Here is a 57671-nt window from a genome sequence, read left to right as displayed (position 1 = left end):
TTGCGGTCGTGCGATCGAGCTGTGATTGTTGGTTGAGCGCGCCGGTGCGTTATCTGCCATATAAGGACGCGCGCACAAGTGCAAAACCTTCACGCTTGATTCGGCGATACGGGCCTCACTTGAGCAAGATACGACAGTTTCGGGGCCGCCGGATGCGACCTAGCCTAGCGTTGCGACCACCGAAATTCTCGAGGCGTGGTGCCGACCATGTAACGAAAATGACGCGCCAAATGGCTTTGGTCAGAAAAGCCGGCCTCATACGCAATTTCCGATAACGACAGATCCGTCTGAGCCAACATCTCCTGGGCTCGTTCGACCCGCTTTTTCGTGAGGTAGTGATGCGGGGTGACGCCGGCAGATTGCTTGAATTGCCGCGCAAAATGGTGCATCGATAATCCGGCCACTGCAGCCAGCATCGCCAGATCTATATTTTCGCTCAGATGCATTTCCACGTATTCCCGCACCCGACGCATCGCGCTCGCCGACAGTCCGCCGTGTGCTTGCGGCGCTGCTGGCGGCGGCAACTTCAGAAGGGTGTCAATCGAGTCCAGGCGCGGGCGTGTATGCAGAGTGGCGTGCGTCGGATCACTCGAGGCGCTCGCGCTGTGATCGGGTGGAGTTACAAGCGCGGGGCGGCTCTCGTTGCTCGCGGCGAGCACCAATCGCGTAAAGATATCAGTTTGGTCTTTGCGCCGAAAGAGAGCGAGGTCTCGTTCGAAGATCGTCCACAAGCTGACTCCGGCTCGCAGCCCGCGGTCATCGAGCAGAAGGGACCTGCGCGCGACCCGGTTTGCGCCAACGATGCGTTGGTCGCAGTCAGCCGCCAGCAGCATGCCTGGAACGCAGCCCTCGGGCGGCGCTACCGCGATGATCCACTCTCGGCGGAACTGCTCTCGAAAAAATCGTTCTTCTATGGAGCGCGCGGATCTCACTGTAAGGGCGCCGGTTAGCGCGTGCGCCCGTTCTGAGAGCTCGGGATCGATCGCAGATACGTCCAAGACCGCTATCAGCCTTCCGTCGACGCCGAACACTGGCGCGCCGGAGCAGCTCAAGTTTATGTGCCGCGATCTGAAATGCTGACCTCTGTGGACCGTAACAGGCCGCTCTTCGACAATACAGGTGCCAATGCCGTTTGTTCCCTCCACCTCCTCGGACCAGACGCCGCCGAGCCAAGTTCCCCAATATTCGAAACGGCTCGCGTGCGCCTCATCACCGCGATGTTCGACCGCCACGCCCGAGCTATTGCAGAATAGGACGGTATACCCGGCGTCCCGAACCACTTTGTATAATTGATCGATTTCCTCCTGAGCGCCGGAAATGAGTTTATCCAGCGGTTCGCGAAAGGCTTTCAGCTCGCCAGGCGTGAGGATGCGTGGTGCCTTGCTATCAATTGGATCGACGCCGTATTTGTTCGCTGATCTTTGCCAGGAGCGTGATACCCCCTCGATCCCCAGTGGTGGCGGCGCGCCCTCGGCAACAGAATAAACGTGTTCCACGTGCCCCGCGATGGTGCCGAGGGAGCTTGCGGATCGGTCCAAGAGTGCCAAGACGCTTTGGTTCATGATGGAACCGCTTCTGGTGATCGCGCGGTGACGACGCGACCGGCGCCACCTTGGTCTCGAGCCAACGCGGTACGCCCTATGAAGCTTTTGTCGCAGCCGCCGAAAGGTATCCCTCGCGAGTATACCTCGCAATCCCCTGCGTCAGTACAAGCCAAAGCCTAAAATCGCTCTCAAAAAAGCAAAAGGCTCCTCGCGGGATCAAATCCCTCCCAGAGAGGCTCGAGCATTCGTGGGATGCTAGCGCCATAAGACAGGCTTTGTGCCTGCGTGCTCCACTCCGCATAGACAAAAGAGGGACCGTACGATGGCCAACCGCCCGCAGCCGGGCACTACGCCCCACGATACCGAAAAAGTGCCAGATTTTGATTTCGCGTCCGGCCGCGTTGGTAGCGTCGGCGACTGGACAGCCAGTATCACGAAACTACCGGAGGCCCCTTTTCGGGAAATTCACACGGTTCGTGACCGTGCGAAAGCCGCGAAGGTATCGTCGGTTCTTCGCATTCAAATTCGGGGTTTGGTCGGCGCGAACATCATCGGGATCTTTATCTGGAAGTTGGAACGCCACGTCCCTTAACGCCAATAAGATCAGACCGTCACGGTTGTATCCCTCGAGACGGAGGAACGCGTCATGGCAATAAAAGAGAGGACGGAAAGCCAAATGGTGCTCGTGGTTGATGACGACCCGTCCGTGCGAAAGGCATTGACCTATTTGTTTGAATCCATGGAGCTACCGGTGAAAGCGTTCACCATGGCTTCAGAATTGCTGGATGGCAAACTCCCGGACGTGCCAAGGTGTCTGGTCCTCGACATCAGATTGCCGGGGGGCAGTGGCCTCGATTGTCAGGAAGCATTGGCTAAAACTGGTATTCAGATTCCAATCGTTTTTCTGACGGCGTACGGCGACATTCCCATGTCTGTGAAAGCGATGAAAGCCGGAGCGGTCGATTTTTTGACGAAGCCATTCCGCGATCAAGACATGTTGGATGCTGTGACAAGGGCGCTCAATCAGGACCGCAAGAGACGGGCAGGTGAAAAAAAGCGATGCGATTTACGGCAGCGGTTTGAGACGTTAACCCCACGCGAGCGGGAGGTGATGGCACTGGTTGCTTCTGGTCTGCGCAACAAGCAAATCGCCTATCAGCTCCAGGTCGAAGAGATTACTGTGAAAATTCATCGGGGAAGAGCAATGAAAAGGATGGAGGCGCGATCTCTCGCTGATTTAGTGTGTATGGCAGAGATGCTGGGAATCAGGCGAACCGCCTAGCAAAAAGCAAACCTAAGTATGATATTCAGCCCTATCGCGCCAGATAGACTGACCTAAGGGGACGGTTCGAGTTTTCCTGCGGAGGGCGAATGTTTGACGAGAGCTCCAACGATCGCGATCATCGATGACGATGAAGATATTCGCACCGGCTTGCACTTTTTGGTCGCCTCGCTCGGGTACAATTCATACACGTTTGGCTCGGCCGCAGACTTCCTTCAATCCGAGCACCTGCACAATGCTTCTTGTGTAATTTCGGACGTTCGTATGCCATTCATGAGTGGGGTTCAGCTCCAAACTCATCTGCGCAGCAGGGGCTACAAAGTACCCTTCATATTCATTACGGCTGTCCCGGAGGAAAGTATTCGACGTCAAGCACTCAGCGAGGGCGCCGTCGGCTTTTTGAGTAAACCCTTAGACGACCAAGCCTTGATCGCCTGCCTAGACAAGGCTTTACAGTCCTAGGCATCGCGTCGCCCGGCTAAGAGAATGCCGGCAACGTGAAATGAAAAGCGGCCCCATGAGGCGCGATGTTGGTTGCCCACAATCGTCCGTGATGCGCTTCGATGATGGAACGACAGATCGACAGCCCCATCCCTAGACCGCCCGCCTTTGTGGTGTAAAAGGCGTTGAAAAGGTGCTCAAGTGTTCCCGGCGTTAGCCCGGGACCCGAATCGCGCACTTCGACGAGCAGGCTGAAAGGCTCCGCCGTCCTTGTGCTGATGAGCAACACTCGCTCTCTGTCACTCGTGACGCTCATAGCTTCCACCGCATTGATAGCAAGATTGAGGATTACCTGTTGTAGTTGGACCCGATCACCTTCAACAAGCGGCAGGTTCTCTGCGAGATCTAACTGCACGGAAGTGCCATTCCTCATCGCTTCGCCACGGATGAGCTCAATGACCTCGAGAATCGTCTTATTGATCTCCAGGCGCTCGTTCCGGTCAGGTGCCTTCTTGATGAGAGCGCGGATCCGGTCAACGACATCGCCCGTTCGGTGGCCCGTCTCTACAATGGTCTCAAGCGTCTCGCGTACCTTGCCCAACTTGGGTGGTCGACGAGCTAGGAAGCGGAGAGCAGCTTGGGCGCTGGCGACGGCGGCGCTGATTGGCTGCTTTACTTCATGCGCAATGGAGGCGGTGAGCTGACCCATGGTGGCAACGCGGTTGGCATGCGCCAGCTCCATTTGCACTTCGCGGAATCGCTGCTCGTTCGCACGTGCTTCTACCTCGGCGAGCTTGCGCTCAGTGAGATCGAGTACAAAGGTCACCCCCTCGTCTCGCGTTTCGTCAAATGCCGCAGCACCGATCAAGACGGGTAGGCGGCCGCCGTCCTTGCGTAAATACTCCATTTCAAAAGCCTGAGCTGCCCCCGTTGCATCTATCTCCTCTAGCGCGCGGGCGGTAGTGTCGAGCCATTGGGGCGGCGTAAGGTCGGTCCAGTGCAAACGCCCGGCGGCGAGATCCTCGCGGTCATAGCCCACCATCTTGAGAAACGCGTCATTGGCTTCCACGATGCGCCCGTCCCGCCTTGAGATGAAGATCCCAATGATGTTGGCGTCGACAAGGCGCCGGATCTTGGCTTCGCGTTGGGCGAGGTCGCGGTACAGGCTGGTGTTCTCAAGCGAGATTGCGGCCTGCGACGCGAGTAGTTTCAGAACCGCAATCCGGGCTGGCACAAAGACATGCGAGCTCAAGCTGTTCTCGAGGTAAAGCACTCCGATGAGTTTGGCCTGGTTCAACAACGGCAGGCAGAGGATCGAACGCGCCCGGTTCTGCCTGACGTAGAGATCCGCCGAAAACGAGTCCTCCGCCAAGGCATCGTCGAGAATAACGCTCTCCTGTGTGCGCAGGACGAATCGCAAAACCGATTCCGGCATCACGGCCGCGGTCACCGGCTGATCGCACAGCTGCACAACGATCGCGCTGCCATCGGTCGTGGCTTCGGCCGCGATATGCTGGTCAGCCGCGCGCGAAAGAATCAAGAGGCCACGCTCCGCGCCGGCATGCTGGATCGCGGTACGCATGACGGTGTCGAGCAGTTTTTCCAAGATGATCTCGCTGGTCACTACTTGCGACACATTGATGACCGTTGTGAGATCCAGATGCTCGACGGGCGCCCCTATGGTCCTCGTCGGACCGGAGGCTAGCTCTGAGTGCCTGAGCTGTGGATGCAGCTGATCGAGCTGTCGCACTTTCCCGTCGGCGCCCCAGAACAGATAGCAGGAACGGGCGTCCCGCAAATAGGTGTGTGCGATCTTGTCGAAACCACGTGCGATGTAGAAGCGCCCAGCGAGCTCGTTGGCAAGCGCCTCATTGTGAATAAAACCGTTTAGGTGGGCCGAGTGGATGGCCTTTTCATAAAGGCGCATCGCATCAAGATCGCGGCCCTCGATGCGCGCGATCTCTGCTCCGACCAGCACGGCGCGGTTTTCGAAATTCTCCGGGCAATTCTCCGCCCATACTTCGAGTTGGCGGTGATGAGCGCTCAGAGCGTCAAAATGGTCTCGTTGGTCGTCGGGTAATGCCGAATTCCATGACGCTGCGTGGGAGAGAGCGCCATAGAAGCATAACTCTGCCGTTTCGAATTGTGACGGTGATGTCCAGAGCTGCCGTTGCGCACGCAACGCGGCATCGACGGCGGAAGCATAGTCTCCAGCAAAAAAGCGGGCCTGTAACTTTCGGACCCAATACCAACACTCAAGTTCCGCCAAAGCCGGTTTACTTTCCAGATAGCGCTCGAACCAAAGCTCATCGAACTGATCATCGTTGAACGATCCAAATGCAAAAGTGAGGCCGCGAAGGCTCCGGATAAGACCGAGCTGCGCTTTGATGTGGTCAACGACGAGGCCAAACCGAATTTTCTGTGCGAACTCTAGGCTATCCTCAGCCTCCCGCTGCGCCTCCACCAGCGGATCTCCTGCGGCCAATAGATTCTTGATCAGGTGGTCACAGCAAAAACCCGCGTAGGTAACGTCACCGATTTCGCTTGCGGCATCGAAGGCACGGCGCACCAGATCGCGGCCCGCTCGGACATGTCTTGTCCATGGCAAGACGATATCTCCGAAAGACATGTAGGTTCGTGCCTGAAAGCGCTTCAGTCCGCGCTTTTCGACTAGGTCATAGCCGAGTTGGCCGAAGCGAAACCCGTCTTTGTAGTTGCCGAAGCGGGGCCCAGCAATGATCGCAAGCCATACATAGGCGTAGCACGAACCGTCACTGTTGCCATGCTCGAGGCTAAGGTTGACCATGCGACAGATGACAAGTGAACACAAGTTCTCGTCACAGAACAATGCCGGCGTCAGGACCTCGGCTAGAACATCGAGGACGTCGAGGACGCCCGGATCGGTCATCAAGGGTAAGTCAAAGAGGTCCTCGATCTGCTGGCTTTCAATGTGGGACCAGATGCGATCGTATTCGTCCTGTACTTCGTTGACGGTAGGGTGCGGCGACCAATTCGTGCCGCGGCTTTGCAGGAATTCAAGGCATATCTCCACCCCGCGATCGCTCCGATCCAAAGCGGTGTAAACCCTGAGCCGTAAGCGTGCAACGATCGCAATGTGGTGCTGGTTCCTTGCTCGTTGCGCCAACATAGAAAGTCGATCTTCGGCTGCCACCGTTTGGGCCGTCAGTAGTTCGCACTCGGCCATAAGATATTCGATAGCGAAGATGAGTTCGTAGTTGTGATCCCAGCTCTCCTCGGTCAGCAATGCCCGGCCGGCTGCGAGGTACGAAAGTGCCGAGGCGTATGCGGTAGACAGCTTCGCGCGCCTGCCCGCAATGAGGTTCAATTCTGCGACCCGGGCACACTCCCTCACTGATTCTATGAGACAAGAGCCACGGTTGAGCTGGTTTACGATCTCGAAGATCTTCTCTTCGATCTCTGCTGGTGCAACCCGTGATGCGAGGATGCGGCCGATTCGAAGGTGAGCAGCGGCACGCCCGCCTTCTGGTATCAGTGAATAGGCGCCTTCCTGAACGCGGTCATGCAGGAATCGATACGCATTGTCCAAGTGGACGACGAGCCCGGTTCGGATCGCCTCCCGCAGGGCGCCGTGGATGTCCTGCTGCGAATCCTGATAAACTGTCGCCAGCAGGTCGAAATCCGCGCTATTGCCCATACAGGCCAGCTGTTGCAGTGCTTTCTGAGTTCTGATGGGCAGGCGGTTCAACTTCGCCACCATGAGATCCACCACATTATCGGTGTAGCCCTTGGCGCGAATGCGATTGACGTCCCACGACCACCGTTCACTTGCACGATCGAAGGTGAGCAGTCCCTCTTCGTTGAGCGACAAAATGAACTGAATTGCGAAAAATGGATTGCCACCGGTTCTCTCATGGATCAATTCGGCCAGCGGTTTGACACGCCCCGGTTCGCATTGAAGCGTATCATCGATCAGCCGTTCCAAGTCGTCACGGGTGAGGGATGCAAGGACGATCTCCTGCACGGTTGCTCCAGCCTGACGGATCGCTTCCAGCTTGCGCGTCAGGGGATGCGTAGAATCAACTTCATTGTCCCGGTACGCCCCAATCAGCAGCAGGTGCCGCACATCCGGCTGGGTCAGGATATCATCAAGCAAGTCAAGGGTTGCCGGGTCCAGCCACTGCAGATCGTCGAGGAACAAGGCGAGCGGATGTTCCGGTCGTGCGAACACGCCGATGAATCGCCGGAACACCAGCTGGAAGCGGCGTTGCGCATCCTGGGATGGAAGATCAGGAACCGGCGGCTGTTCTCCGATGATGAGCGTTAATTCAGGGACGAGGTCGACAATGAGCAGTGCATTTGGACCAAGTGCCTCTTGAATGGCATCGCGCCAGACGCGCAGCTCTTGTTCCCTCTTGCTCAGAAGCGGACGAACAAGGCTCCGAAACGCTTGCGCCAAAGTGGCATAAGGAATGTCGCGCTTGTATTGGTCGAACTTGCCGGAGGCAAAAAGGCCGCTCGCCGGCACCAGCGCTTTGTGCAGCTCATTGACGACGGAGGACTTGCCGCTACCGGAATATCCCGAAACAAGCACTAACTCTGTCCTGCCGCCAGCCACAACGCGGTCGAAGGAGGCGAGCAAGGTCTCGATTTCGGATGCTCGACCGTAAAGTTTCTCGGGAATCAGTAGTCGGTCCGACGCGTCGTGCTCGCCAAGCGGAAACTCGTCGATGTGGCACCGACTTTCCCATTCTGAAAGACAGCGCCGCAGATCACTCTCAACGCCAGCTGCCGTCTGGTAGCGCTCCTCGGCAGTCTTGGCGAGCAGCTTCATGATGATTGCGGAGACGGCAGGCGAGACATTCTTCACCCGATCGCTTGGCGGTACCGGCTTTCTGGCAACATGGGAATGAACCCACTCCATAGGATCGGAAGCTGTGAACGGAAGATTGCCGGTCAGCATTTGGTAGAGCGTGACTCCGAATGAGTAGAGGTCACTCCTGGAGTCGATCGAGTGGTTCATCCGCCCCGTCTGTTCTGGAGCCATGTAGGGAAGGGTCCCGGCGATGAACTCGGGCGGATCAGGTGATTGGCGCTCACGCGGTAGGCGCGCGGCGATGCCAAAGCCTGTCAGCCAGGCTTGCCCAGTCGTGGAGTTTACAAGGACATTGGTCGGCTTGATGTCCTTGTGAACGAGACCCCGCTCGTGTAACCGGCCGAGCGCAGCCGATAAGCCGACCGCGAAGCGGAGGAATGGTCCGATCTCCATGGGCGAGCCGATAAAGTGGTCAAGTGGCTCGCCCCCTGGGTCCTTGAGCAGGAGTATGGTCTGCCCGCGCTCGCGGACGAGCTCCAACGGTCGGGCCGCCCATGCATCATCCAAGTCGTCCTTAACTTCATATTCATGTAGGAGACGATTGAGGCTTCCAGACGTCGGGGGCTCCGCGACCGGAAGCACCATCAGAACAGATGGCTTATCGCCATTGGCAGAGAGGCGCCATCTTCTGCGGACGAGGCGTTCGGCGTCCTCCCACAACACCTCAGAACCAATATCGTCATCACCGCTGAACCAGGAAAATCGGTTCATCTGCCGACTCCGCCGTGAGGCCAGGTCAGCATCGGCCGGGTGTGATATCCGGCATGGCTCGTGTCACTGCGAGGATAATACCAGAGCACGCCCAAAGTTTGCGGATCAATCAACTTCGCTGTTCGATATATTGTCTGGGTGCACGCGCAATGTGAATTGAAAGGTCGCGCCAGTAATATGATCGCGGTGGTATTAGTGTCGACCAAGCGCCGGATCTTCGCTTCTAGACTGTTCGAGTTCGTGAATTGTAACTAACGATCTCAAGTCAGCTTGCGACACATCGCGGCAATGTAGCAAAAGTCTGCTGTGAACCTCGCTATGTTCATTCCTTTTGCTATCGAGGACGCAAACTGTCCCAAATATTTCGCCGTCCGGCCAAGTGATCGGCAGGCCCAGGTAGGAGATCATCCCCAGTTCAATATCAGGATTCGATTTCCATTCGTCATCTTGGAGAGCGTCAGGGACAAGCAGCATTTGGCGAGTCGCCATCACAGCCTCGCAATAGGTACCGCCACTAAGAGGCGCGACCTCATCTCGTTTCCACGGGTTCTTCTCGGACTCGCTGGCGACGAAAACTCTGATGTTTGGGGACTCTACTTTCATTATGAGGGCGGACGGAACGTGCATGATTTCGCCAACCAGGTCCATCATCTCCTGCCACTTCTGCACGATATGATAGGGTATCTCGATAGGATGTACCATGGCCGATCCTACTGGCCAAGAACATTGGATCATGTTCTTGCCGTAGCTGGGGACGCGTTTGTGCTGTCCTGTGGCGATATCACGGCTCTCGCGCTTGCCTAGAAGCACCAAGAAGGCAGTTTAGCATCCCCTCCATCGGTGAGCAAATCTGTATGATTGGCATTATGGAACCGACCCGCGAATTCTTGCCCATTCAGCTCTTTGATTTCGCTCGGCTAAAATCCATCGCGATGAAGTCGGACTTTTGTTAGGAACTCTGGTTGATCGCCGTGATTGAGCAGGAACAACTGCCGAGGATCGCTGCGGCACGATCCCAGGCAGCTCTCCGTTTTCCAGTAGGCGAGGATGGCATGGAAAGCGCGCTGAGCGCCACCTTCGACATTCTGAGTTTCGGGGCCGTCATTGTCCTTGTGGTACTAGGACTCGGGATCATTGCCGGCATGATGGGCATCTTCAACTTTGCGCATGGCGAGTTTGTCCTCCTCGGCGCCTACGCCACCTATCTCGCTTACAGCTTCGGGCTGCCGGTTTGGCTCGGCATGCTTGGAGCGCCACTCGTTGTAGCGGCGATCGGCTTCGTTCTCGAGCGTCTTTTTATCCGACACTTCTATGCCGCCCCGATCGTCGCCATGCTCGGAACCTATGCGCTCGGCCTTATCATTCGGGAGGGTGTGCGCGGCCTGATTGGCGGGCTCTATATCACGGTGCCGGAGCCGATCGTCGGCTCGTTCACCGTCGGGGGTGTCCAACTTTCGCGTTGGCGGTTCGCCATTGTCGTCATCACCACAGCGGTGGTGCTAGCCAGCTATCTGTTGCTAACCAGAACTTCCTTTGGGCTGCGCGGCCGCGCGGCACTCGAGAACCCGTCTCTCGCGCGCGCGTCCGGCATCTCGACGAGCGCCCTCTATGCCGTCACCTTCACATTCGGTGCGGCCCTCGCGGGCCTCGCCGGCGCGCTGGTAGTGCCGGTGTTCTCGCTTTCTGCCGATCTCGGCGTCCGGTTCCTCATCGAGGGCTTTCTCGCGATCATGTTGGGCGGCATTGGCTCGTTCGAAGGGTCGATGGTGGGCGCCGCTGTGGTCGGCATGCTGAGCGCAGCCCTACCTTGGGCGGTAGCGCCCGTGCTGGCCGACGTGCTGACCTTCGTCATCGCTATCGTTTTCGTCAAGTTCAAGCCGGGAGGACTGATCGCGGAAAGGAGGACGAACTATGCCTAAGCAAATTAAGGACAGCTGCATCACCTCCACGATGACCCGCAGGCGTGTTCTACAGAGCGCCGCCTGGATGAGCGGAGCGGTTGCGATCGGCGTGAGCAGCTGGGTGGTCCGGCCCGGTTGGCTGAATGCTGCCGAGGCACCGATCAAGGTTGGCATCGCCACCGATCTTACTGGCACCATTGCTAACGCGGGCAACGCCAACGCCAACGTCGCCAAGATGGTGGTGAAGGACATCAACGATGCTGGCGGCATTCTGGGTCGCCCGATTGAACTCTTTATCGTGGACACGGCATCCGACGAATCTGTCGCTGTCGCCAACGTCCACAGACTCCTCCAGCGCGACAAGGTTGACGTCGTGCTGGGCGGCGTCACCAGTGGGATGCGCAACGCTATCAAGGACGTCATCGTCACGCGCGGGAAGACGCTCTACATCTATCCGCAGCAATATGAGGGCAAGGAATGCACGCCCTACCTCTTTTGCACCGGACCAGTCCCGGCGCAGCAATGCGACCAGATCATTCCTTGGCTGATAAGGAACGGCGGCAAACGCTTTGGGCTGCCGTCTGCAAATTACATCTGGCCACACGTCCTCAATGAATATACCCGCAAGCTCATCGAGAATAACGGTGGTGAGGTGATCTTCGAAGAGTACTATCCACTCGACCAAGTAGAATATGGCGCCACCATCAACAAAATCATGACAAACAACGTGGAAGTGGTATTCAACTCCATCATTTGGCCGGGCGTGGGACCCTTCTTCAAACAGCTCTACCAAGCCGGCTTCAGCAAGCAAGGTGGCCGGCTCGCTTGCGTCTATTACGATGAGAGTGCGCTCAGCATCAACGAACCGCAGGAAATTGAAGGGCTGGCCGCCTGCCTCGACTACTTCCGGACAGTAACGGCCCTGGATCCGGCTAGTGCTAGGATCCAGGCTGAATACGACAAGGAATTCCCCGGTAAAATCCTCCTTACGGCCGGCACCGCCGCGACCGGTATGTATCGCGGCTTGAAGTTGTGGGAAGTAGCGGTGAAGGAGGCGGGCAATCTCGACCGCGAGCAGGTCGCCGCCGCGCTCGATCACGCCAAGATCAGCGAGGGGCCCGGCGGGCCAGCTGAAATGGTCCCGGGTAAACGGCACTGCCGGCTGAACATTTATACGGCCGTCGTCAAGAATGGAATTTTCGAGATAGCCGCGCGCAGCGAAGGTCTCGTCGATCCGCGGGAGTGCTAAACACTGACCGACCAGTTAGCAGCCGCGCCGTCGACTAGCGCCGGATCACTCCGCAGTCGCCGGCGGCAATTGATTCCGATGCTTGAGATCGTGCTCTTTGCCGCTTTTGCGGTAGCGCCGATCATGCTCGAGAACTATCTCACGATCTTCGCTACGCGCGTCCTCATCCTGGCGCTGCTTGCGCTGAGCTTCGACCTCATTTGGGGGTACTCCGGCATCATGAGCTTCGGGCAGGCACTATTCTTCGGGGCGGCGGGATACGGCGTGGCCCTTGTGGCACGCGACCTCGGAGTTGCATCCATTTTTGTCGTCCTGCCAGCTGCGCTCGCCGTGGGCCTGGTTTTGTCGCTTGCCCTCGGCGCATTCCTGCTGCTTGGGCGCCATCCGCCAACCATGATCTTCATCGCATTGGGCACCCTGACTGGCTCCTATGTGGCCGACCGGCTAGCGCGCGCATGGTATTATCTTGGCGGGCAAAATGGCATCCCTTCCATCCCGCCTATGACTGCCGGTAGCTACGAATTTGCCGAAGGGCGCGTCTATTACTACCTCGCCTTCAGCGCGCTTGCGATTGTCTATCTTGTTTGCCGCTTCGTCGTGCGTTCGCAATTCGGACTAGCGCTTGCCGGCGCGCGCGACCGAGAGACGCGCATTCTCTTCTTCGGCTACCAGGCGCAGAGGCTGAAACTAACAGTATTCTCATTGTCGGGCGCCATCGCTGGACTCGCCGGCGGTCTCTACGCTTTCCATGACGGCTTCGTTGGGCCCCATATGGTTGGTGTCGTGCTGTCAACGCAAATCGTGCTCTACGCCCTACTTGGCGGCGTTGGTACGTTGATCGGCCCTGTCATCGGCGTCGTCGCCACCGAAATCGCAGGCTTCTGGCTCGCCGACAGTTTTCCTGAGATCTGGCCCATTATCCTCGGGCTCCTGTTGCTCGTCGTTGCTTTGTTTTGGCCCACTGGGCTGATTGGGCTTGTGGTCTCCGAGCAAGAGCGGATTGGCAGCTTCGGCAGACCTTCTTTGCCGACTCGCCATGTCGATTCGGGGGGAGACAATGGCGCTGCTTGAAGTGCGCGGGCTAACCAAGGTCTTTGGGCGGCTGGTGGCGCTGGGTGGCGTCGACCTGACCGTCGGTGAAAATGAATTTCACGGTCTCATCGGTCCCAATGGTTCCGGCAAGAGCACGCTGATGAAATGTGTGGCCGGTGCCGAGTTCCCGGCCGGAGGGACGATCCGCTTCGTTGGCCACGACATCACCGCGGCCACGCCTACCGAGCGAGCACGCGCCGGCCTCAGCCTCAAATTCCAGATCACCAGTGTCCTCCCGGCGCTCACAGTGTACGACAACGTGCTCCTCGCGCTCCAGGCGCGAAGCTCCACTTTCAGTCTGATCTTCTCATGTACACGCAGAGCACTCCATGAACGTGTAATGCACCTGCTCGAACAATTCCACCTAACTGAGTGGTGCTGGGAGCGAGCGGCCGCGCTATCCCACGGTCATCAGCAATGGCTCGAAATCGCGATGGCCGTCGCCTGCAAACCGCACCTTCTCTTGCTCGATGAACCGACCGCCGGGATGAGCCTCGAAGAGCGACGTATAACGGGCGAGCTGCTAATACCGATCAAACGTCACTGCTCTCTAGTGATCGTCGAGCACGATCTCGACTTTATCCGCGATGTTTGCGACATTCTCACTGTCCTCGATCAGGGCAAGGTCATCGACAGCGGCACGGTCAAACACATTCAGAACAGCCGGAAGGTGCAGGAGGTCTATCTTATTCGTGTCTGAGTCAGCGCTCCTCCAAATCCGCGACCTTTGTGTCTCATACCGCCTTAGTCAGGTACTTTTCAACGTAACTCTGGCGGTGCCAAGACATGGCGCGGTAGCGGTGCTTGGTCGGAACGGCGCCGGCAAATCGACCTTGCTTAAGACAATTGTCGGCGAAATTGCGCCCCGCAGCGGTAGCATCGTCTTGAATCTTCAAGACATCACACTACTGCCGACCGAGCGCCGAATTCAGGCGGGTCTCGGCTACGCGCCGCAGGAGCATTCTGTCTTTAACCGATTGAGTGTGCGCGAGAACCTTGAGGTGGGCGCGCTCGCGAACCAGGACCGGTTGGCGATTGACCAGGTGCTCGCATGGTTCCCCAAGCTTGGTCAACGGCTCGATCAGGTGGCAGGAACACTTTCCGGTGGTGAGCGCAAAATGCTGGCGATCGGCCGTGCCATCTCGTCTAGTCCCAGGCTCCTGCTACTCGATGAGCCGACTGAGGGCTTGTGGATCGGTGTCGTGGAGGAGATCGCCGGGTGCTTGCGAGACCTCGTCAAAGATATCGCCGTCGTTATTGTCGAGCAGCATCTTGAGCTCGCGCTAGGCGTAGCGGACTACGCTTATGTCCTCGATCGAGGTCGGGTTGCGCTTGAGGGTCGATCAGCTGCCGTGCGCAATGATCCAACGCTTTTACAGCTTCTAGCTCCCTAAGCAGGTAACGCGAGGTCGAGGGAGCGGCACTCGAAGGCCAGTTTGCGCCGCACGGGGCAGGGCCTTTTCCGCCATCCAATCTGGATCGATAGACGCTAATCTATAGCCAGTGTTGGTTCGTAAAACCAAGGTATGATCCATTTGGTCAACAATGGAAACCTAAGTGGGATTTAGCGTCCGCAGTACTCCTCTATGCTGCGTCAACGGAGCGACGCCCATGGGTTACTCACCGAATACAACCCTAGCGCATGCGGCGTCGAAAGCTCTAGGTCAGTTCGAATCTGGACCGAGATGGTGGCGCGCGATGCTTATGGAAAGGTCTGCCAACACGATGAGCCATCCACTTTCACCGATTGGACTTCAGGGGTGTAGGGCGGCAACTTCGTCGATGGAAGAGCGCGTACTTCAGTCCATTCCTGAAATCAGCTCGCGCGTCAGGAACGTGTTTCGGTTCGGCCCATTCAACCTGTCCGTGGCTGAGAGAGTCTTGAAGAGGGGCGAAGAGGTGCTTTCGATTGGCGGTCGTGCGTTCGATCTTTTGAGCGTCCTGGTAGAACGCGCTGGCGAAGTTATCAGTCATAAGGAGTTAATCGCACGAGCATGGCCTGACGTCACCGTGGAGGAAGCAAATCTCCGGGTGCATATCTCTGCTCTTCGCAAGGTGCTCGGCGATGGTCTGGATGGTGCTCGCTACATTTCCAACGTTGCAGGTCGCGGCTATTGCTTCGTAATGGCCGTGGCGCGCACTCCGCCGCAGCCTGCCGGTACTGATATCGCAAGTCGAACACACAATCTGCCCGCCCGACTTGCGACAATGCTCGGTCTAGACCAGACGGTGCGTCAATTGCTAGCCAAACTCTCGGCAGGTCGTTTTGTCAGCATTGTCGGTCCAGCGGGCGTTGGGAAAACAATGGTCGCAATTGCGATCGCCCACACGTTGTTCGCGGAATTCGACGGCGCCGTCTTCTTTGTCCACCTGGGTGCCCTCGCCGAGTCGCGCCTGGTTTCGATTGCCGTCGCGTCGGCGCTAGGCTCGGTGGGACGGGCGGAAGACCCATTTCATCGCCTGCTTGACTTTCTCGGTGACAGAAAAGCTCTTCTCGTGCTCGACAACTGCGACCATCACGTCGACGCAGTGGCGCAATTGGTCGAACGCGTTCTGAATGAGGCACCACAAACGCGCATTCTCGTGACCACGCGCGAGGCGCTGCGGGCCAAAGACGAGCATGTGCACATGCTCCTTGCGTTGGAGACGGCGCCAGATGATCCGGGGTTGCGTGCGGCCGAGGCGCTGAGATATCCCGCTGTGCATTATTGACCATCAAAAAGCATCTTAGCGCGAGTTTACGACTGCTTTACGGAAGGATTTGAGACAACTGATCTTCGAGACGCACGGCTCCTCTGGCGTCTCTCACCTAATACCGGCTTCCTGCGGTTGATGGACAACCGGGTTAAGATTGGCAAACTGCGCCCTATGTGGCGAACGTGCCATGTTTAAGCTTGGTCTGGCCAGCCGGGCAGGCGAGATCGCAGAGTCTTCCAAGCCGGCGGAGCCTTGATCGCCCGGAGTGGTGGAGACGGCAGTGAATCCAACTACTCGGTTCAACGCGGGCAGGGATAACAACTTCCAGGTCTTATGGGAGGATGGGGACCGCGTCTTCTGCCGAAGGTGGAGCTTGGGTACCGACGGAAACCGCAGCATCGTGCTGGAGGTGATACCCGCCGCCGAGCATCCTCCGCAACGCTCGATCGCCTCACTCACGAATGTGGATTGAAGGATGACCTGGACCGGCATGGGCAGCACGGCCGCTCGAGCTCAGCCAATTGCGCGCTCAGCTACGGACGAGTAGTAGTAGCGACCAACAGTGCACGTGGCCAATTGGAAGGCCAGCAGCCTCATGACCAAGAGTCCGGTCGCTCATTCTCCGATGGAGAAGACTGGGGTGATGACGAAGGCTCAATCCGGTGGCGGATGAAAGCATCAGCAATTTAAGCTTAGGAGGATCGGTCGGCATTGCGCATTATCTGCGAAGTCTAAGCAATGCTGCAACAGACACCATACTCTAGCTAGATTATCGTGCCGGTGGGTACTTCGCTTCTTCCATTGGCCGAAATGGGCTCGGCGAGGGTGCGAGTTGTGGTGACGTTGAACCTGCATCGAATCCAGCTCCGGGTGGTCCATGAATCATGATGCGTATTTCTGCAAGCGCCTCGACGAACTTCGTAGGGAGGGGCGGTACAGGGTCTTCGCTGATCTGGAGCGCAAGGCAGGTAAGTTTCCTCGTGCAACGCTCCGTTCCGCGCGCGGGAAAAGGGAGGTCACGGTCTGGTGTTCTAACGACTATCTCGGAATGGGACAGCACCCAGCCGTGCTGGCAGCTATGCACGAGGCACTCGACAGCTGCGGGGCGGGTGCCGGCGGTACACGCAATATCTCGGGCACTAATCACTACCATGTCCTTCTCGAACGCGATCTGGCCGATCTTCATCAGAAAGAGGCAGCACTCTTGTTTACTTCAGGCTATGTCTCGAACTGGGCTGCGCTTGGCACACTAGCGTCGTGCATTCCGGGTTGCATTGTGTTTTCCGACAAACTCAATCATGCCTCAATGATCGAAGGCATTCGAGGTAGCCGTGCTCCGGTCAGAATCTTTGCACATAATGATCCCGCTGATCTTGCGCGTAAACTCGCGGAGGTCGACGCCGATGCGCCTAAGCTGGTGGCGTTTGAATCGGTCTATTCCATGGACGGCGATATCGCACCAATCGCAGAGCTGTGTGATGTTGCTGATGCATATGGCGCTATGACCTATTTGGACGAGGTGCATGCTGTCGGTCTCTATGGATCGCATGGCGGTGGCGTCGCTGCGCAACAGGGTCTGAGCAATCGGTTGACGGTGATTGAAGGCACACTGGCTAAGGGCTTTGGGGTCGTCGGCGGCTATATCGCAGGATCAGCAGCATTGTGCGACTTTGTGCGTAGCTATTCGTCGGGCTTTATTTTTACGACGGCGCTGCCGCCACACATCGCGGCAGGCGCGTTAGCCAGCGTGCGATACCTCAAATCAAGTGCGACGGAGCGAGAAGTCATGCACAGCCGGGTCTGCTCGCTCAGGAGTCGACTTGATGATATCGGCGTGCCGCATCTCCGGAATCCTAGTCACATTGTGCCGGTAATGATAGGAAACGCCGACCTCTGCAGGCAGATCAGCGACGTTCTGTTGAACGAATACGATATCTACATTCAACCCATAAACTACCCGACGGTCCCGCGCGGTACAGAGCGACTTCGTATCACCGCGTCACCGTTTCATTCCGAGGCGGATATCGAACACCTGAGCACGTCGCTTGCCGAAATCTGGTCGAGCCGCTTGGTCGAGCATTTCTCGTGCGACGCTGCCGGCACAGGGTCGTGTAGAGAGCGGGCGGCGTTTCACAGCATCCGGCGTCCGACGCCTCACGTCACGGAAACAACCGGTATCAGTTGAACCATGAGCGGCCTATTGCGAAGTTCTCTCCAACATCGCTTAGCGTCCGTCGACGCTATCCAGCATGAGCGGGAGGCAGCGAAGGCGTGTGGCGGTCGCGACTCTAACCGGGGATGGCCATGACGCTGATCGGCCTTGCCAATCCGACCAGGTTCCTGTCGCTGACGGCGCGGCTGATGCCGATCCTCGTGGCAGGAACTGCCATCGTGCTCGCGGTTGGCATTTATCTCTCGGCAACCGCGCCGAATGACTATCAGCAGGGCGCGACCGTCAAGATCATGTTCATCCATGTGCCCAATGCGTGGCTGTCGATGTTCGTCTGGGCGGTGATGAGCACAACCGCGCTCGGCACGCTGGTGTGGCGTCATCCGCTCGCTGACGTCGCCGCCAAGGCCGCCGCGCCCCTCGGCGCCAGCTTCACCTTTCTCGCGCTGGTGACGGGCTCGCTGTGGGGCCGACCGATGTGGGGCACTTATTGGGAATGGGATGCACGCCTGACCTCGGTGCTGATCCTGTTCTTGATGTATCTGGGCCTGATGGCGCTGTGGCGGGCGGTAGATGATCCCTCGCGCGCTGCGCGCGCGGCGGCGGTTCTGACCCTGGTCGGCGCGATCAACCTGCCCATCACCAAATTCTCTGTCGATTGGTGGAACACGTTGCATCAGCCGGCCTCGGTGTTCCGCATGGAAGGACCGGCCCTCGACCGCGCCTTTCTGATTCCGCTACTGGTGATGGCCGGCGGTTTCACGATGCTATTTGTCACCTTGTATGTGGCGGCGATGCGCAACGAAATCCTGCGGCGGCGGGTGCGCGCGCTGCAGATGATGCAGGCGCGCGCCGCATCAGGCGAAGTGGGCGCGGCTTCGCCTGCCTCGCAACCGGCGTAACGCACGATGTCGCTCGGCCCTTACGCCTATTTTATCGTGACCTCCTATCTCGCCGCGGCCGTGGTGGTGGCACTGATGGTTGCCTGGATCGTCGTCGACCACCGCAACCAGAAGCGGCGCCTCCGCGAGCTAGAGGACAGCGGCGTGGTGCGGCGCTCCGGGCGCAGTGCAACGGAGCCGTAGATGACCGAACAGGTGACATCCGAAGCAAGCCCGCAGCGCCGCTCGTGGCTGGTAGTGCTGCCGCTGATCGTCTTTCTCGCGCTGGCTGCTGTGTTTTGGTTCCGGCTTGGCGATGGCGATCCGTCGCGGATTCCCTCCGCCCTGATCGGACATCCTGCACCACAGACGTCGTTGCCGCCGCTGCAGGGCTTGCTCAGCAACGGCGCGCAAGTGCCGGGACTGGATCCGGCAAACTTCAAGGACAAAGTCAGCGTGGTCAGTGTCTGGGCGTCCTGGTGCGTGCCGTGCCATGACGAGGCGCCGCTTCTGATTGAGCTTGCCAAGGACAACCGGCTGCAGCTGATCGGCATCAACTACAAGGATGCGCCCGATAACGCCAAGCACTTTCTTGGGCGCTATGGCAACCCATTCTCGGCCGTCGGCGTGGACGCCAACGGCCGCGCCGCGATCGAATGGGGCGTCTACGGCGTGCCGGAGACGTTCATCGTCGGCCGCGACGGCACGATCGCCTACAAGCTGGTCGGCCCGATCACGCTGGACAATTTTGACTCCGTAGTGAAGGCCGAGATAGACATGGCGGTCAATGCGGCTTCGATTTCGCGAACTGCCGATTAGAAACCGTCGCCGGAGGCAACCGTCCGCCCAGCCTTTCGGACACGCCGTGCTGCCACCTGAGCAGCGGTTCCGGTGCCAATCACGACGAGGTCATATATCCATGCTCACTTTGCCCGTATCCGCATGTCGGTAAGGTTCATTTGCGTCGATTTTGCCATACCCTATGCCCGCTATCCAGCAATGCGAGCGTTGGGATAAGCATGATCCAAGCTCCCGACGGGAGCCTCGAATCATGAGATATGGACCTCAGTGACTTTGAATGGACTGCCATCAGGCCGTTCCTCCCGAACAAGTCCCGTGGCGTGCCGAGGGTCAATGTGGCTCGCCCGATTTCTCCTCCTCGAAGGTGACAGCGGTGGCCGCGACTGCCGACAGCCGCGCCGCCTAGCCCTCGATATCCGCGATCAGTCCCGGGTCGATATAGTGATGATGACCCTTGTGCCGTCCTTCGCGGTCAACCTGATCCGGCCCGCTGTGATGCGATTCACAGTTCCGATGTGAACACCGTCAGCTCCGATCACCTCATTTTCCTCTTGATCCGACTTTTCGCCATGTCTCTTATCCTCGTATCTGATTTGGCATTTTGAAGAACTTCCTTGCGCCGTTTGGTCAGAAGTGGAAGGCGTGCTTCCTGATCGGCAATACGTTGCGCCATGAGGTCATCGTACGGCACCGGAGTAGGCGGCCGCCTGCTCGACAACTCGCGAAGAGTTTCCCTTGCGACTGCGATCTAGTCGTCGACGTGACCGATATCAGTCGGGAGGTCGGGCACGGAGAACCTCCCGTTTTAGTTCGACGGACCGTCGCAAAGCTGAAAAATGCGGCCGGCCGCCTTTCGACCGACCGCAGTTAACCCGGTCTCGGGGGAGCGTGGGAGGAAACACCGGGTTTCCACAAGATTACATGACAAGCCTCAACCGCGCTTTTCCGATATTGGCGAGGCTAAACGCTGCTTGCTGCCATGTCGGATCGACGCACAGCCTCAGATGTCACCTTCGCTGCCACCGCCTTCCACGGTTGGGCACATGATAGTTTGCGCACTGATCCTAGAATAGCAGACACCGCGCGCCGGTCATCTCGAGCCACAGACCGCGCGGCGTATCTACCGCTCTCATCAGATCGCTCTCGCAATCTGCACACTTCAGAACCGCTCCCATCGGAGATGCATCCAAGGTCAGAGCTCCCACGCCGCTCACACAATCGCATGAATCGCATCGAATCTTCGCGAGTGTGATGTCGGGGACGAAGATCCGCTGAAGTAGTTGTGCCGCGACATTGCCGTCGAGCAAAAGATCGGAGACGTTATTTGACATGCTGTCTATCCTCCTGATGGACCGAATCGTTCTGTCTTGATGCTGAGAGGGTCAAATCCAAGCTCTACAAGAAGACTGGAAGCGGTCTCGACGAAGGTCGTAGGACCGCAAACATAGATTGTTGGGTTATGCGCGGGCGGAAACCAATTTGCTGAAAGCAAGCCTTTATCGATTCTCCCCCGGTGGCCCGTCCAGTCCTGTGGTTGCTGACGGGTAAGCGCATAAACAAGGCGAAAGCCGGAATCACGCAGCATCATCGCCTCGAGCTCGTCTCGGTAGAGGATATCTTCCCAACTTCTAGCCGAGTAGATCAGCAAGGCCGGAGGGGGGCTTGCCCGCCTGTCCCGGTGGCGAAGCATCGACATCAAAGGCGTGATACCCGTTCCACCAGCGAGAAGATAAACTGGCTCCTTTGCGGCGCCGGTCCAGACGAAATATCCCCCGATTGGTCCCCGAAGCTCGAGTTGGTCGCCGACGCGTAGCTCATCCAGAAGATAGGGGGAGACCTCGCCATCTTTCACTCGCTCGACGGTCAACGCAAGCAATTCGTCTTCAGGTGGCGAGGCAATGGAATAGCTACGTTGCGCTTGATAGCCATCCTCGGCTGTGAGCCTGATATCGACGTGCTGACCCGGCAGGTGTCCTGGCCAGCTGGCTGGCTGCAACATGAGGCTCTTTACGCGGCGCGTTTCCACCACGACGTCGCGGACGTGAGCGATTTGCCACTCAAGCCGTTTGGCTGGAGAAGCGGGATTAGTCACCGTCATATCTCTGCTCTTTCCAAGGGTCGCCATAGTTGTGATATCCCAGTGACTCCCAAAAGCCGCGCTCGTCCTGCGGCATAAATCGAATCCTGCGCACCCATTTGGCGCTCTTCCAAAAGTAAAGATGCGGCACCAACAGGCGAGCTGGTCCGCCGTGAGCGGGCAGGATCGGCAGGCCGTCGTAACGAGTAACGATCATGCCCTTGCCGTCGACCAGATCCTCAACAGGGACGTTCGTTGAATAGCCGCCATCGCAATGAGCCATGACATAAGGTTCGGGAGGTTCCAAAAGCCCGGCTGCTTTCAGCAGGTCATCGAAGGTCACGCCCTGCCACGTCGTATCGAGCTTCGACCATTTCGTGACGCAATGAATATCGGTGTTGACCGTGGTCTGCGGCAGCGCTTCGAACTCGGCCCAGCTCCATTGTCGGAGCAGGGAGCCGCCAAGCTGAAGGGCCAAATTCCAGTTTGCGACTTTGGTTTGTGGCGTTGGGCCCGCCGAAAGAATAGGGAATTCGGTTGTGACGTACTGTCCAGGCGGCACGCGAGTTTTCGTCATTTGCTCGTGTCGCTTTGACCTAAACCCGCGAGAGATGTGAGCCTCTTCATCCATAGTATCATGCCTTTCTTCCGTAAGTGCGCCGTGCAAGAAGAACCGGGGTGCTTTGATCCGGTTGCCCGCCGATCGTTCGGCCTACACTTGGTGCAAAAGTATTCGCCTGTCGATGGGCGCCAAGCCAAATGCATCAAGATTGAAAAAACGAAGGCAATCGCTGACGCGCACGACACACACCAACCCTGTATCTCCTTTTTCATTCGCGATGAGGAAGCTCATCGGTCACCGGCGCGAATGTGCGTCTGGCCATAGTCGCAGGAGAGAAAGCGATGCGTATCGGATTTCGGACAGCAGCTGTCGTCATTGCGAGCAGTGCGATCGCAACGACCTTATTCTTCGGATCTCTTAAAACCGGCAACGCGCAGACGACAACTCGCCAACTGCCTCAATACACGGCCGATGGGCAACTCCTTTTGCCGAAGGACTGGAACCATTGGGTGTACCTCGGATCCCCGCTTACGCCGAATGCGCTGAATGACGGCCATGCTAACTTTCCGGAGTTTCACAACGTCTACATCGAGCCGGGTTCATATGAGATTTATAAGAAGACCGGTCAATTTCCCGAAGGAACGATCTTCTTCAAGGAGCTTCAACTTACGCTGCCCGGCGAAAATCCAGACGGATCACGAACCGAGCCATCGGGAAGAGGCTACTTCCCCGGACCTTTCAACGGCGCCGATGTCACGGTCAAAGATTCCAAGCGTTTCCCTGAATCTAACGGATGGGGATACTTCAATTTCAATCATCATGAGCCGAAGGCTCCGATGGCGAAAGTAAAGGCGAAGGGGGAATGCGCGTATTGCCACATCGCAAGCGCGAAAAAGGATGAGGTGTGGACCCAGTTCTATCCCTTGTTGGACAAGTGATGTCAGTCGTTAGACATCGGCCAGACAGCAGGGAGTGAGCGATGAGAACCGTTGGCGTCTTTACTCTCGGCATTTCGGGAGTTGCCGCAGTCATCGCAATCGCCGCGCTGGGTTCTATGCAGGCGATTGCAATTGACGGCGTTCGACAAACACAAGCAGCCGTAGACGCGCAGGGTGCCCTGCGCGTTCCGCCCGACTATCAGACCACTTATGAGTCGCTTGGAAGCTGGGCGATCGCGGCTGATGAAGGCCAAGGCTCGAAAGAGCTCCACGTCGTGCTCGCATCACCGGGATCCATCGAGGCCTACCGCAAGGACGGCCGATTTCCCGACGGAACCGTGCTCGTGAAAGAGGTGTTTGAAACCGCTACGAAGGAAATGACGACCGGTACCGTCAGCCACGCAGAGAAGTTGAAGGGCTGGTTTGTCATGGTGAAGGACAGTGCCGGCCGCTATCCGGGCAACGCCTTGTGGGGCGATGGGTGGGGCTGGTCTTGGTTCGATGCTGCCAACCCCACAAAGACAACATCCACCGACTACAGATTGAATTGTAAATCCTGCCACGTACCAGCGAAGGCGACGGACTGGATCTACGTCGAAGGATACCCTGCATTGAAGCGATAGAGGGGACGCTTCGTGCAGAGTGAGACGACCTAACCCCCGCATTTAAGCTCAACCAAAGGAGTTGCAGATGGCAAAAGAGGCGATGATGAAAGACATGTCTGTGGCAAAAGGAAAGCCTGGACATCTCTACATGCAAACCAATGAAGTCGAAAATGCGATTATCCACTACGAGCGGAGCGCAACAGGTGCGCTTACCGAGGTGGAACGCATCAAAACGGGTGGCGTGGGCTCAGGTGAATTCAAGCCGATCAGCGGTCAAGAAAGCGCTCCCAACGCGTTTGAGGGCGCGAGCAGCATCATCTTCACGCCGGATCGACGCTTTCTGTTCACGACGAACGGTGGAGACAATTCCGTTTCGAGTTTCCGCGTGGGCGAGAACGGCCGGCTTACACTGCTAGACGTCAAGCCAACCGGAAATCCAGTCGAGGGACGAAGTGGTACGGCCAAGTCGGTTGCCTACAGGCCCTCAAGCAAGACGCTGTATGTGCTTCATTCGTTTGGGCCGGACCACGTTCGTCTGATGTCGGTCAGCGATGAAGGTAAGCTTACGCCGCGTCCCGAGCGACACACCATCAACACCCACGACAAGACGAACCGCGTGTCGACCATGGTCGTGTTGTCGCCCAATGGAAAATTTCTCTTTGTCGGTACTACCTTCGACGAACCAATCGTAACCACAGGCTTGTATCCGGATGGTTCGCCCATTCTCTGGGTCCAGCGAAAGGGCGGCGCATACCATTCGATCGCCTCGAATGCTCCGGACCCCGACGGTCTCGCCATCTTTCCCATCGGGGAGGACGGCTCCCTCGGCACCGGCAGGTTCGTTGACGGGAAAGGCGGCTCTCCGTTCTATATCGCCTTCCTGCATAAGCGGCCGAACACCTTCATCATCGGATATGCCGTCGGCGATGGCGTGAGCATGGGCACTATCGAGGACGACGGTAGGGTCAACATCGGCCCGCTCGTCAAGATCGACACGAGCGCGGGAGTGCCGACTGAGCTGTGCTGGGCATCGGTCTCATCCGATGACACAATGGTGTACGCAACGAACTTCGGCTACAGCAATGTCAGTAGCTACCGCATCAACGGTCACGGCCTGGAAATTGCGAGCGATCCAGCTTGCCCGAAGGTTCCGGGAGACGGCACCGCCAGAGGGCTCAACGGCACCGTGACCAGCGGGCCGGCCGATAACTGGCTCAGCCCGGATGATGCGTATCTTTACCAGATCTACGGCAACGCCGCGAAGCTCGTCTGTTACGCCACGCAGCCGGACGGCTCGCTCAAGGAAGTTGATAGCGTGAAGATTCCCTACAACAGTCCGCAAGGGCTTGCGGGGTTCTGATTCCACTTTCGCACCGCGGGTTCGGGCGTGACCGGCTTTGCCGATTGTCACGCCCACCCTTCCTTCGTTTTGCCGGCGCCAAACCATTCTCAATCAAGCGCTCACTTTCAAGATTTGTCGAGCCGATGTTCGAAGCAACACACCAGGGCAATTCCAGCGAGAACCCAAGTGGTCCTAGAGCTTTCGGCGTGCACGGAGGAAATGTGAGCGACGTCGATCTAGAGCGGGCCAACGGAGCCGGCCGGATCGTACTCACTGGCTCCGCGAGCGGTACTCGAATCTCCGAAGTTTATCAGAAATTTCCGATAGGCGTGATGTTTCCAAGGATCGGCAGCGACTTGGTGAAAGAGGCCGTCATCGTGAATTCATCAGGCGGGATCGCAGGGGGAGATCGGATCGAAATAGAAGTCGTGGCGCTCAACGATGCATCGGTCGCTGTCACAACACAGGCTGCGGAAAAGATCTACAGGGCGTTAGATCGACCTGCTCGGGTTGGGACTAAGTTGAAGGCGTGCGGTGGGGCAAAGCTCGCTTGGCTTCCGCAAGAAACGATCGTCTTTAATCAGGCACGCATTCTTCGGCAGACAGAGATTGATCTTTGCTCAGGAGCCGAGCTGATTGCGCTCGAATGGTTGGTGCTTGGTCGTGCTGCACGCGGAGAGGAAGTCGTCAGTGGGCACATATCGGAGAGCTGGCGCATCAAAAAGGATGGCCACCTCATCTGGGCGGACGGCTTCCGCGTCTCAGACGAGGTGTTCGCGCAGCTGCACCGAAAGGCACTGCTCTCCAACTGGAAGGCCGTTGCAACACTCATCTATTTCGGACCTGGTCTTGATAGACGGCTGGAGAGTTTGCGCGAGATAGCAGCTTCGCTCGATTGTCGCTGCGCCGCCACGATCGTCGGGGCGATCATCATTGTGCGCGTCGCCGCAGCGGTGAGCTCCGATCTTCGGCGGGGACTTCGTAGTTTGCTGGAACAATTCAGTCGAGAGCTTGGACCAGGCCCTTTCGGAGTGCCGAAAATGTGGTCGTGTTAGCGGCCATTATGGAACGGAGAATGCCTTGAATCTTACACCACGAGAAAGGGACAAGCTGATGATAGCTGTCGCCGCGATGGTTGCGCGAGGGCGGCTCGCGAGAGGCCTCAAGCTCAACTATCCAGAGAGTATCGCACTGATTACGGATTTCATCCTGGAGGGAGCGCGCGACGGTAAATCGGTCGCCGAACTCATGTCCGCGAGCGGCCGAGTACTGACGCAGGACCAGGTCATGGAGGGTATTCCCGAAATGGTTTCCGAGATGCAGGTCGAAGCCACATTCCCTGACGGAACGAAACTTGTGCCGGTCCACAATCCGATTCGATAGGAGCTTTTGATGCGCTTAGCCTTGATCTGCATCGCGTTGGCCGAGGCGTTGATCGTCCCGGCTCATGCTCATACAGGTGTCGGATCCGTGAGTTCGTTCAGCTCCGGAGTTGCACATCCTTTTAGTGGGGCAGACCACCTCATTGCTATGACGATGGTAGGCCTTTGGAGCGTGTTTACAGACCGGCGTGCCGTTTTGGTCTGGCCAGCCACCTTCGTGGCGGCGATGTTGGGCGGCTTCGCGGCGGCGAGCTGGGGCTTGCAGATCGCTTTCGTCGAGCAGGCCATCTGCTGGTCGGTCGTCTTGCTGGGAGTGCTCGTTGCGTTCCGAGTACGGGCGCCAGTAGCCTTGGGGGCCGTGATAGTCGGTCTCTTTGCGTTCTTCCATGGGCACGCTCACGGGACGGAGGCAACCACAGCCAACCTTATTCTTTATGCAGCGGGTTTCACGCTCGCAACTTCTGCGCTCCTTGCCGTCGGCGTCGGAGCTGGCTTCTACGCGCGGAGCTCGGTCGGAACGCTCTTGCTGCGCGCAGCGGGCGGATGCGCAGCGGCGGTCGGATTGTCACTATTGGGAGGCTGATGTGGTCCCTGGCGAGGTCTTTCCAGCATCGGGTGAGATTGTCCTGAACAAGGATAGGACAGCCATCTCTCTTGAGGTTGCCAACACCGGAGATCGGCCCATTCAAGTGGGCAGCCACTATCATTTCGCGGAGACAAATGCGGCTCTGGTTTTTGATCGAGATGCCGCTTTAGGTTGTCGGCTCGATATCCCGGCCGGGACGGCCGTACGGTTCGAGCCGGGCCAGTCCCGCGAAGTTTCGTTGATCCGTTATGGCGGCGCCCGCGTAGTTTATGGGTTTGGCGGTTTGGTGATGGGACCTCTGCCGCCAGCAGGGCACGCCGCGATCACTTCAGGCGATTGAGGTAACCAAATGCCCCACATAATGGGCCGCTCCGCCTACGCACAGATGTTCGGACCGACGGTTGGGGACAAGCTTCGTCTCGCAGATACCGATCTGCTGATAGAGGTGGAGAAGGACTTCACGACTTACGGAGAGGAGGTGAAGTTCGGCGGAGGAAAAGTCATTCGCGATGGCATGGGACAGTCGCAGCGTACGCGCAGCGAGGGAGCCGTTGATACAGTCATCACCAACGCCCTGATTCTTGATCATTGGGGGGTCGTGAAGGCGGACATCGCTATCAAGGATGGGCTCATTTCAAAGATCGGGAAGGCCGGCAATCCCGATGTGCAGCCGAACATCGACATAATCATCGGACCTGGTACTGAGATCATCGCCGGGGAAGGCAAGATCATTACCGCAGGGGGTATCGACACTCATGTCCATTACATTTGCCCGCAACAAATCGACGAGGCGCTCTATTCAGGCCTAACAACGATGATGGGTGGGGGCACCGGACCAGCGACAGGTACCGCGGCCACAACCTGTACTCCAGGCCCTTGGCATGTCCAACGGATGCTCGAGGCAGCAGACGCCTTCCCGATGAACCTCGGTATTTTCGGTAAAGGTAATGCGAGCCTGGCCGCTGGTCTCGTTGAGCAGATCGAGGCTGGTGTGTGCGGTCTCAAGCTGCATGAAGACTGGGGCGCGACGCCCGCTGTGATCGACTGCTGCCTTTCCGTGGCGGACGACATGGATGTGCAAGTCTTGATCCATACCGACTCTCTTAATGAGGGTGGTTACGTGGAAAAAACCATCGCCGCATTCAAGGGCAGAACGATCCATACCTTTCACACTGAAGGCGCCGGAGGCGGACATGCGCCGGACATCATAAAGGTTTGTGGAGAGGGGAACGTCATCCCGGCTTCGACAAATCCAACACGGCCCTACACGGTGAACACGCTCGACGAAGCGCTCGATATGCTCATGGTCACGCATCACCTCGATCGTCGTATTCCAGAAGACGTTGCCTTCGCTGAGAGCCGGATACGCAAGGAGACAATAGCCGCGGAAGACATTTTGCACGATCTGGGAGCTCTATCAATCGTGTCGTCAGACAGCCAGGCAATGGGGCGCGTCGGTGAGGTGATTGCCCGTACGTGGCAAACAGCCGACAAGATGAAAAAGCAGTTCGGGAGATTGGCTGAAGAGAATGGCAGTAACGATAACTTCAGAGCGCGGCGCTACGTTGCCAAATACACGATCAATCCTGCGATAGCCCAAGGTATCTCCACCTACGTCGGCTCGATTGAAGTTGGGAAGATTGCCGACATCGTAATCTGGGATCCGGCCCTTTTCGGCGTAAAGCCTGACATGATTCTCAAATCCGGCACGATCGCTGCAGCTATCATTGGCGATCCCAACGCCTCTATTCCGACCCCCCAGCCTCAATACTATCGGCCGATGTTCGGCGCGTTCGGCCGCTCTCTGAGCAGGAGCTCAGTGACCTTCGTCAGCGAGGCATCCCTAGTGAGGAACCAGGTGCTCGGGCTTGCGAAGAGACTTCTTCCTGTCTCGAATACGCGCAAAATCGGTAAGCATTCGATGATTCTCAACAACGCCACCCCTCACATGGAGGTCGATCCGGAAACTTATGAGGTGCGGGCAGATGGCCGGCTGCTCACTTGCGCGCCTGTGATGGTGCTGCCAATGGCTCAGCGCTACTTTATGTATTGATGCCGACGCGTACTTATATGCGCAATGGACGAAATATCATGACGGACGAGGGGTTCCCGTGCTCGCCTCTATCCTTTTTGCGACTGCAGAGTTGGCTTTCGCCGAACTTCCCAAATGGCGCCTACAGTTATTCGCACGGTCTCGAATGGGCCGCCGAGGCTGGTCTCGTCCATGACCGCTCAAGCCTTGTCGATTGGCTGGAAGCAGATCTTTGCCATGGATCCGGACGGAATGAAGCGGTCTTTTTCAACGAAGCATATCGCTGCGCAATCGATAATGACGCTGCTAAGCTCACCTTGGTTGCCGAATTGGCGGCAGCCTCGCGCGGGACATCAGAATTCGCGCTTGAATCATCGCAGCAGGCGACTGCAAGCCTTACGACACTCCGTCGGGTGTGGTCCGATCCTATATTGGACCTCTTCTTGGAGAAGCAGATCCAGCCGGTCGTGGCGGTCGTTCTCGGCTGTCGCTCGGCAAGGGAGCGGATTCCGGCGTGCGTGGCGTTACCTGCCTTCCTGCACAGCTATGTCGCCAATTTGGTAATCGCCGGCGTCAGGCTGATCCCCCTCGGGCAAACCGACGGTCAACTCGCTATCGCGGAGCTTGAGCACGCGGTTTTGTCCGCAAGCGCACAGGGAATCTGCAGCACGCTTGACGACCTGGGCTCCGCGGGCTTAATGGTTGAAATCGCTTCCATTGACCATGAAACCCAATATACGAGGTTGTTCCGGTCATGAAGACGGTTGAAAACGAGACGCCCCTTGTGCGCAGCAAGTTCGCTCCGGCACACCACGGTCCGCTCCGCGTCGGGATCGGCGGCCCAGTAGGCTCGGGCAAGACAGCGCTAGTAGAGGCGTTATGCAAGCTTCTACGAGATTTCTACGACATCTACGTAATTACCAACGACATCTACACCAAAGAAGATCAGCTCATTTTAACCCGCGCCCAAGCGCTGCCAGCAGAACGTATCATGGGCGTGGAGACAGGCGGCTGCCCTCACACGGCGATACGTGAGGACGCCTCGATGAATCTCGCTGCGATCGAGGGTATGAATTTGAAATTCCCGCATGCAGAGCTGTGCTTCGTGGAGTCGGGTGGTGACAATCTCGCGGCAACCTTTAGTCCGGAGCTTGCGGACTTGACTATCTACGTGATCGACGTCGCTGCTGGCGAGAAGATCCCACGCAAAGGCGGCCCAGGTATAACGCGCTCCGACCTGCTCGTGATCAACAAGATCGATTTGGCTCCCTTGGTGGGAGCCAATCTTCAGGTTATGGAATCAGACGCCCGACGGATGCGAACTACGCGGCCTTTCATTTTTTCAAATCTGAAAAGCGGGGAGGGCGTCGATGAAATCGCCGACTTCATTCTCAAGAAGGGTGGGTTAGCAGCGGCGAACCTTTAAGTACTTGATTCACCTGGCAACCCCGCGCCATTCACTCAGTGTATTCAGTCTCCCCATGTGGTTGTCCGGGCTATCGACCCGCGACCTCACCGCCGGTACTGGCAAGCCGTGCCGCGCCGAGCGCCTCTGTCGCGCCGATGTAGCAGATGGGTCGGTTGGTAGCATCGTTGATCATGCGCCAGAGAGCGCCCTTCGCACTCACTTGCCGGTACTGGGCGTACCACGTGTCTGTGCCTTCACGCGTTTTGCCGGGGAAAGCACGGATATCTTCGCCGCCAGAACAAAGCGTGACGGCGCCTGGAGGTGGCGCATCGAAGCCGAATTGCTTCCGAGCTTCGCGGAAGTTCAACTCCTGGGCGCCTTGAGCCTTACGCTCGGCGTTCTTTTCGGCCCAGAATACACAGAAATAAGCGTCAGACATTTGGTTGGCTCGTTGGCGTAGGCTCGCGGGCGGAAGACTGTCTTAACGACAACCCAATCGACCCTCTCGGGCGCGTAGTATGCGTGCACTCGATCCTGCCTGCTATTCCAGGATTGTTGCAGTTGAAGTGATCTTGTCAGATTAGCGCGCCCGCGAGGCATCGAGCGAAAGCCGTCGTACCGTTGCGGATTGATAGAAGGCGACCCGGCGATCGTGGGTGGTGGTGCAGTCGACAGCTGATCATGCATTTTGACCGTCGACAGTTGCCGTCGGAACGACCAAGATAAAACTTTGGTTTGTGTTGACTAAAGCCAATCGGTAACTTGGAGCAGTCAAAAATAGTATGGCGCTATTCGAGCCGACGAGACTGCGATTTTGAATAGGAAGCATATCGGATAAGAAATCCACGAAACGAGCTTCCGCCAGTCATTGTTTGCATCCTTACGACGTTTTACAACGCCTAATTACAACGCTTAACGCGACACTTTTCACCGGTCGACATAGTCTGCCTCATCGATTGAGAGTGCGAACTAGGCGAGTGCGAGGTCGCCCGCCAATGATCCACGACTACGGAGAGTTAGTAGGTGACAGGGATGATGACGAGCGTGTCGAGCGGAGGGCCTGAAAGGATAAGCTCACCATATGGTAGCGCAAATCAAGCGGTAACTGACCTTCGGGACTTGAACACGATCGGACCGCCGGTCGATGTCAAGTCCTGTCCGTCAAGTAGCAGTAAGCTTCTCCATCCGACTGTCCAAATTGGGCCGGTTGAGTGTGTAAAGCGTCTCGGTACTGGTTGTCCCGGTTGGTTCGTAGAGAGTATACATGCGCCGATGGGGCGGAGAATAGAGCTAGAATTTCAAGGTCCCGTTCACCTCTTGGCAATGTACAATGAGGGGGCCCGCCGGGACGGGGAAACTTCGATTGATGGATTCGCGCCGTCCAAGATTCGGAATTTTGCGAAGAAGCTCACGTTCGTCCCGGCCGGCTGCGGCTATCGAGAGCGGCTCGAGACCGCTTCGTCCACCCGCTTGACGTTTCTCTATTTGGATCCAACCGTTCTCCGAAGCGATGGAGAAACCGACTATGCCGCGAGAGTTCATTTTGAGGACGTTGTCGTTTGGGAAACCGCGGCCAAGTTGAAGAGCGCGATCGAGAATGGGCAAGCAAAGAAGATATTCTATCTGTCCGCGCTCTCTAGCGTGCTCGCAATTGAGCTGTCGCGCTCTGACGATAGCGCATCGCGTGATGCGGCCCCGATTCGTGGAGGCCTTGCTTGTTGGCAAAAGCGCGCTGTCGTGGGTTACATTGAAGAGCATCTAGGCGAGCAAATTTGTCTAGGTACGCTTGCGCAGCTCGCCCGCCTCAGCCAGCACCACTTTTGTCGGGCCTTCAAAAAATCCTTCGGCGTTCCGCCGCATCAGTACCACGTGCAAAGGCGCATTGAACAAGCCAAGCTGCTTTTGGCAGATCGATCAATCCCCATCACAGACATCGGGTTTGCGCTTGGCTACTGTCAAACGAGCTCCTTTAGCGTGGCCTTTCGGAAGACGACAGGCTGGACACCGAGCGAATATCGCAGGGAGTTCAAATAGAGCGACGCACGCATCACCCCTCGCGCGATCTGCTTAGCCCTGACGCGTCACAGGCTAGGTTGGGTCGGAAAACCGCTGAAGGAAGTCGCAGCGCGTCGGGGTGTCGGCCAGCGCATCATTCTAGGGTGTATAGCATATCGGAGTAGAGGGATCTCATAGCGCCGTTTGAAATGGAGACGCGTGCAAAGCCACCCTCGCTGCCCTTATTGCGCCTCCAATTGCCAGGTTGATCCCCAATGTTGGTGATCACCCGGCGCCATTTTTAGCCTTCTGATTCGCATCTTTCGTCGATGGCTTCGGGAGAGCGAGTGCTTCGAAAGCCGGCGCCGCTTGGGCTGGAGTCAGTCGCAGTCAACGAGGCGGGCCGAAAGTCGATGGTTCGATGACCCATAACAGGCGCGCCTGACATCATTCGGAAGCGGGGTCGCACCGAGAGTCTCGAGGATTACAATTTGAGGATTGGAGCGTTCCTATTGACACACATGCGCGTAGCTCGGCAAGGAAGCCATTTGCGATCGAACGTCCTCTGCTCGCGGTCAGATCGCCCGGTGGGGATTTCCCGACCTCAGGATAGTGGGGGGGCAAGCGGCATAGATTGACCGCCTCGGCTCTCGCTCGAAGAGCCGTCGGGCTTGCGGGCGTTAGGATATCGGCGGAGAGCTCTGCAGCAGTTGATCCCATCGAAGTCATCAGAGCGTATTGTGCCTCCGCTAGACACATGACCCAGCTTATCCACCATGCGCACCAGATCGGCGATAGATCGTGCAGCCATTTTGGACATGATCCGGCCACTATGAATGCGAGCGGTGTGCGTGCAGACTCCCAATTGGCTTGCAATCTGCTTGGGTCCCTGTCCTGCTGAAAGTAACACCATCGTCTCTCTTTCGCGAGGCGAAAGCGATTTGAGCCGGGTCCGTAGCTCGTCCATGGTCTGCTTTTGCAAACGGTGCGCGCGATCAGACTCGATGCCGCTCTTCACCGCGTCGAGTAGCTCATGATCTTGAAACGGTTTGATGAGATAGTCGACGGCCCCAGCTTTCATCGCTGAAACGACCGTCCTGGCCTCGTTCTGAGCGGTAAGAAAGACGAAGGGTATATTGGGTAGTCTGGTCCTTGCTTGTCGGGATTGAAGATCGAGGCCGCTTATGCCGGGCAACCGCACGTCTAGCACGATGCAATTGGGTGAATGAGATGTGCCTCTCTTCAAGTATTCTTCGGCCGATTTGAAGAGTGCGACCTCTAGGCCCGCCCTCCCGAGCAAGATCTTCAATCGCGCTCGCAAGGAGTCGTCGCTGTCGATAATAGCAACTAACGCTCGGTCAACAGTCATGGATTATTGCCTACCATCCTCGTTAGGTCGAAGACAGGCTTCGTTCTTCTCATCCGTCAGTGCAAAAATCGCAGCACTTAGGACTCTCTGTAAGAGACGACTAGCCTGATCTTCAGTGTCTTGCGCTCGGCGCGGCAGCGCGTGAGGAGACAGCAGCGACAGTGCCACAGGATGAGCTCGACCAGAAAGCCCGATGTGCGCATGTGTTCCGAATTCGAAAAGCATGAATTTTCAAGCGCTTTTCAAGGCAGGGCCTTAGGCGCCTGTTTGCTAAAGACGGCATAGCCACTTGCCGTTCTCCCAGCGGCGGACCTTGAAGCGTTCAACGCACTTCTTTGAACAGAGGGGAGTTCGCCAGGAATAATGCCGGATGAGACCGAACGGTCCCTCACAGGCCGCGCAGCGCTTTGGCGCATCATGCTGCTTATTGTTTGAGTTGCTGAGCATTTCCTGTCTCCTCTGGTCGTCGCTCGGGCCCCAATTGCCGTCCTTCTCTGTCGTTGACGTCGTCCAAAGCAAAAGTGGATCCCGACATCATAAAAAATGATTGCGCTCGAGTTGTGGGCCAAATCGTCGACTTTAGGTTCAGGCGATCGCCCAATCTAGAAACGGCGGCGAGATTAAGATGATGAGGGAGATGGCTCAATTGTACGTCGGTTCGCGCCGGTAGCCGAAAGGGCTGCGGGAACTAAAACCAAGGTTTGCGGTGATCGCTTGCAATTCCTATGTGGGCGCCCGACGGGCGCTTGAAGCGTGCTCGCAGGTGCCCTTGTGGCCATTTGGCCCAGCGCGCTTGTGTCGAAAGACGTTTCTTGGAGATCAGGATACGAATGAACGGCGCACTTTCGGTCAAGAGACGGCATAACTGCGGAAGACATCCCGCGAGGGCGCGATATTCTGGAAATAGTCGTACAAAGGAGGGTGAGAAGACCATGCTTAGAATTCGAGGAGCGATCGCACTCTTGATGATCGGCGGTGAATTGCCCGCGTTTGCAGGTTGGCGAGAGGCCCTTGCGGTCGCCCACTCGGCCGAGAACCGAAACACTCGAGCTGAAGGAAGTGCAGTTCGGGTGGAACGAAGCCCACGAAACGGGATTCGATGAGAAACCCGTAGCTTTCAGCTCGATGATGGAGGTGACGTTATGATTGTTAGGGCAAGGCTCTCATCTTGGAACGTCATCTACTCGTTGAATATGGGAATCGCGTGCGCAATATCCTACTGGGTTATGACCCATGCACTTGCCTCAATTGTTGACAAGGATTCTGAGTTTTTGGGAGGCATGTGGGCGGCCGTGGCGACCCTTTTCGTCTTTCGGGCGTCTCGCGGCGACAGCTTGTCGGCAGGAGCGAGCCGATTGCTGGCCACGAGCGTGAGCTTCGCGTTGTGCTTGGCCTATCTTTGGTTCTTCCCATTCACGGTACTAGGTCTAGCTGCGCTGATCGGAATCGGTACATTGGCAATGATGCTCTTAGGCCGACAAGAGGACATCGTTACCACGGGAATAACGACGGTAGTCGTCATGGTGGTTGCTGCGATTAGCCCTACTGATGCCTGGCAGCAACCAGTCCTCCGTCTGGTTGATACCGTTGTTGGAGTCGGGATCGGGGTCGGAAGTAAATGGGCTGCTTCGTATCTGTATTCCCGTGCAGTCGGGAAATGATGACGTGAAGTTAGCTTTCGATCGCGGAGCTGGATCGGTCGTCAAACGATGGAACGGCTGAAGGTGCCGCGAGGCCATTGCAAATGGCGATTTGGGCCACAAAGGGAAATCGAGTAATGGATCTGAAGGGAAAGCGCGTTGTGGTCACCGGTGGCTCCAGCGGCATCGGCTTGGCGCTAACGCGCTTGCTGCTGGCGCGCGGCGCACGCGTAGCAATCGTGGGTCGGCGACGAGTGCACCTGGACAAGGCGGTCGCACAGCTCAAGGTGACCGGCCTGAGCGTCAGTGCAGTCGCGGCCGACGTGACCAGAGGGTCGGATAGACAGAAGATTCTGTCTTATGCGGACGCCGAATTCGGTGGCATCGATATCCTTGTGAACAATGCCGGCGCGGTGCGAGCCGGACGGCTTGAGCTTATTCCGGAACGCGAGATCCGGGCGATGGTCGAGGTTGACCTGCTGGCACCGATCCTATTGACACGTGAGGCGCTGCCACGCCTGCGCAGCAGCGGCGATGGGCTGATTGTCAACGTGACATCTGCGGCTGCGCTGACTGGCGTGCCGTTTTATGGGACGTATGCTGCCACGAAAGCGGGGCTTGCCCGCTTCGGAGAGGCGCTGCGCCGTGAGCTCAAGGGCGAGGGCGTGCACGTGCTGACGGTCTATCCGGTCGCCACCGACACGCCGATGATGGCAAGTTCGAAGGCGGGCGCGGGTCTTGGTTTCGGACGTGAGTCCGCGGTTGATGTCGCGGCCGCGATCGTGGAAGGAATCGAGGCCGACGCCCTCGAAGTCGCGCGAGGTGGCGAGGCGAGGGCGCAGGTGATCGCCCTCAACCGCGAGAATCCGCTTGTGCTGGATGAACGTTTCCTTGCCATAAAGGCAGAGCTGGAAGATGCTACTCGCAACCACAGGGCTCTTTGACTCGATGCAGTATGATTTCTGCGTGTCTAGCTTTTGGAGTGCCGTCAATTACCCGGCCGGAGCGCAGAACGGTGAGCGGGTCGATCGACGAGAAGACTATCCTTGATCGCTCGTTCAAGACCCAAGTGCTCGAGAATCCCTATCTGAAGGTCGCGCTCCTGCCTGAATTTGGCGAGAATTCTTCTCATCATTTACAGCGGACCGGAAACTCAATGCGGTGGTCGGCCCTCCTGCACTACAGTTGCGTCTGACCTGCAGCTTAAACCGCGTGACGTGAGGACTGCATCGCCTTACCTGGTAGCGTGAAGCGAAAGGTCGCGCCCCGGCCGGAGTTCGGGCTCGCCCACAAGCGACCGCCATGCGACTCTATTATCCGCCGACTGATGGACAATCCCATACCGGCGCCTTGCGGTTTCGTGGTAAAAAATGCATCGAAAATGTGCTCGCATTCGTTGGCTGGAAGCCCGATGCCAGAATCGCTCACCGAGATTAGTAATTGATGGTCTTCGGTCCTATCGGACACGACGGTCAGCTCGCCACCGCTATCCTTCATCGCCTCGATGCCGTTGATCATCAGGTTCATCAAAACCTGCTGCACTTGCACGCGATCCGCTGTCGTCGACGGAATCCCAACAGCAAGCTCGGTGCGGATCGAGACAGCGTTTCGAATCGCCAGATCACGTAGCAAAGCCGTCATCTCTCGAATAATTTCGTTTATGTCAATGAGTTCCCATTGCGGCGCACTGCGCGCATACAGTGATCGCACTCGGTCGATGATGGCGCCTGCTCGCATTACATCGGTAATCATCTCGCCAGCAACTTCGCGCGCTCTTGTCACGTCGGGCATAGCATGACTTAGCCATCGCCCGCAGGCCTGGGCTTTCAACGCGGCCGCAGTGATCGGTTGCTTGATCTCGTGCGCGAGAGAGGCAGCCAGCTCTCCCATCATGCTCACACGGTTTATGCGTGCGAGATCTGCCTCCAGCTGACGCAATCTTTCGCGCTCTCTTTCGGCCAATTTGCGATCCCCAATATCGCTGTTGGTCACCAAAACTGCTACAGGCGTGCCCTGCGCATCTCGTTGCAATGACCAGCGGCTCTCCACGGTTAGCCGAGCGTGGTCCTTCCTGGTGTGCACAACCTCGCCTTCCCAATGGCCAGTTTGCAGCAGTTCTGACGTGATTTCCTCAAGTGGAGCCGGGAAGGCCGGCTTCAGCAGATTGAAAGCATTCTGGCCCTTCGCTTGCTCGCCTGTCCACCCATACAGCTTTTCTGCACCACGATTCCAGTACGTGATAATCTCATTCAAGTCGTGGACGAAAATAGCGTCATGCGTTAGGTTAAGAAGATTAGCCTGTTCCTGTAGCGTCTCTTCAGCGCGCTTGCGGCTAGTGATATCCGTTATCGCGCCTATGAAGAGCACGCTCTCAGGATTGTCGCTAGCTGCGGGATGAGCCACAACTCGAACGTGCTTTATGACACCATCCGGCATCATCAGGCGCCGCTCCGTGGTAAATGCGGCTCTCACGATCGAGGTGCGATCAATCATCTTTCGAAGAAGCATCCGATCGTCCGGGTGAGTGCGCTCCACCACCAGGTCCGTCGTTGGCTTCGTCCCAGGGGCGCATCCAAAGATTCTACATGTCTCATCGGACCAGTTGATTTCCCCACTCAAAACGTCCCAGCCGAAACTCCCGGTGTGGCTCAATCGCTGCGCCTCGGCGAGGGTCATCTCGCTCCTGCGTAGAGCCTCCTCAGCCTTCCTGCGTTCGGTTCGTTGTCCAGCTTCGCGCAATGCGCGCCGCATTGAGGGCACGAGTCTCGACAGGCTGGTCTTCAGAACGTAATCCGTGGCTCCGATTTTGAGTGCCTCGACGGCGACTTCTTCGCCAAGCGTCCCGGAAACAAAGATGAAAGGTAGATTAGGATGGGTACGAAGGGCAAGGTTCAATGCTGAAAGACCATCGAATGAGGGAAGTTGGTAGTCCGCAAGAATCAGGTCAATTGCGACGTTGTTGAGTGCGCCTTCGAACTCAACACGTGTTTGAACCCGCGTTATCTCAAAGAAGAGCCCGTCCGTTTCCAGGAGATCTTGAATGAGCTCGGCATCAGTGGAGTTATCCTCCAGCAATAGAATCCGAAGAGGAGACGTCACAGTACGTTCTTCTTCATGCTGCCCGGCGGCGGCTCATTCACGATCGCCCAGAACGCGCCCAGTTCCTTGACGGCATTGACAAATTCGTGAAAGTCGACCGGCTTTACGACGTAGGCGTTCACCCCGAGCTTGTAGCTTTTCATCATGTCCTTTTCCTCGTGGGACGACGTCAGCACCACCACGGGTATCACCTTGAGATGATCGTCGGATTTGATCTGCTGCAACACTTCCAGCCCATCAATCTTTGGCAGCTTTAAGTCGAGCAGCATGACGGCTGGGTTTTCGTTCGAACGACTATCGAACTGCCCCCGACAATAGAGATAATCGAGAGCCTCCTGTCCGTCACGGGTAACAACCACCTCGTTTGTCAGGTAGTACTCCTCCAGGGCAGCCAGAGTAAGTTCAACGTCTCTTGGATCGTCCTCGACGATCAAAATGCGTCCCAGCATGCTCATAGAGTGCTCCTCGCTTCTTTCTGTGAAACGAATGCCTTCGGAAGAGAGAAATAGAACGTCGCGCCCCGATCTACTGCTCCCTCGCCCCGGATTTGCCCCCCATGTCGGTCGACGATGCGCTGAACGGTGGCGAGCCCTATTCCAGTGCCTTCAAACTCTTCCGGCAGGTGCAGGCGCTGAAACACACCAAAGAGCTTGTTCACATACCGCATATCAAAGCCGGCGCCGTTATCTCTCACGAACAGCTCTGCTTGATCTCCCTTTCCCTCGGCACAGCCGATCTCGATCTCGGCCCGCGTTCGCATTCGTGTGAACTTAACCGCATTGGAAATTAGAAGCACTCTCAGCATGGAACGGTCGCCGGAACAGACCGGGAGCGCCCCGATTTTCCAGATAATGTCCCGCCCCCCTTGTCTCTTGTCGGAATTCAGTGACAACCTCCTTGACGAGCTGCTCGAGATCCACAGCCGTCTTCTTGGCCTCTGCCCTTCCCATCCTCGAAAAGCCCAGGAGGTCGTCGATCAAATTGCCCATTCGTTTTGCCGACTCTAGGATCATCTTGACGTATCGATTGGTCTTGTCGTTCAGCAAAGAAGATCCCTGCTTCTGCAGCAGCTCCGCAAATCCGATGACATGGCGAACCGGCGCGCGCAGGTCGTGGGAAACTGAATAGGCAAACGATTCTAGTTCCTTGTTGGTCGCTTCGAGTTCTTCCGCGCGGTTCGCAAGTTCCTGGTTTAGTCTTGCGATCTCGCCCTCGCGGCGAGCTCGTTGTTCCACTTCGGCCTGAAGATGGTCGCGGGCTCGACGAAGATCGTCCTCAACTCGGCGTCGAACTTCTGCGAACGAGGCAACAAGCACCGCCCACGCCACGAAAACGAGGAAGTACGGTAGATCTCCGACCGAAACGTAGAGTGAGTAAATGGGCTCGGTGAAGAAGTAGGCGAAGCAGGCCGTGGATATCATCACTGCGACCGCGGTAGGCCCACTTCCCGCGTACCAGGCGGTGAGAGCGATCGACAGAGCAAGAATTGGTAGTTCTACCTCGCGCAACTGGTAGCGTTGCAATGTAAGCGCCAGTCCAAGCGCGATCGCAACGCAACCGACGGAAAAAACGTAGCGCAGGATCGGCGAGCGGATCCTATGCAATTCCGGAGTCAAGCGCGCGAGTATTTGCATCGTTACGACATGTGCGGCGTGGTTATAGTAGGAGCATTGCTGTGATTGCTTTGCATGAAAGGAGCGCACCCTGCCAACCAGTCTGTGAACGCGAAAAACCTTACCCTTCTCGTCGAGGCAAGGTCGAAGTGCGCAACGGATGGGGCCCTGCGCAAGGCCCGGCAGCTAGCAGCTGTCAACCGCTTGGTTAGCGGCTCGATTATAATGAGCTCACCATAAGCCCGCCAGTCGGCCGAGCTAATGTCGCCGCGTAGAAAAGCAGCGCCCCTCGATCAGAGCCGGTCAGTGAGGCAAGCTTTGCCGTTTAGTTGTCTGTTGCCCCGCGCGTCGACCCGTGTGCAAGCCAATTGTGTCGCGGCCGTTTGCCCAAACAGCATCTTGATTCTTCCGTTACAACGTGACGAGTACAGTTCGCCTTTCGCGTAAGCGCGTTGCGTTCCAGGCTGAGCGCGGACTGCAGCAAACCATCGTTTAGAAAAATCATCTAGGTCTTGCTGCTGACGCAGTACCAAGACGGCCCGTCTTGACGTCGTTGCGCTGCCATTTTGTCAGTTTTTTGTTGCGAGTATCGAAAATCGCGACCCTTGTGAGGGCGCAGAGTTGATGTCGACGCGATGCCCCAGGAGGCCGACGGCCTGGCGCACGATGAAGAGGCCGACGCCCAGACCGTCGCGTCGCGCCGGATCGAGACGAGTAAAGGCCTCGAAAATTCGAGGCATTTGGTCTTCCGCGATACCGATTCCGGTGTCATACACATCGATACGGATGTTCTGGCCGACGTGACGGCAACCGAGGAGAATGCGTCCACCGGGTTGCGTGTACTTGATCGCGTTGCTGATCAGGTTGCGCAGGATAGTGCTGAGAAGCAGCGCGTTGCTGTGAATCGTGGCGGTGGTCTCGACTATGCGAAGGGTGATTCCCTTTCGTAGAGCCAAAATCTTGTTCTCGCGACAAGCTTGCCGAAATATAGGCCCAACCGGCACCGGCGTTAGCTTCATCCCCTCCGCGTGTTCCCGGAGCCGCATCGCAGCGAGCAATTCATCGAGCTGGTCCCTCAACCGATCGATGGCGCTCTGGCCGGAGCGCAGCAGCCGCAGCTCGGAGTCTGTTCGAACGCCGAGACTTAGAAAATCGTGCGCGCCCTGGATGACCTGGAGTGGCTGCCGGAGATCGTGTCCCGCTATTGCAAGTAACACGGATTCGAACTCCGAGGGCCTTTGCGGATCTGCTCTGGCCGTCATGCTCCAAGTGATGGACCGTTTTGCCACCCGCTCTGTAGCGATGGTCCCGCGGGTTTCCGCTACCTTAACCAGCCCTTCTGTCTCGTGCATGGTACGCTCCTCAGGTGGAAGTGCGTTGAGGGAATCCGATCAGCGGAGAGCATGACGCAACGTCACAACGCGAGCGAGTTTAGCGTTGTAAGATGGTGTTAATTGTCGTTGCAGAGATCACACTTGCAGCGCGACGCGTCGAGTGAAAAGGCCCGACCGTTGCACTCTCGGGCGCTTGAAGGGTTGCCCTGCCGCACAAATGAGAGCGGGCTCCACGTGATAAGCGCATATCAGGCTGGACAGGAGTAGGAAGGACTGAAGGCATCTTGCCCTATCTTGCAGCCTATTTCGGCGAGGCCAGGCTCGGCACTCAACACTGCCTTGGCGACAGTGTTGCCGGCTCGCGGCTCTTGCTCCGAGCGTGCTGGCGCGTTGGTTCGTTGCCCAGAGCGACCTAGCAGAATTGGTTCTTCACCGCGATCGATGCGACGATTGAGAAGCGGTCGGCCGACAAGTCATTTCAATCAGTGTTGTCGAATGCCACCGCATAGCTAGCAGTTTCTCTGAACACTCAACGAGCCATCCTGCCACTGCCTCTCCATGCAATTTACACTTTCTTACAACGTTGAACTCGCGCAACGAGCAGGATTTTGTGAAGATCCCAAGCATTCGGGTGTGTCTCGACGTTCCGCATCAACGACACCCCAATCTACTTCCACGCCGTCGCCTAGTGCGACCGCTCGGTTGCCACGAAAAGGAGCACCACAATGAACGCGCATATGGATACCGCACTCGATCCATTTGTCGGCAAATCGCGCAGGTCGAGCCTGCTCTTGTCTGATCTCGATTACCACGTCATCCGGGCCTCCATGGTAATCATGTATTTCTTCTTCGGCTACCAGAAGTGGTGGCCGTACGAAGCCGAGCGGCTCGTTCCGTTCATCAGCAACAGTCCGCTGATCCGGTGGCTCTACCTCGTGTTCAGCCATCAGGGTGCCAGCTGGCTTCTCGGCTTGTCCGAATGGACCTTCGGCGCCCTGATTCTTGCAGGGTTCTGGGACAAGCGGCTGGGGATCCTCGGCGCCGCGGGTTCGACTGTGACCTTCATCGTAACTGTCTCGATAATTCCCTTCATGCCGAACGGCTGGGACCCCGTAGCCGGATTTCCGGCTATGACTGGCAATGTCCCGTTCCTGATGAAGGATGTCGTGCTGCTTGCGGTGTCGCTCTATCTCTTAAAGCAGGATCTCGTTCGCGTGGCGTGACGATAAACAGGAGCCTCCCGAAAACTTGCCGGCGGCTTTCTGGCAACCCACAACGCGGATCGGCGGTCTGCTAAAGAGGAGTGTCGTCGTGAGTCCTATCTCGACCCTAAGCCAATCGGCGAGACATGCCACCGCTATCGCGGCCTGTATTGTCATGATCGGTTGGTATTTGCCAGCTGCGACCGCCGCGCAAGAAGGCAGTGTGAGCGGCTTTCCCGATCTCCCGGTCCGCGGCACCACATCGAACGACAATAGCGATGCTTCAATCGGCGTCCACGATCGAAATAGCACCCTGGCGCTGACTTCGCGTTTGCCATGGCGAGCGCCGATCGGTCACCGACAACCACGACGAGCCGACATCCAGATCGATGATTCCATATCGGAGTGGGAGCGCCAACAAGATCGCCTCAACAAAGAATTGGATCGCAAGCTTATTATCTGTCGTGGCTGCTAAACGAGAAAGCGCCACACCAATGTTCCAGCTGGCGTCAGTTGAGAGGACGCGCGTGCGTGAGCCAGACTGCTCTGGAATTGGTGATGGAGAGAGCGCCATCTACAGCGTCACAACACTGAGGACATCGGCTATGGCCAAGATCGACACGTACAAGAGCGCATTTCCTCACGCCAAGCTCACTCGCTCGCCCGACGGCATTCTCGAAGTGGTGTTGCACACTGACGGCGACACACTCGTCTTCGATGGGCATACCCACGAGGAGTTCGTGGATTTGTTTCACCAGATCGGCCAAGATGCCGATAATCGCGTGGTAATTCTAACAGGCGCGGGGAAAGCCTTCATCGATCGTATCGACCCAGCGGGCTTCGATTTTTTCACGCCGCGAGGGTATGACAAGATCTACCGGGAGGGGAAGAAAGTTCTTGCGAACCTGCTGGATATTCCGGTGCCGGTGATCGCCGCCCTGAACGGCCCAACGACGGTGCATTCCGAATATGTTCTTCTATGCGACGTCGTGATCGCCACGCCAGACACCGTGTTTCAGGATAAACCGCATTTCGGGTTCGGAATCGTACCCGGCGATGGAATCCATTCGCTTTGGCCGCACCTGATCGGCTCGATCCGCGGTCGCTACTTCGTTCTTACCCAGCAGACGCTGGACGCAAAGGAAGCAAAGCAGTTGGGAGTGGTCAACGAGATCGTGAGCCGAGACCACCTGCATGTGCGGGCACGGGAGATCGCGGCCAGCATCGCGACGCTGCCACCATTGACTGCCAGCTACACTCGCGTGGCTCTCACCCAGCCGTTACGTCGCCTGGTTGATGAGAGCGTCGGCTATGGGTTGGCGCTCGAGGGCATTTCCGCGGCCGACGTAGCTCGCTCGCGAGCCGGCAGTTAACCGGCCCGTACGTCAGGCGGTCTCGCGTCACGTCCGCGAAGCGAAAGAGACTGCGCGGGCAACGCGTTCGCTTCGCCTCATTAGATGGGCCCCTGAAATGGTTTTGCTTCTCGCCGTCCGCCTGCAGGTGAAAGCGGCAAGCAGCATGCGATCTGCAGAACTATCGCCCGCGATGGTGCCGGTGCTACGATAGTATCGTGAATGTTGCTGAGACTGATCTCGCGACAGATCGTTAGTCTGGCCGTCAATCGATTAGTGTGCACACGCAAAACGACCTCTCATCGCCGAGCATTAACACCATCTTACAACATTAAACTCGCTGAGCTGGGAAGGTTGCGCGATGATTCGAAGGGTTTGATGGGCGCCACTTGAGAGAACGCGCATGCGCAAAAGATGGCATATCGTGGATTCTGCGGGAAGACCGCAGAGCGGGCTATCGCTCTTAGTACGATGCACGGAACGAATAGGGGCCACTGTTAGCGAATTCGCCAGACTGACTGTCACCCATGGCTTCCAAAGCAAACCGTCGAATGTCGTGGGGAGTGACGTCACGCTTAGTAGCGATTAGGAGTTGTTCATGATTTTGAACGCAAAAGGCTATGCATTGTTGCGCGACCCGCACACCAACAAGGGAACAGCATTCTCCGATGAAGAGCGGCGAAATCTTGGACTTGAAGGTCTGCTGCCGCCGGTGCCCGCGTCGCTCGACCACCAGATAGCCCGGATACACACGCAGCTTGCCATGTTGGACAGTGACCTGCAGAAGTATCTATTCTTGTCGGACTTGCAGGCGCGAAATGAAACTCTGTACTACGCGGTCTTGATGTCCGACCCCGCAGGGTTCATGCCGCTTGTTTACACGCCAACCGTCGGCGAGGCCTCGCAGAAGTTTGACCACATCTTTCATGCCGCCCGCGGCATTTACCTACCGATTTCGGCCAAGGGCCGTATCAAACAATTGCTTTTAAACTGGCCACAGAAAGACGTGCGGTTCATCGTCGTAACCGATGGTGAGCGGATTCTCGGTCTTGGCGATCTCGGGGTTGGCGGCATGGGTATTCCAATCGGAAAGCTCGCCCTCTATACGGCGTGCGCGGGTGTTCCTCCGGAATTGTGTCTCCCGATCACCATAGACGTTGGGACGAATAATGCAGCCTTGCTCGAGGATCCGCTCTATCTCGGTTTGCGTCAATCGCGCGTGCGCGGCGAACCGTACTGCGCCTTCATTGACGAATTCGTTGAAGCCGTGCAAGAGCTCTTCCCTAAGAGCTGCATCCAGTGGGAAGACTTCGCCAACATCAATGCTGTCCCAATCCTCGCCAAATATCGCGATCGAATCTGCACCTATAATGACGACATCCAGGGGACTGCCTCGGTGGCTCTGGCCGGTATTTATGCGGCGTTGCGGATCAGCGGCCAAAAGCTCATCGATCAGAGATTCCTCTTTCTCGGTGCCGGTTCCGCCGCAACAGGGATAGCTGAACTGATCTCGCAGGCGATGGCAATGGAAGGCCTGACCCTCCAGCAGGCGAGAAGCCGCAACAACTTGTACGACATCAATGGTCTGCTGACGTCATCGAGAAAGCTCGGGGATTTTCAGAAACCTTTCGCGATCGAGCACGCGCCGATAGGCGATTTTGCCGGAGCGATCAAGGCACTGAGGCCGACCGGCATCATCGGCGTGAGTACAGTGCCAAAACTGTTCAATCAGAAAGTTATCGAGGCCATTTCGGAAATCAACGAGCGGCCGATCATCTTCCCCTACTCCAATCCGACGTCTCGATCGGAATGCACGGCAGAGGAAGCGTATACCTGGTCGAAGGGTCGCGCGATCTTTGCGAGCGGCAGTCCATTTCCTCCACTGACCGTCGGCGGCACGCACTTCGTGCCTGGCCAAGGCAACAACGTCTACATCTTCCCCGCCATGGGCATGGCCGTCTATGCGACCGAAGCCAAGAGGGTGACGGAGGAGATGTTCATCGTTGCTGCCAAAGCCGTCGCAGAGCAAGTCGGCCAGGACAGTCTCGATGTTGGTCTAATCTATCCGCCCCAGAGCAAAATATTGACGGCTTCTTTGCACGTAGCGGCAAGGATCGCGGAGCACATATTCGATCGCGGACTTGCCCGAATAGCGCGCCCGCAAGATATCAGCCGTCTAATAGGCGACAAAGCCTTCGTCCCCGTCTACGGTCGCATCGATTAGCGCGGATCGGGGAGATGAGCAGCACCGGAGGGGCCCGAGTGTCGTCCGCGGCGTTGCCTCGCGTTGTCATCATCGGCGGAGGTTTTGGTGGCCTTACCGCCGCCAGAACCCTCAAATCGGCGCCGGTCGAGGTCACGCTTGTCGATCGCAGAAATTGTCATCTCTTCCAACCATTGTTGTACCAGGTGGCGACCGCCGCGCTTTCGCCCGGAAATATCGCCTGGCCGTTGAGGTCGGTCTTCGCCAGGCAGAAAAACGTCCGCGTCGTCATGATGGAGGTCAACTCCATCGACCCAACGAGCAAAACCGTAACCGACGGCGTAACGACGTTACCCTATGACTATTTGGTCGTCGCGACCGGCGCCACGCACGCCTATTTCGGTCATCCGGGTTGGACACCGTTTGCTCCTGGTCTCAAAACAATCGACGATGCTCGAGCTCTTCGCGAGCGGCTCCTATCCGCGTGCGAATTGGCGGAGCGGAGCGAGGACGATGAGGTCCGACGACGCTGCCTCACGACGGTTGTAATTGGCGGCGGACCGACTGGCGTGGAGATGGCTGGGGCCGTTGCTGAATTGTCCCATCGAACGCTTAAGGGAGAGTTCAGATGGATCGATCCAGGAAAAATGAGGATCGTTCTAGTCGAGGCCGGCCCGAGGCTTCTACCAGCCTTTCCGGAACGCCTTTCGGAACGCTGCAAGCGGTCGTTGATCGAGATGGGCGTGGAGGTCAAAATCGGCTCGAGTGTGACAGAATGTACCGAGCGCGGCGTGTCCCTTGGACCTGAACGAATCGACGCTGCGACAGTGGTGTGGGCGGCAGGCGTTCGGGCTTCAAGGGCGGCGCAATGGCTTGACGCCGAACACGACAGCTCAAATAGGATCATCGTACGGTCTGACCTTTCCGTGCCGCCGCACGAAAACATCTTCGCCATCGGAGATACGAGTGCGGCGCAATCTGGAGGAAGGCCGGTTCCCGGGTTGGCCCCGGCGGCAAAGCAAATGGGCCGGTATGTAGGTCGCCTCATTGCAGGGCGTGTCTGCAACGGGGTGAACTCGCCCGCCTTTTCGTACAAGCACCAGGGTGATCTGGCGGTCATCGGTAGGAAATCGGCCGTGGTAGCCATGGGCAAGTTGCGACTGTCCGGAGTTGTCGCGCTGATGTTCTGGAGCCTCGTCCACATCCTCTTTCTCATCGGCTTTCGAAGCAAGATCGTCGTCGCATTTGATTGGCTCTGGAGCTTCGTGACGCGCCAGCGAAGCGCACGGCTGATCTCGGATGGCGCTCCAGGGCATGCCATTGGCCCGCAGGCGACAAGAGGGGCCTTCGTCGCGAAATGCGAACAGCAGAGCAGGAGCTAGCAGATGGCATATAAGGCGGCCGACATCATCAACGAGAATCTCAGCTCGATCGGCGTACGCCGCGTCTACGGAATCGTCAACAACACTCTGCTTCACGGAATCTGAGCGGCGTTGCGGAGACATCGCGTGGCGTCACACGCGTCATTAGGAAGCCGCAGCCGTTCAGCAGGCGGGCTCGCCGTGTGCCAGCAGCTGTGGACCAGGAAAATCTCCACTGATCAACGGGCTTTCGATTGCCACCGCTCTCGCGTTCCCGTCCTCGCAATCGCAGCGCAAATTCCATCGAACCTGCTCCGCGGGCGGGGATGAGCAGGTGCGCATGACGAGGTGATTGCGTTGGCTGAGCGCCAGGGTGCGCCGATCGTCAACGCGCTTGGCGGCAAGTAGCACACCGAGTGGGAAAAGCCCGTACGACGTCAGAATGACCGGGCTGATCGGGTTCTCATCGGACTACGGAGCGATGCTGACCTGCGACACGCTATTGATTGCCAAGCACCGGTCGTCCCTACCGGCAGTTCTATCCGACGGATGCCAAGATCGCGCAGATCGAGTTGCGTCCGGAGAACCTCGGCAGGAGAACCCGGCCCCGACCCGGGTCTTGTCGGTGACGGCAAAGCAACGCGTGCCGCGCTCTTGCCGAAGCTCGACGGCGCTCATCTCGCTGCGTCCCTCGCGAGCTATAAGGAGGTTCGCGCAGGCCTGGAGGATCTTGCGGCGCGTGTGGCGGGACCAACGATCCATCCATAATATCAGACGCCCCTGATTAGTGAGCACGCATATGAAAATGCGGCTTTCACCTACGATGTTGGAACTCCGACGATCTGGGCCGCGCGCGACCTTCGCATGAACGGCAGACGCCGCATGATTGGCTCATTGGCGCGCGGCTCGATGGCGAACGCGCTTTCGCACGCCATTGGCGCACAAGTCGCTTTTCCCAAGCGCCAAGTCATGAGCCTTATCCTCGACCAAAGATGTCGCGAGAGACCGACGATTAACACCATCTTACAACGTTAAACTCGCTCAGCTGCCAAGACTGAGCGACTCTCTCCAGGCGAGATGCGTACCAAGTGCGCAACGGAGATGTGCACTTGAGGAGCGGATGGAGGGACATCACGCTCGGGCGATGCGGTAAGCGCGAAGGAAACACACAGGAGTAAATGGGGCTTCGGTTGGACGACGTGGCGGACGACGCGGTCGGCATCTAGCCGAACAATGCAGGCGAAGCATGGTCGGCCATTTTACGGTTTTGCAGGCGTATTGATCCGCTGCTTCGTGTCGGGAAGCATGACTTTGATGGTACATCGATCGATGTGGAGAAATCAGACCCTTGCCTAAGCTGTCGTCGACGCCGTCTGAGCGATGCTGGAGATCCCGCGGAGGCGCGATCCGCAAAATCGTCGGCGGCAAATCGTCGGCAGAGCGCGAGCCCATTCGTATGCGTGAGCAGCCAAGAAGGAAACGCACATGACCGACTTTAGGAAAGAAAGCGACAGTCTCGGCTTGGTCGAGGTACCTGCAGACAAGCTGTGGGGAGCGCAAACGCAGCGATCGCTAGAGCATTTCAGCATCGGCACGGATCTGATTCCCCGCGAGATGATCACAGGTTATGCGATTCTGAAGAAAGCCGCCGCCAATGCGAACAACGCGAGCAGGCGGCTCGACGAAGCGAGCCACAGACTGATCGTCCAGGCATGTGACGAAATCCTGGCGGGCCAACATCACGATATGTTCCCGCTGCATGTCTGGATGACAGGCAGCGGCACGCAATTCAATATGAACGTGAACGAGGTGATCTCCAACCGCTGCAGCCAGCTTGCCGGCACGGCGCTTGGCAGCCACACACCAGTCCATCCCAACGATCACGTCAACATGGCGCAATCGTCGAATGACTCGTTTCCCTCGACGATGAACATCGCAGCCGCCGTAAACGTAAAGCAACGCCTGATTCCGGCGGTGGCAGCACTGCGCGATGCTATCGCCGTCAAAGCCAAAGAATGGGACAACATCGTCAAGATCGGCCGCACGCACATGCAGGACGCGACCCCATTGACGCTGGGCCAGGAATGGTCGGGCTATGTGGGCATGCTGACGGACGACCTGGAGCGAATCGAAGCGGCCCTGCAGAGTGTCTATCGGCTGGCGCTTGGCGGCACTGCGGTAGGTACCGGCATCAATTCGGCTCCCGACTTCGCCGAGGCGGCGGCAGCCGAAATCGCCAAACTCACCGGTCTCCCCTTTGTGACCGCGCCGAACAAATTTACCGTGCAGGGTGCTCACGACGCGCTGGTGCAGTTATCCGGCACACTCCGGACGCTCGCGGTTTCGCTCTACAAGATCGCCAACGACATCCGACTGATGTCTTGCGGGCCTCGTGCGGGCTTTGCCGAATTATTGATACCGGAGAACGAGCCTGGCTCATCGATCATGCCGGGCAAAGTAAACCCGACCCAGTGCGAGGCGCTCACCATGATCGCGGTGCAGGTCATGGCGAACGACGTCGCGGTCGGCTTTGGTGGGGCCGGCGGATACCTCGAAATGAACGTCTACAAGCCGCTGATGATCTTCAACATCACTCAATCGATTACGATCCTGAGCGACGGTTGCGTCAACTTCCGCAAATTCCTAGTGGAGGGGTCCAAGCCCAACCTGAAGAAGATCAATGAATATGTTGAACGTTCATTGATGCTGGTGACGGCGCTCGCGCCGGTGATCGGCTACGACAAGGCGTCGAAGATCGCGCATTACGCCATCGACAACGATCTGACGCTGAAGGCTGCCGCGCTCAAGCTTGGCTTCGTCAACGAAGAAGAGTTCGACCGCGTCGTTGATCCTGCCAAGATGGTGAAACCCTACGTCGCGACTGCGGCGAGGGCATCTGCCGCAGGCTAAAAGGAGACGTGATCACGGCACGGCAGGTCGATGTTGGAAAGTCCTGTATTTCTGTCCCGAGCAACAGCCATGACCAATGATGAGCTTTCCGGCTTGATCCTTGCAATCACAAGGGTTGTTTATGTCAACGGCCAGGCTACGGATCAGGTCGTCGCCGCGGGCCGGCGGCTCGGTGACAAGCTCGGCATCCGAGCCGACCTGTCGCTGCGCTGGGGTGAACTGCAGTTGCGCTCGATGGGTGGAGGCTCGACGCCGATCTCGAGCGTCGTAGCGGATCCAACCGGCCTAAATATGGGCCGCGTCGCGTCTGCGATGGAAGCGATCGCTGAGATAGAGGCCGACCGGCTTTGCCCACTTGATGCGCGCTTGCGGATCGACACCATCGCCAAAGCACAGCCGGCTCCAACGTGGCTCTTTGCCCTTGCCGCGGCGGCCGCCGCGACCGCATTGGCAATCATCTTCGGCATTCAGCACCAGTTTACTGCGTTGCTGATCATCGCAAGCTCCGGCGCGGGCGCCGTGCTGCGCCGCGCAATCGCCAGAGTAAGCACGAACATCATCATACAACCGTTCTGCGCTGCGCTGCTTGCAGGTCTCATGGGCGGACTGGCGGTACGCTATCAATTAAGCACGGCCTTACGGTTGGTCGTGGTCTGCCCCTGTATGGTGCTTGTGCCGGGTCCACATCTTCTCAATGGTGCGATTGACCTTATCGGCGGCCGCATCGATCTCGGTGCTGCGCGCTTGATTTTTGCCAGTCTCGTTGTGGTCGCTATCTCGGCCGGACTACTTCTAGGCCTCGCGGTATTCCAGGTGTCTTTGCCGGTTGATCCGACCGGCACGGCGGTTCCTCTGTGGTTGGATGTAATAGCTGCCGGCGTGGCGGTGGCTTGCTACGGCGTATTTTTCTCGACCCCCATAAACATGCTGGGATGGCCTGTGGCGGTCGGCATGCTGGCCCATGCCTTTCGGTGGGTTGCGATCACCAAGTTCGGTTTTGGAGTCGTAGCAGGCGCTCTCGTGGCCTGTCTCGTCGTCGGGGTGCTGCTTGCTCCGGTTTCGCGCCGGCGGCACTTGCCGTTCGCAGCCATCGGCTTTGCGTCCGTGGTGTCGATGATACCCGGCGTCTACGCCTTCAGAATGATCAGCGGGTTGATGCAAATTGCCGATACGGCGCAGGCAACATCGGAGCTGGTTGGCGCTACAATCGCAGATGGTGTGACCGCCATCGAGGTCGTATTGGCCATGAGCTTAGGCCTAATCTTGCCGAAGATAGCGATCGATTATCTCGGTGATCGGCGAGCGGTCACGAACGGATGATGCCGTATTCGCGCGCTCGAACAACCACAGACAGAAGCGCAACGTCCCGTCGGAGGCGCCATCGAGAGCTCTCTGCGTTTCATTGAAGATTGCAATTCGTGCCATACACGACGTAATCTTCGGCTTTAGTTCGGAGCAAAACGATAACTTCCAGGTTGGGCCGAAACGCTGACGCTTCAACGGTGGTGGTCGGCGCGAGATCGCCTGCAGTTCGGCGAGCACGTGTCAGAGCCGGGTTCGCGGTCTTCTCGTTCTTCATCTGTCTAACGAACGTACTCGATGAGGGCGAACGGCGCGACATTGGGAGAACGGTCGAGCCGAGCCGGTCCGGTCGACTTGTCTCCGCTCGTCAGTACCCCGCTGGCGCCGACTCGTTCGCGTTCGAGTAACGGCTCAACTCTGTATCTGTGTAAAGGCAAGCTGATTGCCGCGTTGGCTTAGTGTTCTATCACAGTGATTTTGACTCTTTGGCGGTGGCTGGATAGGCGCGGCCGAGTTTGGCGCGGGCTTTGTCGGTTGTGAACATCCATTTGATTCGGGCTCGGGTTTTATTTCGCCGCCGTTGCCATGCTGTGATCTCATTTCGGAGCCTTTTGGGGTCGTCGATGCGGCGGCCGGGACACTGGCGCTGAAGCACGCTGATCTCGCACTCAACCATATTGAGCCAACTGGCGTGCTTCGGGGTGTAGTGGAATTCGAGGCGGCACAGGATGCGTCGGGCCTCGGCGGGCGCGAAGGCCTCATACAGCGCCCCGGGCTTATGGATCGACAAATTGTCCTGCACGACACGGATGCAGGCGGCGTCGGGATAATGGACGTCGACGAGCTCACGCATGCAGTGGGCGTAGTCCACGGCGGCGCGGCGATCGGTGGGCTTGAGGTTGCGCCAGCCCCGATACGGATCGAAGGTGACGAAGAGATTGACGGTGCCGTTGCGGCGATACTCGTAATCGTAGCGCTCGCGCTGTCCCGGTTGGGCCGGGACCGGTTGGCGCACCTCGCCGATCAGCTGGACGGGGGTCTCGTCGAAGCAGACCAGCGGCCGGGCGGGATCCGGTGTCTCGGCGTAGAGATCGAGCACGTCCTCCATGCGGACGACGTATTTGCCGTCGACATGGGGAATGCACCACATGTCCCTGCGGCATGGCTTGAGATCGTTCTCAGCCAGCCGGCGACGCACGGTCTCGCCCGACAGGCTGTCGTGATCGGTGAGCTTGACCGTCGGCCAGCAGCGTCAGCGTCCGGCGTTTGCGGCCGGCAGGCGGCTTGGCGCATGCCGTCGCCACCAGCAGGACCTCCTCCTTTCCGGTCAGCTTGCGCTCTGCGCCCAGACGCGGCTCCTCACTCAAGGCCCGCTCCAGATTGCCTTCCACGAAGCGGCGCTTGGTCCGGCTGACGATGGAAAGGCTGATACTCACGGTCCGGGCAATCTCTTCTTCGCGGCAGCTCCTATCGGCCGCCAGCAAAATCTGCGTCCGCTTGAGCTTGCGGGCGGCGTGCTTGCCGAGCAGGGTCACTACCTAGCTTTCATCCATACCTATTCGTACATGTTCGGACAGCCGCCCGCCGAAGCCGACATTCAGCGCCATTTCCGCGTCAGCTCGCCGTCAGTCCACCAAATGATCGTCACCCTCGAACGAAACGGTTTCATTCGCGGTCAGCCCGGCGTTCCCCGAAGCATCGAGATTCTCTGCCACGTCAAAATCACTGTGATGAACCACTAGTGCCGGCATGACAATCTGATGATGTCAACGCGAATGCTGTCAAGCTATCGCCGGCGGTCGCGTGAGAACCGCGACCAACAGCATCGCACACGAGGTTTACGAGCGGTGATGTTGATTTCAGGAACAAGCTAAAGAAGGCGATCACGGCGTCCTCTCAGGACGGAACGTACCGGTGAGTTGATTGACGCAAAACGTCCTAAGTCATGTCATTTCCGAAACAGACGAGATATGCGCTTTCGTGTTAACCGGCTACCCCTAAAGCGTACGAGCGGCTCTCGACCTCACGTAAGTGGCAATGCTTTAGGTGCCCTGCCAAAAGTCAAAACCTAAATAGCGGCCGGACTTTGCGTCTTGGCAGAGACGATCTGAAAGGTTCCAATTGCAGGAGATGCAGATGTCACGGACAGTAGCTGGTACTTTGGTCGACGTGCTCGGAAAGGTTGGTGTCAGGCAGATATTCGGGCTGATTGGCGATTCGCTTAATCCGATCGCCGATGCTGTTCGCCACAGCGAAATTGAATGGATCGGCGTCCGCCATGAGGAAGGAGCAGCGCTCGCGGCTGCGGGCCAAGCAAAGCTCACAGGTCGGCTCGGCGTCTGTTGCGGAACAACCGGACCTGGCAGCACCCATCTCGTCGCAGGCCTCTACGAAGCAAATCGCGACCACGCACCGGTTCTTGCACTCTCTGGAGAGATGCCGCGCAAGAAGCAGGGCACCGACTATTTTCAGGCGACAGATTCAAACCTGCTATTCCGTGATGTCTCGCTCTATACCGAGACCATTTCCTCAGCCGCACAGGCGCCGGCCGTTATTCATCAGGCCATCGCTGCCGCCTATGGTAGCCGTGGCGTCGCACATTTGACGCTGCCACAGGATGTCATTGGCTCGACGTCCGACGGCAGCGTTGCCAGCGTTACCACGCTCAAGCCGCGACCAGAAATATCCGCTGGCGAAGCAGATGTTGCCGAGATGGCCCGCCGCATCGACGAAGCTGGCCGCATCGTCATCATGTGCGGTGCTGGATGTCATGGCGCAGCCGAAGAATTGCGTGCGCTTTCCGATCGACTCAAGGCGCCACTGATCCATTCCTTCAGAGGCAAGGACATCATGCCTTATAACGATCCGCACTGGATGGGTGGCATCGGCATGATCGGGACGAAACCGGTCTATCAAGCCGCCATGCATTGCGATTTGCTTTTGATGCTCGGCACAGATTATCCGTATTCAGAATTCTTACCCCGCAAGGGTGCTGTCATCCAGGTCGACGACCGGGCGGGCGTGCTTGGCCGCCGCACCCCGACTGAGCTCGGCGTCAACGGGTCAGTACGACCGACGATCAGATCGCTGCTCGGTCGGGTGAAGCCGAAGAGCGACAGGGAATTTTTCGATTTCATTGCGACCCGGCGCAGGACCTGGGACGAGATGCTAGACAAACAATCCGATACCGCGCGCAGCAAGAGTGTTATTCACCCGCAGGCGGTCGCGCGTGGGGTGAGTGACCTCGCCACGCGCGATGCCGTGTTCGTCATCGACACCGGGCTCAATACGCTCTGGTCGGGCAACTGGATCCGCCAGAGTGGCGCGCAGCGGATCATCGGCTCGTTCAACAATGGCGCCGTTGGTACCGCGCTTGGTCAGGCCAACGGCATTCAGGCACTCGACCGTTCGCGCCAAGTTATAGCGCTTTGCGGCGACGGCGGTTTCAACATGCTGATGTGCGAATTCCTCACTGCCGTGCATCATAAGCTGCCGGTTAAGTGCTTCGTCTATAACAATTCGGCTTTCGGACTGATCACGCTCGAGGCCGAAGCGATCGGGGTGCCGGCCTGGAAACACGGTATCGACTTCCCCAATCCGGATTATGTGGCGCTAGCGCGCGCCTGCGGTGGGGTTGGCTTCAAGGCCGAAAAACCCGCCGAGTTGCGCGACGTTATCGACGAAGCGCTCAAGTCAGATTGCCCAACCATTGTCGACTGCGTGGTTGCGGCGAACGAGTTGCCTAACTTCCCGCATGTTGAGCTGGAACAGGCCGGCAATTACGCCAAAGCAAAGATCAAGGAAACGATACTTGCGGTTACCGGCGGATGAGGGAGCACGGCGACAGCCGTCTGGGATAGGCCCGTCGCCAGGCGTCGGCCGCCGGCGAGACTCATCTGACCATTCGTTTCGTGGTTTCGCCCACAGCAGTGCCGGCCCTAACCAACGCGCTGGGCGAACGACTTAACAGAGATAGAGCAGCTATGGTTAGCGGCAGGTGGCGAACGGATGCCGTTCCGCCGCTTTCTAGAGGTCTGCGACGGCGATCCAGTCGTGGAAATAGGAATGAGAGAAATGACATCATGAATCAGTCGAACCAGCTTATTCTTTATGTTTCGAAGGCCGCCCCGTTTCGGAGTGGTCTTGACCGTCATTTGATTCGTGCTGCGATGGTTTTTACGTTTTTCGCCTTCAGCATCCAAAAGTGGAGCCAGTACACCGCGGAGATGCTAGTCCCCTTAATCAGCCATAGCCCGATCGTTTTCTGGCTGCTTCCAGCTTTCGGCGTTCGCGGCGCGGGCTTCTTCCTCGGGACGACCGAAACGATCTTCGGCTCTCTCATTTTCCTTGGCTATTGGAGCCCGAAGCTTGGCATTCTGGGCGCGCTAGGGTCGATCGCAACCTTCATCGGCACCACAAGCATTATTCCTTTCCTACCCGATGGCTGGGCCAACGAGGCGGGCGGATTTCCGATCATGACCTTGCCACTCGGTTTCTTGATGAAGGATGTTCTGTTTCTGGTCGCTTCATTCTATTTGCTCAAGCAGGATCTGACACGTGCGGCAGAAAAAACACGCAGTTGAATCGCGAGATCCAAGAAACGAGCCCGTATACCAGGAGCATCAGTGGAATTGTCGATTCAATGCCTCGAAATATCGATAATTAGGGTTCTACCTGCCGCCGATGCAAGATCACGGATCGAGCGGGCCTTACGCGAGTCAGGCTTGCCGGAATGAAACGTCACTGATGCCGTGACAAAGCAGAGGGACGCTTTCTGCAATGGTGATATTTCTTACATTCCTGCCTCGACACTTACGCTACTAGGCGATCAACTTCGGTCAATGGCGAACAAGAGTCCCGCCAGTGTCAGGAGCCGCGAGCAGAAACCCTCGATCGGCACTCAACACTCACTGAAGTGGTCACTTGCCCTTGCGAGTTTTCATTGCTTTGCAGAAGACAACCTTTCTTTGCAGAAGACAACGCGCGAAGAAGTGGGACCTCGGTCATAGTACGAATTCAGAAGGCCATTTTGAGGTATGCGAGCTTTCGTCGATGAGAGGCACATTCCGTGTCAAACAACCGATAGCGGGATGACGGAGGGTGGTTTGGGTGTTCAATCTCGTGCTAGTCACTCAACTCAGCAATGGAACGGAATGCATTATGATCATCGGGAATTCAAGGAGTCGGGCAATCCACCCTGCTTGGTGTCCGTAGTGCCGACGCGACTTGCGGTTGCTGGCAGCGGGAAAGGGGACGCGGCGTGTACTTGGCGCTGGCGTGGGTGCTGCAGGCATCGGCGGCGCTACGTGGGTGGCGGAGCGCCGGTAGGCGCCGTAGGCGGGGACGGTTTGCGCTACTGCGCCAACTCGGCTTCGTCGCTTTTCAGTCCGCGCGATCAAATGAAAGCGGAGGGCGACGGTGCCTGCCTCGATCAAGTGGAGATTATTGAATGACGATCGAGCGCGCTGTCCTCGCGGGGGGCTGCTTCTGGGGCATGCAGGATCTGATCCGCAAACAACCGGGCGTTATCTCCACGCGCGTCGGTTACACGGGCGGAAAGGTGAAGGACGCCACCTATCGCAATCACGAAGGGCATGCCGAAGCCATTGAGGTCGCTTTTGATCCCGGAAAGACCAGCTTTCGGACTCTGCTGGAGTTCTTCTTTCAGATTCACGACCCGACCACTCTCAATCGCCAGGGCAACGATTGGGGCACGAGCTACCGCTCAGCAATCT

47 protein-coding genes and 7 pseudogenes (1 of these 54 only partly in view) are annotated in these 57671 nt (G+C 57.6%); 41 read left to right on the top strand and 13 right to left on the bottom strand.

Annotation, left to right across the window (positions count from 1 at the left end):
- Window positions 1-164: 164 nt before the first annotated feature.
- Window positions 165-1562 carry a helix-turn-helix domain-containing protein gene (locus QA640_RS32890; protein WP_283036977.1) on the bottom strand — a complete coding sequence of 466 codons (1398 nt, stop codon included), beginning with the start codon at window positions 1560-1562 and terminating at the stop codon, window positions 165-167.
- 304 nt (window positions 1563-1866) lie between these two features.
- Here QA640_RS32890 and QA640_RS32885 point away from each other — a divergent pair, with 304 nt between their 5' ends.
- From QA640_RS32885 to QA640_RS32875, 3 genes are all read left to right on the top strand, one after another.
- Entirely contained in the window at window positions 1867-2136 is a 270-nt protein-coding gene (locus tag QA640_RS32885; RefSeq protein WP_283036976.1) for a hypothetical protein, read from the top strand.
- A gap of 54 nt (window positions 2137-2190) precedes the next feature.
- Window positions 2191-2826, top strand: a complete 636-nt coding sequence (locus QA640_RS32880; protein ID WP_283036975.1) for a response regulator — start codon at window positions 2191-2193, stop codon at window positions 2824-2826.
- 93 nt (window positions 2827-2919) lie between these two features.
- On the top strand, window positions 2920-3288 hold the full coding sequence (locus tag QA640_RS32875; RefSeq protein ID WP_283036974.1) for a response regulator: 369 nt from the start codon (window positions 2920-2922) through the stop codon (window positions 3286-3288).
- A 16-nt stretch (window positions 3289-3304) separates the two neighbouring features.
- Here the strand turns inward: QA640_RS32875 and QA640_RS32870 are convergent, their stop codons facing one another.
- Together QA640_RS32870 and QA640_RS32865 are read right to left on the bottom strand one after the other, a co-directional pair.
- Window positions 3305-8833, bottom strand: coding sequence for an AAA family ATPase (locus QA640_RS32870; protein WP_283036973.1), 5529 nt, complete (start codon window positions 8831-8833; stop codon window positions 3305-3307).
- A gap of 192 nt (window positions 8834-9025) precedes the next feature.
- Complete coding sequence (locus tag QA640_RS32865) at window positions 9026-9535, bottom strand: GAF domain-containing protein (protein ID WP_283036972.1); 510 nt, start codon at window positions 9533-9535, stop codon at window positions 9026-9028.
- Window positions 9536-9885: 350 nt separating this feature from the next.
- On the opposite strand from QA640_RS32865, the gene QA640_RS32860 reads away from it, so the two are divergent.
- The 11 genes and pseudogenes from QA640_RS32860 to QA640_RS32810 all read left to right on the top strand — a co-directional run.
- A complete protein-coding gene (locus QA640_RS32860; RefSeq protein WP_283042954.1) occupies window positions 9886-10752 on the top strand; it encodes a branched-chain amino acid ABC transporter permease in 867 nt (288 codons plus the stop codon).
- The gene (locus tag QA640_RS32855; protein WP_283036971.1) at window positions 10745-11983 is read left to right on the top strand and encodes a substrate-binding protein; all 1239 of its coding nucleotides are present in this window, start codon (window positions 10745-10747) and stop codon (window positions 11981-11983) included. Before QA640_RS32860 ends, QA640_RS32855 begins: the two co-directional genes overlap by 8 nt.
- 3 nt (window positions 11984-11986) lie before the next feature.
- The gene (locus tag QA640_RS32850; protein WP_283042953.1) at window positions 11987-13054 is read left to right on the top strand and encodes a branched-chain amino acid ABC transporter permease; all 1068 of its coding nucleotides are present in this window, start codon (window positions 11987-11989) and stop codon (window positions 13052-13054) included.
- A complete protein-coding gene (locus QA640_RS32845) occupies window positions 13041-13775 on the top strand; it encodes an ABC transporter ATP-binding protein (protein ID WP_283036970.1) in 735 nt (244 codons plus the stop codon). The genes QA640_RS32850 and QA640_RS32845 overlap by 14 nt, the downstream gene beginning before the upstream one ends.
- Window positions 13768-14469, top strand: a complete 702-nt coding sequence (locus tag QA640_RS32840) for an ABC transporter ATP-binding protein (protein ID WP_283036969.1) — start codon at window positions 13768-13770, stop codon at window positions 14467-14469. The genes QA640_RS32845 and QA640_RS32840 overlap by 8 nt, the downstream gene beginning before the upstream one ends.
- Before the next feature lie 388 nt (window positions 14470-14857).
- Window positions 14858-15787 (top strand): winged helix-turn-helix domain-containing protein, encoded by a 930-nt coding sequence (locus QA640_RS32835; protein WP_283036968.1) that lies wholly within the window; start codon window positions 14858-14860, stop codon window positions 15785-15787.
- A gap of 862 nt (window positions 15788-16649) precedes the next feature.
- Window positions 16650-17834, top strand: a pseudogene (gene hemA / locus QA640_RS32830) (5-aminolevulinate synthase); the annotation flags it as partial.
- A gap of 242 nt (window positions 17835-18076) precedes the next feature.
- The gene (locus QA640_RS32825) at window positions 18077-18844 is read left to right on the top strand and encodes a heme ABC transporter permease (RefSeq protein ID WP_283036966.1); all 768 of its coding nucleotides are present in this window, start codon (window positions 18077-18079) and stop codon (window positions 18842-18844) included.
- Between the two features lie 6 nt (window positions 18845-18850).
- Window positions 18851-19027, top strand: a complete 177-nt coding sequence (gene ccmD, locus QA640_RS32820) for a heme exporter protein CcmD (protein ID WP_283036965.1) — start codon at window positions 18851-18853, stop codon at window positions 19025-19027.
- Window positions 19028-19642 (top strand): DsbE family thiol:disulfide interchange protein, encoded by a 615-nt coding sequence (locus QA640_RS32815; protein WP_283036964.1) that lies wholly within the window; start codon window positions 19028-19030, stop codon window positions 19640-19642.
- 239 nt (window positions 19643-19881) lie between these two features.
- Window positions 19882-19977 (top strand): annotated as a pseudogene (locus QA640_RS32810) (IS5/IS1182 family transposase); the annotation flags it as partial.
- Window positions 19978-20026: 49 nt separating this feature from the next.
- Here the strand turns inward: QA640_RS32810 and QA640_RS32805 are convergent.
- The 4 genes and pseudogenes from QA640_RS32805 to QA640_RS32790 all read right to left on the bottom strand — a co-directional run bounded on the left by QA640_RS32805 (window position 20027) and on the right by QA640_RS32790 (window position 22278).
- A pseudogene (locus tag QA640_RS32805) lies at window positions 20027-20217 on the bottom strand (DUF2171 domain-containing protein).
- A gap of 471 nt (window positions 20218-20688) precedes the next feature.
- Complete coding sequence (locus tag QA640_RS32800; RefSeq protein ID WP_283036963.1) at window positions 20689-20955, bottom strand: DUF6510 family protein; 267 nt, start codon at window positions 20953-20955, stop codon at window positions 20689-20691.
- A gap of 5 nt (window positions 20956-20960) precedes the next feature.
- Window positions 20961-21722, bottom strand: coding sequence for a ferredoxin reductase (locus QA640_RS32795; protein WP_283036962.1), 762 nt, complete (start codon window positions 21720-21722; stop codon window positions 20961-20963).
- Complete coding sequence (locus QA640_RS32790) at window positions 21709-22278, bottom strand: sulfite oxidase-like oxidoreductase (RefSeq protein WP_283036961.1); 570 nt, start codon at window positions 22276-22278, stop codon at window positions 21709-21711. The genes QA640_RS32795 and QA640_RS32790 overlap by 14 nt, the downstream gene beginning before the upstream one ends.
- A gap of 326 nt (window positions 22279-22604) precedes the next feature.
- Between QA640_RS32790 and QA640_RS32785 the strand changes: the two genes are divergently transcribed.
- The 10 genes and pseudogenes from QA640_RS32785 to ureG all read left to right on the top strand — a co-directional run bounded on the left by QA640_RS32785 (window position 22605) and on the right by ureG (window position 30574).
- Entirely contained in the window at window positions 22605-23201 is a 597-nt protein-coding gene (locus QA640_RS32785) for a cytochrome P460 family protein (protein ID WP_283036960.1), read from the top strand.
- Window positions 23202-23242: 41 nt separating this feature from the next.
- Window positions 23243-23824: a cytochrome P460 family protein gene (locus QA640_RS32780; RefSeq protein ID WP_283036959.1), complete on the top strand. Its 582-nt coding sequence runs from the start codon at window positions 23243-23245 to the stop codon at window positions 23822-23824.
- A gap of 67 nt (window positions 23825-23891) precedes the next feature.
- Window positions 23892-25166 carry a beta-propeller fold lactonase family protein gene (locus tag QA640_RS32775; protein WP_283036958.1) on the top strand — a complete coding sequence of 425 codons (1275 nt, stop codon included), beginning with the start codon at window positions 23892-23894 and terminating at the stop codon, window positions 25164-25166.
- Between the two features lie 203 nt (window positions 25167-25369).
- Window positions 25370-26203: an urease accessory protein UreD gene (locus QA640_RS32770; RefSeq protein WP_283036957.1), complete on the top strand. Its 834-nt coding sequence runs from the start codon at window positions 25370-25372 to the stop codon at window positions 26201-26203.
- Between the two features lie 25 nt (window positions 26204-26228).
- Window positions 26229-26528: pseudogene (locus tag QA640_RS32765) on the top strand (urease subunit gamma); the annotation flags it as partial.
- 12 nt (window positions 26529-26540) lie between these two features.
- The gene (locus QA640_RS32760) at window positions 26541-27113 is read left to right on the top strand and encodes a HupE/UreJ family protein (RefSeq protein ID WP_283036956.1); all 573 of its coding nucleotides are present in this window, start codon (window positions 26541-26543) and stop codon (window positions 27111-27113) included.
- A 1-nt stretch (window position 27114) separates the two neighbouring features.
- Window positions 27115-27456 carry an urease subunit beta gene (locus tag QA640_RS32755; protein WP_283036955.1) on the top strand — a complete coding sequence of 114 codons (342 nt, stop codon included), beginning with the start codon at window positions 27115-27117 and terminating at the stop codon, window positions 27454-27456.
- A 9-nt stretch (window positions 27457-27465) separates the two neighbouring features.
- Window positions 27466-29169, top strand: coding sequence for an urease subunit alpha (ureC, locus tag QA640_RS32750; protein ID WP_283036954.1), 1704 nt, complete (start codon window positions 27466-27468; stop codon window positions 29167-29169).
- Between the two features lie 38 nt (window positions 29170-29207).
- On the top strand, window positions 29208-29906 hold the full coding sequence (locus QA640_RS32745; protein WP_283036953.1) for an urease accessory protein UreF: 699 nt from the start codon (window positions 29208-29210) through the stop codon (window positions 29904-29906).
- Window positions 29903-30574 carry an urease accessory protein UreG gene (gene ureG / locus QA640_RS32740; RefSeq protein WP_283036952.1) on the top strand — a complete coding sequence of 224 codons (672 nt, stop codon included), beginning with the start codon at window positions 29903-29905 and terminating at the stop codon, window positions 30572-30574. The genes QA640_RS32745 and ureG overlap by 4 nt, the downstream gene beginning before the upstream one ends.
- 70 nt (window positions 30575-30644) lie before the next feature.
- On the opposite strand, the gene QA640_RS32735 is transcribed toward ureG, so the two are convergent.
- Window positions 30645-30995, bottom strand: a complete 351-nt coding sequence (locus QA640_RS32735; RefSeq protein ID WP_283036951.1) for a hypothetical protein — start codon at window positions 30993-30995, stop codon at window positions 30645-30647.
- Between the two features lie 884 nt (window positions 30996-31879).
- Here QA640_RS32735 and QA640_RS32730 point away from each other — a divergent pair.
- From QA640_RS32730 to QA640_RS32720, 3 genes are all read left to right on the top strand, one after another.
- Entirely contained in the window at window positions 31880-32590 is a 711-nt protein-coding gene (locus QA640_RS32730) for an AraC family transcriptional regulator (RefSeq protein WP_283042952.1), read from the top strand.
- A 2472-nt stretch (window positions 32591-35062) separates the two neighbouring features.
- Window positions 35063-35581, top strand: a complete 519-nt coding sequence (locus QA640_RS32725) for an FUSC family protein (RefSeq protein ID WP_283036950.1) — start codon at window positions 35063-35065, stop codon at window positions 35579-35581.
- 116 nt (window positions 35582-35697) lie between these two features.
- Window positions 35698-36504, top strand: a complete 807-nt coding sequence (locus tag QA640_RS32720) for an SDR family NAD(P)-dependent oxidoreductase (protein ID WP_283036949.1) — start codon at window positions 35698-35700, stop codon at window positions 36502-36504.
- A gap of 259 nt (window positions 36505-36763) precedes the next feature.
- Here QA640_RS32720 and QA640_RS32715 read toward each other — a convergent pair whose 3' ends face one another.
- Together QA640_RS32715 and QA640_RS32710 are read right to left on the bottom strand one after the other, a co-directional pair.
- On the bottom strand, window positions 36764-38659 hold the full coding sequence (locus QA640_RS32715) for a PAS domain S-box protein (RefSeq protein WP_283036948.1): 1896 nt from the start codon (window positions 38657-38659) through the stop codon (window positions 36764-36766).
- Window positions 38656-39114 carry a response regulator gene (locus tag QA640_RS32710; protein WP_283036947.1) on the bottom strand — a complete coding sequence of 153 codons (459 nt, stop codon included), beginning with the start codon at window positions 39112-39114 and terminating at the stop codon, window positions 38656-38658. Before QA640_RS32710 ends, QA640_RS32715 begins: the two co-directional genes overlap by 4 nt.
- Before the next feature lie 101 nt (window positions 39115-39215).
- Between QA640_RS32710 and QA640_RS32705 the strand changes: the two genes are divergently transcribed.
- Window positions 39216-39449: a hypothetical protein gene (locus QA640_RS32705; RefSeq protein WP_283036946.1), complete on the top strand. Its 234-nt coding sequence runs from the start codon at window positions 39216-39218 to the stop codon at window positions 39447-39449.
- Here the strand turns inward: QA640_RS32705 and QA640_RS32700 are convergent.
- Both QA640_RS32700 and QA640_RS32695 read right to left on the bottom strand, forming a co-directional pair.
- The gene (locus QA640_RS32700; RefSeq protein WP_283036945.1) at window positions 39430-40293 is read right to left on the bottom strand and encodes a PAS domain-containing sensor histidine kinase; all 864 of its coding nucleotides are present in this window, start codon (window positions 40291-40293) and stop codon (window positions 39430-39432) included. The two genes, QA640_RS32705 and QA640_RS32700, sit on opposite strands and share 20 nt — an antisense overlap.
- Window positions 40294-40841: 548 nt before the next feature.
- On the bottom strand, window positions 40842-41624 hold the full coding sequence (locus QA640_RS32695; RefSeq protein WP_283036944.1) for a HAMP domain-containing sensor histidine kinase: 783 nt from the start codon (window positions 41622-41624) through the stop codon (window positions 40842-40844).
- A gap of 707 nt (window positions 41625-42331) precedes the next feature.
- On the opposite strand from QA640_RS32695, the gene QA640_RS32690 reads away from it, so the two are divergent.
- From QA640_RS32690 to QA640_RS32655, 8 genes and pseudogenes are all read left to right on the top strand, one after another.
- Window positions 42332-42829, top strand: a complete 498-nt coding sequence (locus QA640_RS32690; protein WP_283036943.1) for a DUF417 family protein — start codon at window positions 42332-42334, stop codon at window positions 42827-42829.
- 88 nt (window positions 42830-42917) lie between these two features.
- Entirely contained in the window at window positions 42918-43283 is a 366-nt protein-coding gene (locus QA640_RS32685) for a hypothetical protein (protein ID WP_283036942.1), read from the top strand.
- A gap of 130 nt (window positions 43284-43413) precedes the next feature.
- The gene (locus tag QA640_RS32680) at window positions 43414-44181 is read left to right on the top strand and encodes an enoyl-CoA hydratase/isomerase family protein (protein WP_283036941.1); all 768 of its coding nucleotides are present in this window, start codon (window positions 43414-43416) and stop codon (window positions 44179-44181) included.
- 577 nt (window positions 44182-44758) lie between these two features.
- The gene (locus tag QA640_RS32675) at window positions 44759-46384 is read left to right on the top strand and encodes an NAD-dependent malic enzyme (RefSeq protein ID WP_283036940.1); all 1626 of its coding nucleotides are present in this window, start codon (window positions 44759-44761) and stop codon (window positions 46382-46384) included.
- Between the two features lie 14 nt (window positions 46385-46398).
- Window positions 46399-47745, top strand: coding sequence for an NAD(P)/FAD-dependent oxidoreductase (locus QA640_RS32670; RefSeq protein WP_283036939.1), 1347 nt, complete (start codon window positions 46399-46401; stop codon window positions 47743-47745).
- A 3-nt stretch (window positions 47746-47748) separates the two neighbouring features.
- Window positions 47749-48702, top strand: a pseudogene (locus QA640_RS32665) (thiamine pyrophosphate-dependent enzyme); the annotation flags it as partial.
- 507 nt (window positions 48703-49209) lie between these two features.
- Window positions 49210-50634, top strand: coding sequence for a class II fumarate hydratase (gene fumC, locus QA640_RS32660; protein WP_283036938.1), 1425 nt, complete (start codon window positions 49210-49212; stop codon window positions 50632-50634).
- Between the two features lie 69 nt (window positions 50635-50703).
- Window positions 50704-51954, top strand: a complete 1251-nt coding sequence (locus tag QA640_RS32655; RefSeq protein WP_283036937.1) for a threonine/serine exporter family protein — start codon at window positions 50704-50706, stop codon at window positions 51952-51954.
- Window positions 51955-52402: 448 nt separating this feature from the next.
- Here the strand turns inward: QA640_RS32655 and QA640_RS32650 are convergent.
- A pseudogene (locus QA640_RS32650) lies at window positions 52403-53459 on the bottom strand (IS630 family transposase); the annotation flags it as partial.
- On the opposite strand from QA640_RS32650, the gene QA640_RS32645 reads away from it, so the two are divergent.
- From QA640_RS32645 to msrA, 5 genes and pseudogenes are all read left to right on the top strand, one after another.
- The gene (locus QA640_RS32645; RefSeq protein WP_283042951.1) at window positions 53424-53678 is read left to right on the top strand and encodes a hypothetical protein; all 255 of its coding nucleotides are present in this window, start codon (window positions 53424-53426) and stop codon (window positions 53676-53678) included. The pseudogene QA640_RS32650 and the gene QA640_RS32645 sit on opposite strands and share 36 nt — an antisense overlap.
- Before the next feature lie 394 nt (window positions 53679-54072).
- On the top strand, window positions 54073-55767 hold the full coding sequence (locus QA640_RS32640) for a thiamine pyrophosphate-binding protein (protein ID WP_283036936.1): 1695 nt from the start codon (window positions 54073-54075) through the stop codon (window positions 55765-55767).
- A 251-nt stretch (window positions 55768-56018) separates the two neighbouring features.
- Window positions 56019-56519, top strand: a complete 501-nt coding sequence (locus QA640_RS32635) for a DUF417 family protein (protein ID WP_283036935.1) — start codon at window positions 56019-56021, stop codon at window positions 56517-56519.
- 762 nt (window positions 56520-57281) lie between these two features.
- Window positions 57282-57389, top strand: a pseudogene (locus tag QA640_RS32630) (peptide-methionine (R)-S-oxide reductase); the annotation flags it as partial.
- Window positions 57386-57671, top strand: partial view of a peptide-methionine (S)-S-oxide reductase MsrA gene (gene msrA / locus QA640_RS32625; RefSeq protein ID WP_283036934.1) — the 5' portion only. 230 nt of this gene lie beyond the right edge of the window; only the first 286 of its 516 coding nucleotides appear in the window; it begins with the start codon at window positions 57386-57388; the stop codon falls past the right edge of the window. The pseudogene QA640_RS32630 and the gene msrA, both read left to right, overlap by 4 nt.

This window comes from Bradyrhizobium sp. CB82 (assembly GCF_029714405.1).
GTDB lineage: Bacteria > Pseudomonadota > Alphaproteobacteria > Rhizobiales > Xanthobacteraceae > Bradyrhizobium.
The sequence above is the reverse complement of the archived record's forward strand: the minus strand, read 5'-3'. Positions and strand labels throughout refer to the sequence as shown.

Excerpts from the sequence above, each read along its gene's own strand:
- QA640_RS32790 (WP_283036961.1), bottom strand. The coding sequence starts at position 22,278 with ATGACGAAAACTCGCGTGCCGCCTGGACAGTACGTCACAACCGAATTC.
- QA640_RS32775 (WP_283036958.1), top strand. The coding sequence starts at position 23,892 with ATGGCAAAAGAGGCGATGATGAAAGACATGTCTGTGGCAAAAGGAAAG.
- QA640_RS32865 (WP_283036972.1), bottom strand. The coding sequence starts at position 9,535 with ATGGTACATCCTATCGAGATACCCTATCATATCGTGCAGAAGTGGCAG.
- QA640_RS32695 (WP_283036944.1), bottom strand. The coding sequence starts at position 41,624 with ATGCACGAGACAGAAGGGCTGGTTAAGGTAGCGGAAACCCGCGGGACC.
- ureG (WP_283036952.1), top strand. The coding sequence starts at position 29,903 with ATGAAGACGGTTGAAAACGAGACGCCCCTTGTGCGCAGCAAGTTCGCT.
- QA640_RS32845 (WP_283036970.1), top strand. The coding sequence starts at position 13,041 with ATGGCGCTGCTTGAAGTGCGCGGGCTAACCAAGGTCTTTGGGCGGCTG.
- QA640_RS32745 (WP_283036953.1), top strand. The coding sequence starts at position 29,208 with ATGACGGACGAGGGGTTCCCGTGCTCGCCTCTATCCTTTTTGCGACTG.
- QA640_RS32890 (WP_283036977.1), bottom strand. The coding sequence starts at position 1,562 with ATGAACCAAAGCGTCTTGGCACTCTTGGACCGATCCGCAAGCTCCCTC.
- QA640_RS32870 (WP_283036973.1), bottom strand. The coding sequence starts at position 8,833 with ATGAACCGATTTTCCTGGTTCAGCGGTGATGACGATATTGGTTCTGAG.
- QA640_RS32800 (WP_283036963.1), bottom strand. The coding sequence starts at position 20,955 with ATGTCAAATAACGTCTCCGATCTTTTGCTCGACGGCAATGTCGCGGCA.
- QA640_RS32640 (WP_283036936.1), top strand. The coding sequence starts at position 54,073 with ATGTCACGGACAGTAGCTGGTACTTTGGTCGACGTGCTCGGAAAGGTT.
- QA640_RS32705 (WP_283036946.1), top strand. The coding sequence starts at position 39,216 with ATGTCGGTCGACGATGCGCTGAACGGTGGCGAGCCCTATTCCAGTGCC.
- QA640_RS32725 (WP_283036950.1), top strand. The coding sequence starts at position 35,063 with ATGATTGTTAGGGCAAGGCTCTCATCTTGGAACGTCATCTACTCGTTG.
- QA640_RS32780 (WP_283036959.1), top strand. The coding sequence starts at position 23,243 with ATGAGAACCGTTGGCGTCTTTACTCTCGGCATTTCGGGAGTTGCCGCA.
- ccmD (WP_283036965.1), top strand. The coding sequence starts at position 18,851 with ATGTCGCTCGGCCCTTACGCCTATTTTATCGTGACCTCCTATCTCGCC.
- QA640_RS32735 (WP_283036951.1), bottom strand. The coding sequence starts at position 30,995 with ATGTCTGACGCTTATTTCTGTGTATTCTGGGCCGAAAAGAACGCCGAG.
- QA640_RS32655 (WP_283036937.1), top strand. The coding sequence starts at position 50,704 with ATGACCAATGATGAGCTTTCCGGCTTGATCCTTGCAATCACAAGGGTT.
- QA640_RS32860 (WP_283042954.1), top strand. The coding sequence starts at position 9,886 with ATGGAAAGCGCGCTGAGCGCCACCTTCGACATTCTGAGTTTCGGGGCC.
- fumC (WP_283036938.1), top strand. The coding sequence starts at position 49,210 with ATGACCGACTTTAGGAAAGAAAGCGACAGTCTCGGCTTGGTCGAGGTA.
- QA640_RS32815 (WP_283036964.1), top strand. The coding sequence starts at position 19,028 with ATGACCGAACAGGTGACATCCGAAGCAAGCCCGCAGCGCCGCTCGTGG.
- QA640_RS32720 (WP_283036949.1), top strand. The coding sequence starts at position 35,698 with ATGGATCTGAAGGGAAAGCGCGTTGTGGTCACCGGTGGCTCCAGCGGC.
- QA640_RS32885 (WP_283036976.1), top strand. The coding sequence starts at position 1,867 with ATGGCCAACCGCCCGCAGCCGGGCACTACGCCCCACGATACCGAAAAA.
- QA640_RS32690 (WP_283036943.1), top strand. The coding sequence starts at position 42,332 with ATGAACGCGCATATGGATACCGCACTCGATCCATTTGTCGGCAAATCG.
- QA640_RS32880 (WP_283036975.1), top strand. The coding sequence starts at position 2,191 with ATGGCAATAAAAGAGAGGACGGAAAGCCAAATGGTGCTCGTGGTTGAT.
- QA640_RS32825 (WP_283036966.1), top strand. The coding sequence starts at position 18,077 with ATGACGCTGATCGGCCTTGCCAATCCGACCAGGTTCCTGTCGCTGACG.
- QA640_RS32785 (WP_283036960.1), top strand. The coding sequence starts at position 22,605 with ATGCGTATCGGATTTCGGACAGCAGCTGTCGTCATTGCGAGCAGTGCG.
- QA640_RS32635 (WP_283036935.1), top strand. The coding sequence starts at position 56,019 with ATGAATCAGTCGAACCAGCTTATTCTTTATGTTTCGAAGGCCGCCCCG.
- QA640_RS32675 (WP_283036940.1), top strand. The coding sequence starts at position 44,759 with ATGATTTTGAACGCAAAAGGCTATGCATTGTTGCGCGACCCGCACACC.
- QA640_RS32760 (WP_283036956.1), top strand. The coding sequence starts at position 26,541 with ATGCGCTTAGCCTTGATCTGCATCGCGTTGGCCGAGGCGTTGATCGTC.
- QA640_RS32680 (WP_283036941.1), top strand. The coding sequence starts at position 43,414 with ATGGCCAAGATCGACACGTACAAGAGCGCATTTCCTCACGCCAAGCTC.
- QA640_RS32700 (WP_283036945.1), bottom strand. The coding sequence starts at position 40,293 with ATGCAAATACTCGCGCGCTTGACTCCGGAATTGCATAGGATCCGCTCG.
- QA640_RS32795 (WP_283036962.1), bottom strand. The coding sequence starts at position 21,722 with ATGACGGTGACTAATCCCGCTTCTCCAGCCAAACGGCTTGAGTGGCAA.
- QA640_RS32835 (WP_283036968.1), top strand. The coding sequence starts at position 14,858 with ATGGAAGAGCGCGTACTTCAGTCCATTCCTGAAATCAGCTCGCGCGTC.
- QA640_RS32855 (WP_283036971.1), top strand. The coding sequence starts at position 10,745 with ATGCCTAAGCAAATTAAGGACAGCTGCATCACCTCCACGATGACCCGC.
- QA640_RS32710 (WP_283036947.1), bottom strand. The coding sequence starts at position 39,114 with ATGAGCATGCTGGGACGCATTTTGATCGTCGAGGACGATCCAAGAGAC.
- QA640_RS32670 (WP_283036939.1), top strand. The coding sequence starts at position 46,399 with ATGAGCAGCACCGGAGGGGCCCGAGTGTCGTCCGCGGCGTTGCCTCGC.
- ureC (WP_283036954.1), top strand. The coding sequence starts at position 27,466 with ATGCCCCACATAATGGGCCGCTCCGCCTACGCACAGATGTTCGGACCG.
- QA640_RS32730 (WP_283042952.1), top strand. The coding sequence starts at position 31,880 with ATGTACAATGAGGGGGCCCGCCGGGACGGGGAAACTTCGATTGATGGA.